A 57,300-nucleotide genomic window follows, 5' to 3' on the forward strand; every position below is an offset into this window, starting at 1 on the left:
GCCGCCCAAGCAGGAGCAGACCATCGCGGTGCCGCTCGCGCCGGCGCACCGCGAGCTGTACGACCGCGTGCTGCAGCGCGAGCGGCAGAAGGTCCTGGGCCTCCTCGACGATCTGGACCGGCAACGATTCATCGTGTTCCGCTCGATCACGCTGCTGCGGATGCTCGCGCTCGCCCCCGGCCTCGTCGACGAGCGCGACGCCCACCTCGGGTCGGCGAAGCTCGACGTGCTGCTCGAGCGTTTGGTCGAGGTGGCATCCGAGGGTCATCGTGCGCTGGTCTTCAGTCAGTTCACGACGTTCCTCGACCTGGCGGCGGAACGCCTGGATGCCGCCGGCCTCGCCTACGCGCACCTCGACGGCTCGACCTCCCGGCGCGGCGAGGTCGTCGAGGGGTTCCGTGGAGGGGAGGCCCCGGTGTTCCTCATCAGCCTCAAGGCCGGCGGCTTCGGCCTGACGCTCGTCGAGGCCGAGTACGTGTTCCTCCTCGACCCGTGGTGGAACCCGGCCGCCGAGGCGCAGGCCATCGACCGCACGCACCGCATCGGTCAGACGAACAGCGTGTTCGTCTACCGGCTCATCGCCGCGGGCACCGTCGAAGAGAAGGTGCTCGAACTGCAGCAGCGCAAGGCCGCCCTGTCGCGCGCCGTGCTCGACGACGGCGAGGCGTTCGCGAACGCGCTGGACGCCGACGACATCCGGGGCATCCTCGGCGGGTGAGGGGCGCGGGCCGGGCGGCTCGGGACCTTGTGCCCACCGCGGGCACAGCGACCCCCGCGTAGACTCGACGGGTTCTCACGGACAGGAGCGAAATGAAGATCACCGGCCTCGGCCACGCGGGAATGTTCATCGAGACCGCGGGCGGCAGCATCCTCTGCGACCCCGTGATCGGTCCGAGCTTCTTCGGCTCATGGTTCCCGTTCCCCGACAACCGCGCGCTCGACTGGGAGCGCTTCGGTGACGCCGACTTCCTCTACATCTCGCACCGCCATCGCGATCACTTCGATCCGGCGATGCTCGAGCGATACGTTTCCAAGGACATCAAGGTCCTTCTTCCCGAGTACCCGACCGACGACCTCGAGCAGGACCTCGTCGCCCTCGGGTACACCAACCTCGTCCGCACCGAGGCGGGTGTGCCGCTGCAGTTCGGCGACCTGAAGCTCATGATCACCCCGCTTCGCGCACCCTCGGACGGACCCATCGGTGACTCGTCGCTCTCGCTCGACGACGGCACGGCATCCATCCTGAACCAGAACGACTCGCACCCCCTCGACCTCGAGACGCTGATGTCGTTCAGCAAGCCCGACGCCTACTTCACCCAGGTCTCCGGAGCCATCTGGTGGCCCATGGTCTACGACCTGCCGCAGGACTCGAAGCAGCACTTCGCACAGCTCAAGCGCGACGCGCAGAACAAGCGCGCGATGCACTACATCGAGAAGGTCGACGCCGCGCACGTCTTCCCGATGGCGGGCCCGCCCATGTTCCTGCGCGAGGCACTGTTCCGCTACAACGGCACCGGCCTCGACGACGACTCGATCTTCACCGATCAGCGCGAGTTCCTCGCGTACATGAAGGAGCAGCGGCCCGATCAGAAGGGTCACCTCTTCCTCCCCGGCACCGAGGTCGACGTGCAGGGTTCGGAGGTGACGGTGACGCAGACGATGTACACCGACGCCGAGATCGAGCGCATCTTCGGCGACAAGTGGGACTACCTCGCCGAGCAGCGCGACAGCCGTCAGGCCGAGATCCAGGCCGAAGAGGCATCCCGTGCCGAGATCATCCCGCCGGCTGAGATGCTCGCGGCTCTGAAGGCGTGGTGGGAGCCGCTGCTGCGCCGTGCCCGCACGATCCGCAACGGCGTGGGCGGCATGGTGCGATTCCGGATCGGCGAGCTCGACATGGTCGTGGACTTCCCCAAGGCGAAGCTGCGCGAGTACGCGGGCGAGGAGTGCATCTACTGGTACACGATCCCCGCCGACCTCGTGTCCACGAACATCCGCGATCACGAGATCGACTGGTCGAACTCGATCTTCCTGTCGATGCAGTTCGAGGTCGGGCGCTCGGGCAAGTTCAACGAGTTCCTCACCACGTTCCTCAAGTGCCTGTCGCGTGACCGCATCGAGTACGTCGAGAACTGGTACGCCGAGCAGTCCGACCAGACCGAGGATGCCGAGATCGACGGCTGGACCGTGCAGCGTCGGTGCCCGCACCTGCGCGCCGACCTCACCATGACCGGCAAGATCGAGGATGGCGTCCTCACGTGCTCGCTGCACGACTGGAAGTGGGACCTCGCCTCCGGCCGCTGCCTGACCACGACCGGACACCCCATCCGCTCGACGCCGTCCGGCCTCGCGAAGGAGAAGGCCGCCGCCGAGGTCGCGGCGGGCTGAGTCGCGCAGATCCCGAAGCCGAAGGCGTTCCGCCCCTGCGTGATAAACGGGATCGGCGACGAGACACGCGCTCTCCCCGCGTTTCTCGTCGCAGATCGCGTTTATCACCCGCAGGCGCGCCCGCGCCGCCCCCGGGGCGCACGGGCCCGCAGTCGCGCCGCAGCCGGGGCACACAGCAGGCGCGCCCGGCGACCACCACCCGCACCCGCTACACTGGGGGAGAACCACGGCAACCTTTAACCCCGTCCTGTGAGGCGGAGAAGGGAGCGGCGGATGAGCACGCGCACAGTGATGCACGATGCCGACATCGCCCGCGCATTGACGCGAATCTCGCACGAGATCCTGGAGTCCAACAAAGGACCGGAAGGACTCGTGCTCCTCGGGATCCCGACGCGGGGTGTCACCCTCGCCGAGCGCATCGCGCCGCTGATCAGCGAGTTCGGGGGAGCGGCCGTCCCGGTCGGCGCCCTCGACGTGACGATGTACCGCGACGATCTGCACCGCAACCCCACGCGCGCGCCCCAGACGACGCGGATCCCCGCCGGTGGCATCGACGGCAAGACCGTCGTGCTCGTCGACGACGTGCTGTTCTCGGGCCGGAGCATCCGCGCGGCCCTGGACGCCCTGCAGGACATCGGGCGTCCCTCCGCGGTCCGCCTCGCGACGCTCATCGACCGCGGTCACCGTGAGCTGCCGATCCGGCCCGATTTCGTCGGTAAGAATCTGCCGAGCGCCCGCGACGAGCGCGTGAACGTGCGCCTCGCCGAGGTCGACGGCATCGAAGAGGTGACGATCGAATCATGAGGCACCTGCTCGACACCCGCGACCTCTCCCGCGCCGAAGCGCTCGAGATCCTCGACGTCGCCGAGGACATGGCCGACACCCAGCGCCGCGAGGTCAAGAAGCTCCCGACGCTGCGCGGCAAGACCGTCGTGAACCTCTTCTTCGAGGACTCCACGCGCACCCGCATCTCGTTCGAGGCGGCCGCCAAGCGCCTGAGCGCCGATGTCATCAACTTCTCCGCGAAGGGCTCCAGCGTCAGCAAGGGCGAGTCGCTGCAGGACACGGCGCAGACGCTGCAGGCGATGGGGGCGGATGCCGTCGTCATCCGCCACGGCGCCTCCGGCGCCCCGCGCACTCTGGCGACATCCGGCTGGATCACCGCCGGGGTCGTCAACGCCGGCGACGGCACGCACGCCCATCCCACGCAGGCTCTGCTCGACGCCTTCACGATCCGCAAGCGCCTGCACGGCGACGACAGCCGCGGCCGGGGGCTGGACGGCATCCGGGTCACGATCGTCGGCGACGTGCTGCACTCGCGCGTCGCGCGGTCGAACGTGTGGCTGCTGCACACCCTCGGCGCGCACGTGACCCTCGTCGCCCCGCCGACCCTCGTGCCCCAGGACGTCAGCGGCTGGCCCGTCGAGGTGGACTACGACCTGGATCGCGCGATCGCCGCCGGTCCCGACGCGCTCATGATGCTCCGTATCCAGCTCGAGCGCATGAATGCCGCGTATTTCCCCACTGAACGGGAGTATTCCCGCCGCTATGGACTCGACGCGCGACGCCTGGACGCCCTGCCGACCGGTAGCATCGTTCTGCACCCGGGCCCGATGAATCGCGGCCTGGAGATCTCCGCCGAAGCCGCCGACTCGCCGCGCTCGACGGTTCTCGAGCAGGTGGCGAACGGCGTCTCCGTGCGCATGGCCGTGCTCTACCTGCTGCTGGCAGGCGCGCGGACCGACTCCGAGAAAGAGGACCTTCGATGAGCCACGCCCCCTCCCACACCCTCCTGGTGCGCGGCGCGCGGATCGAGGGGCAGGATGCCACCGACCTCCTCGTGCGCGACGGCGTCATCGTCGAGACCGGCACCGGCCTCTCGCACGCGGGAGCGACGGTCGTGGATGCCGACGGCCTCATCGCCCTGCCCGGGCTCGTCGACCTGCACGTGCACCTGCGCGAGCCGGGGTACGAGGCATCCGAGACCGTGGCCACCGGCTCGCGGGCGGCGGCGGCGGGCGGTTTCACGACCGTCTTCGCGATGCCGAACACCTCGCCGGTCGCCGACACCGCCGGGGTCGTCGAGCAGGAGCTCGCCCTCGGTGAGGCGGCGGGCTACGTCCACGTGCAGCCGATCGGCGCGGTCACTGTCGGGCAGAAGGGCGAGCGGCTCGCCGAACTCGGCGCGATGGCCGATTCGCGTGCCCGGGTCCGCGTCTTCAGCGATGACGGCTTCTGCGTCTTCGACCCGCTCATCATGCGGCGCGCACTGGAGTACGTGAAGGCGTTCGACGGCGTCATCGCGCAGCACGCGCAGGACCCGCGCCTCACCGAGGGCGCGCAGATGAACGAGGGCGCGGTGTCCGCCGAGCTCGGTCTCACCGGCTGGCCCGCGGTCGCCGAGGAGTCGATCATCGCCCGCGACGTGCTGTTGGCCGAGCACGTCGGCTCGCGCCTGCACGTGTGCCACCTGTCCACCGCCGGGTCGGTCGACATCATCCGCTGGGCTAAGAAGCGGGGCGTCAACGTCACCGCCGAGGTGACCCCGCACCACCTGCTGCTGACCGACGAACTGGTGCGCGACTACGACGCCCGCTACAAGGTCAACCCGCCGCTGCGCCGCGAGGAGGATGTGCTCGCGGTGCGCGAGGGCCTCGCCGACGGCACGATCGACATCGTCGCGACCGACCACGCGCCGCACCCCGCCGAGGCGAAGTCGTGCGAGTGGGCGGCGGCCGCGAACGGCATGGTGGGGCTCGAGAGCGCCCTGCGCGTCGTCCACCAGGCCATGGTCGAGACGGGGCTCATGGAGTGGACCGACGTCGCACGCGTGATGTCCCGCACGCCCGCCCGCATCGGCCGGCTCGAGGGTCACGGCACCGCTCTGGGCGCCGGTCAGTCCGCGAGCTTCACGCTCTACGATCCCCGCCCCGCCCGCACGTTCGGGCTCGACGACCTGCGCGGTCGCAGCAAGAACTCGCCGTACCTCGGACGCGAGCTGCCGGGCGAGATCCGCTGGACCGTGCGCTCCGGCATCCCCACCGTCGTCGACGGCGCTGTTCTGGAGGTTCCGGGGGTGCTCGCGTGACGCGCGAGGGCGCACTGCTGGTGATGGCCGGCGTCGCGCTGGTGATCCTGGTCCTCCTCGCGGTGGCGTGGCTCCGACGAACGCGGCGCGATGCGCGCTACTCCGCCCCGGTGGGAGAGCTTCCCGACGGCGCCGAGGAGTGGGGCGTGTTCCCGGGGCTCTACGTCGCGACCACGCGTCACGACGAGCCCCTGGAACGCCTCGCGATCCGCGGCCTCGGGTTCCGCTCCCGCGTGGACGTCACGGTCACCTCGGCCGGGATCGCCCTCGACCTGCCGGGCCAGCCCCGCATCGCGCTTCTCCGCGACCGCCTCGTCGACGCAGCTCAGGCCACCGTCGCCATCGACCGCGTGGTCGAGCGCGACGGCTTGACGCGCGTCAGCTGGCGCATCGACGACGACACCGTCGTCGACACCTACCTCCGACCTCAGGATGCCTCGGCGAAAGCCCTCGCCGATGCCATCCGTCCGCTCATCATCACGACAGGAAGCGACGCATGACCGCCCTGATCTCCCCTCCGCGCATCTCGCGCGAACCCGCCGTCCTCGTGCTGGAGGACGGCACCCGCTACCCCGGCCGTGCCTACGGCGCCCGCGGCGAGACCTTCGGCGAGGTCGTCTTCGCCACCGGCATGACCGGGTACCAGGAGACCCTCACCGACCCCTCGTACGCCGGCCAGATCGTGCTGCAGACCGCCCCGCACATCGGCAACACCGGCGTGAACGACGAAGACCCCGAGTCCCGCCGCATCTGGGTCGCCGGCTACGTGGTGCGCGACCCTTCCCGCGTCGTCTCGAACTGGCGCGCCGACCGGTCGCTCGACGACGCCCTCGTCGAGGACGGGATCGTCGGCATCTCCGGCATCGACACCCGCGCCGTCACGCGCCGCATCCGCTCCGAGGGCAGCATGCGCGGCGGCGTCTTCTCGGGCGAGGCCGCGAACCTGGATGCCGACGAGCAGCTGCGTCGTGTGCTCGCCGCCCCCGGCATGGCCGGCCGCAACCTCTCCGCCGAGGTCTCGGTCACCGAGGTCGAGGTGACCCCGGCGACCGCCGAGCGCGTCGGCAACCTCGCCGTGCTCGACCTGGGTGTCAAGCAGTCCACGATCGACAACCTCGCGGCCCGCGGGTTCGACGTGCACGTGTTCCCGCAGTCCGCGACCATCGACGAGATCCGCGCGATCGAGCCGGTCGCGGCGTTCTACTCCAACGGCCCGGGCGACCCGGCCGCGAGCGACCAGCACGTCGAACTGCTGCGCGCGGTGCTCGACGACGGGCTGCCGTTCTTCGGCATCTGCTTCGGCAACCAGCTGCTGGGTCGCGCGCTCGGCTTCGGCACGTACAAGCTGCCGTTCGGCCACCGCGGCATCAATCAGCCCGTGCTCGACAAGACCACCGGTCGCGTCGAGATCACCTCGCAGAACCACGGCTTCGCCGTCGACGCCCCCCTGGACGCCGTCGTCGACAGCCCGAACGGCTACGGCCGCGTCGAGGTGAGCCACATCGGCCTCAACGACAACGTCGTCGAGGGGCTCCGCGCCCTCGACATCCCGGCGTTCAGCGTGCAGTACCACCCCGAGGCCGCCGCCGGCCCGCACGACGCCAACTACCTGTTCGACCGCTTCCGCGACATGGTGCTCGCGACCCAGGAGACGAAGAAGAATGCCTAAGCGCGACGACATCCACTCCGTCCTCGTCATCGGCTCCGGCCCGATCGTCATCGGTCAGGCCTGCGAGTTCGACTACTCCGGCACCCAGGCGTGCCGCGTCCTCCGCGAGGAGGGCGTGCGGGTCATCCTCGTCAACTCCAACCCGGCGACGATCATGACCGACCCCGACTTCGCCGACGCGACGTACATCGAGCCGATCACCCCCGAAGTGATCGAGTCGATCATCGCGAAGGAGAAGCCGGATGCCGTGCTCCCCACGCTCGGCGGCCAGACGGCCCTGAACGCGGCGATCCAGCTGCACAAGCGCGGCATCCTCGAGAAGTACGACGTCGAGCTCATCGGCGCGGACTTCGACGCGATCAACCGCGGCGAGGACCGCCAGATCTTCAAGGAGCTGGTGCTGGAGGCCGGCGCCGACGTCGCGGCATCCGTCATCTGCCACTCGATGGACGAGCTCCTCGCCGGTGCGGAGAAGCTCGGGTACCCGCTGGTCGTGCGTCCCTCCTTCACCATGGGCGGTCTCGGCTCGGGCTTCGCGTACGACGAAGCCGACCTCCGCCGCATCGGCGGCGCGGGCCTGCACGACTCGCCCACCAACGAGGTGCTGCTCGAGGAGTCGATCCTCGGGTGGAAGGAGTACGAGCTCGAGCTCATGCGCGACACCGCCGACAACACGGTGGTCGTCTGCTCGATCGAGAACGTCGACCCGGTCGGGGTGCACACGGGTGACTCGATCACCGTGGCCCCCGCGCTGACGCTGACCGACCGCGAGTACCAGAAACTCCGCGACATCGGCATCGACATCATCCGCGCCGTGGGCGTCGACACCGGCGGCTGCAACATCCAGTTCGCCGTCGACCCGAAGACGGGCCGCATCATCGTCATCGAGATGAACCCGCGCGTGTCCCGCTCGAGCGCGCTGGCCTCGAAGGCGACCGGGTTCCCGATCGCGAAGATCGCGGCGAAGCTCGCGATCGGCTACCGCCTCGACGAGATCCCGAACGACATCACCAAGGTGACCCCGGCGAGCTTCGAGCCCACGCTCGACTACGTCGTGGTCAAGGTGCCGCGGTTCAACTTCGAGAAGTTCCCCGCCGCCGACACCACTCTCACCACCACCATGAAGTCGGTCGGTGAGGCCATGGCCATCGGCCGCAACTACACCACGGCGCTGCAGAAGGCGCTGCGCTCGCTCGAGAAGCGCGGCTCGAGCTTCCACTGGGGCGAGGAGTCCCGGTCCGTCGACGAGCTGCTGGAGATCTCGAAGCGCCCGACCGACGGCCGCATCGTCGTGCTGCAGCAGGCCCTGCGCAAGGGCGCGACGCCCGAGCAGGCGTTCGACGCGACGGCGATCGACCCCTGGTTCATCGACCAGATCGTGCTCATCAACGAGGTCGCCGAGATCATCCGCAACGCCGGAGAACTGGATGCCGAGACCCTCCGCCTCGCGAAGGAGCACGGTTTCAGCGACGTCCAGATCGCGGAGATCCGCGGGCTCGACGAGGCCGAGGTGCGCGGCATCCGGTACGCGCTCGACGTGCGCCCGGTCTACAAGACCGTCGACACCTGCGCGGGGGAGTTCCCGGCGCTGACGCCGTACCACTACTCCAGCTACGACTGGGAGACCGAGGTCACCCCGTCGGAGCGGACGAAGGTCGTCATCATCGGCTCGGGGCCGAACCGCATCGGGCAGGGCGTCGAGTTCGACTACTCGTGCGTGCACGCCTCGTTCGCCCTGTCGGACGCCGGGTACGAGACCGTCATGGTCAACTGCAACCCCGAGACCGTGTCGACCGACTACGACACCAGCGACCGCCTGTACTTCGAGCCGCTGACGCTCGAAGACGTGCTCGAGGTGCTCCACGCCGAGTCGCAGTCCGGCGCGATCCTCGGCGTCGTGTGCCAGCTGGGCGGTCAGACGCCGCTGGGCCTGGCGAAGGGCATCGAAGCCGCCGGCTACACGATCCTCGGCACCAGCCCCGAGGCGATCGACCTCGCCGAGGAGCGCGAGCTGTTCTCCCGCCTGCTCGACGAGGCCGGTCTCGTGGCTCCCCGCAACGGCACGGCCATCGACGTCGAGGGCGCGGTCACCGTGGCCGAGGAGATCGGCTACCCGGTGCTCGTGCGCCCGAGCTTCGTGCTCGGCGGCCGCGGCATGGAGATCGTCTACTCGACCGAGGCGCTGCGCGACTACTTCGTGCGCGTCGCCGACCAGGCGATCATCGGACCCGGGCTGCCGCTCCTCGTGGACCGCTTCCTCGACGACGCGATCGAACTCGACGTCGACGCGCTGTACGACGGCACCGACCTGTACATCGGCGGCGTCATGGAGCACCTCGAGGAGGCCGGCATCCACTCCGGCGACTCGTCCTGCACCCTGCCGCCGGTCTCGCTCGGCCGCACCGAGGTCGACCGGGTCCGCGAGGCGACCCTCGCGATCGCGAAGGGCGTCGGCGTCCGGGGGCTCCTCAACGTGCAGTTCGCGATCTCGGCCGGCGTCCTCTACGTCATCGAGGCGAACCCGCGCGCGAGCCGCACCGTTCCGTTCGTGTCGAAGGCGCTCGGCATCCCGCTCGCGAAGGCCGCCAGCCGCATCATGGCCGGCAGCACCATCGCCGAGCTGATCGCCGAGGGCCTGCTGCCCGAGCAGGACGGATCCCGCGTTCCGCTGGACGCCCCGGTCGCCGTGAAAGAGGCCGTGCTGCCGTTCAAGCGGTTCCGCACCGCCGACGGCCACACGGTCGACTCGGTGCTCGGCCCCGAGATGCGTTCGACCGGCGAGGTCATGGGCATCGACCGCGACTTCCCGACCGCGTTCGCGAAGTCGCAGGAGGCCGCGTACGGCGGGATGCCGACCTCGGGCACCGTGTTCATCTCGGTCGCCGACGCCGACAAGCGCGCGGTGATCCTGCCCGCCCACCGGCTGCAGGAGCTCGGCTTCTCGCTGCTCGCGACGGAGGGGACGGCGGAGATCCTGGCGCGCAACGGCATCCGGGTGCAGGTCGTGGAGAAGTACTCCGAGACGCAGGGCTCCGGCCAGCGGAACGTGGTCGACCTGATCAACGCCGGCGAGATCGACATGATCGTGAACACGCCCTCCGGTGGCACCGCACGTGCCGACGGCTACGAGATCCGCGCCGCGGCCGTGGCCGCCGACAAGGCGCTCTTCACCACGATGGCGGTCCTCGGCGCGGCGGTGAGCGCCCTCGGTGCGATGAAGGACGGCTTCGCGGTGCGCAGCCTCCAGGAATACGCCGTCGACCGCGCGGGTCGCCTGTGAGCGAGACGTTCGGTCAGCGGCTGGCCGCTGCCCTCGAGACCCACGGCGCCCTGTGCGTCGGCATCGACCCTCACGCCGCGCTGCTGTCGGCGTGGGGGCTGGATGCCACCGCCGACGGCGCGCGCGAGTTCGGTCTGCGCGTGGTCGACGCCGCCGCCGGTCGCGTCGGCGTGGTCAAGCCGCAGGTGGCGTTCTACGAGCGCTACGGCTCCCGCGGATTCGCGGCGCTGGAGGACGTGATGGCCGCCGCGCGCGCGGCGGGCCTGCTGGTCGTCGCCGACGCGAAGCGCGGTGACATCGGCACGACCATGGAGGGTTATGCCCACGCCTGGCTCGAGCCCGGTTCTCCTCTCGAGGCGGATGCCGTCACCTTGACGCCGTATCTCGGTGCCGACTCGCTGCGCGAGACGCTCGGGCTCGCGGTCCGCCACGGCAAGGGGGCGTTCGTGCTGACGGCGACGAGCAATCCCGAGGCGCGGGCGGTGCAGAGCGCGATCGTCGACGACGCCCTGGCGGTGGGCGATCACGAACACGTCGCCGCGCGCGTGGCGCACGACGTGAACCAGGCGAACATCGGCGCGCCCGGGGCCCTGGGTCCGGTGGGCGTCGTGGTCGGTGCCACCGTCGACCGCGCCGCGTTCGGTCTGGGCGACGTCGCGTTGGCCGGCATGCCGATCCTCGCTCCCGGGTTCGGAGCGCAGGGTGCGGATCCGGCCGATCTCCGCCGTCTGTTCGGCTACGTCGCGAAGGCGGTCGTGGCGAACGAGAGCCGGAGCGTTCTGGCCGTCGGCCCCGCCCGGCTCGCAGACCGGATCGAGGCGCGTGCCGACCTGTACCGGGAGGCCCTGCATGGCTGATTCGCGCCGTCCCCCCGAGGTCGACCGGGCGGCGGCCTCGCGTCGCGCGGTCGCCGCGCGCCGCGAGCGCGCCGCGCTGAAACGCGACGTGTCCACGCGCGTGATCACGCCGCAGGAGCTTCTGCGCCGCGGACTCGCCGACCCGCTGTCCGCGGCCGGGGCGATGCGCGTCACCGAGTTCCTCACGGCGATCCCCGCGATCGGCGAGAGCAAGCGCGACCGCATCCTCACCTCGCTCGGGATCTCACCGGTGAAGCGCCTGGGTGGTCTGGGCTCGCGCCAGCGCGATGCGCTCCGCGACTACCTCGACGCCCGGTGGCCCGAGCCCGGTCCGCGCGAGGGGCGCAGCCGCCTGGTGGTGCTCGCCGGCCCCACCGCGGTCGGCAAGGGCACGGTCGCGGCCCACATCAAGGAGAACTTCCCCGAGATCCACCTCTCGGTCTCGGCCACGACCCGAGCGCCGCGCCCGGGTGAGGTGGACGGCGAGCACTACTACTTCGTCGACGATGCCGAGTTCGACCGGCTGATCGCGGCGGGGGAGCTGCTGGAGTGGGCGACCGTGCACAACACGCACCGGTACGGCACGCCCCGAGAGCCGATCGACCGCGTGCTCGCGGCGGGCGGCACGGCGCTGCTCGAGATCGACCTGCAGGGCGCCCGTCAGGTGCGCGCGGCCGATCCGTCGGCCACGCTGGTGTTCCTGCTGCCGCCGAGCTGGGACGAACTCGTCCAGCGTCTGGTCGGTCGGGGGACCGAGGATGCCGAGGAGCGCACGCGCCGACTCCGCACCGCCCGGACGGAACTCGCGGCGCAGAACGAGTTCGACTACCGGGTCGTGAACGACGAAGTCGCCCACGCCGCGGCCGAGGTCGTGGCCCTCGCCGCACGTCGCCCCGACGTCGGATAGAATACGAGGATGCTTCGGCGCCGTCGGGCGCCGCATCCACCCCATCCCGCCGAACCAGGAGGTTCCCCATGGCCGGACGTGACAAGGGCATCATCGACCCGCCCATCGACGCGCTGCTCGACAAGGTCGACTCGAAGTACCAGCTCGTGATCTACGCGTCCAAGCGCGCACGTCAGATCAACGACTACTACTCCGATCTGCACGAGGGCAACCTCTTCGACAACGTGGGTCCGCTCGTCGACTCCACCGTCGAGGACAAGCCGCTGACGATCGCGCTCCACGAGATCCACGAGGACAAGCTGCGCCTCAAGGCTGCGGAGTAATCCACAGCCGACGCATCTCGTGATCTGTTCACAGATGTGACGATGCCCCGGGCGGCTGTCCGCCGTCCGGGGCATACTTGTGCCCGTCCCCAGCCCGAAACCGACCGGGAGTCGTCTTGACCGACCTGCGCCTGTTCACGTCCGAGTCCGTCACGGAAGGACACCCCGACAAGATCTGCGACCAGATCTCCGACAGCATCCTGGATGCCATCCTCGCCGAGGATCCGTCCGGTCGCGTCGCCGTCGAGACCCTCGTGACCACGGGCCTGGTGCACGTCGCGGGTGAGGTGTCGACGAGCGCGTACGTCGAGATCCCCGCGATCGTGCGCGACGTCGTGAACCGCATCGGGTACACCTCCAGCGAAACCGGCTTCGACGGCGACTCGTGCGGTGTCAGCGTGTCGATCGGCGCGCAGTCCTCCGACATCGCCGCCGGCGTCAACAAGGCGTTCGAGCAGCGCGAGCGCGGCTCCGTCGACCCGCGCGACCTGCAGGGCGCGGGCGACCAGGGCATCATGTTCGGCTTCGCGACGAACGAGACGCCGCAGCTCATGCCGATGGCGGCGTGGACCGCGCACCGGATCGCCGAGCGCCTGGCATCCGTCCGTAAAGACGGCACGCTGCCGTTCCTCCGCCCCGATGGGAAGACCCAGGTCACGCTCGGGTACGACGGACACACGCCGCGCACGGTCGACTCGGTCGTGCTGTCGACGCAGCACCACCCCGACATCTCGCAGGAGCAGCTGCGCGCTCTCGTGCAGGCCGAGGTCATCGACCCCGTGCTGCGCGAGACGGGGCTCGATCTGCCGGACGTGCAGTACTACATCAACCCCGCCGGTCCCTTCGTGATCGGCGGGCCGAAGGGCGACGCGGGCCTCACGGGACGCAAGATCATCATCGACACCTACGGCGGGGCCTCGCGCCACGGCGGCGGCGCCTTCAGCGGAAAAGACCCCTCCAAGGTCGACCGCTCGGCGGCGTACGCGATGCGCTGGGTCGCGAAGAACGCGGTCGCGGCGGGCCTCGCCGACCGTCTCGAGGTGCAGGTCGCCTACGCGATCGGCAAGGCGAACCCGGTGGGCCTGTACGTCGAGTCGTTCGGCACCGCGCACGTCGCCGACGAGACGATCGTGCACGCCATCCGCGAGGTGTTCGACCTGCGTCCGAAGGCGATCATCGACCAGCTCGACCTGCTGCGTCCGATCTACGCCCAGACGGCGGCGTACGGCCACTTCGGCCGTGAGCTGCCCGACTTCACGTGGGAGCGCACCGACCGCGTCGACGCGCTGCGCACCGCCGCCGGACTCTGACGTGAGGGCGCCCGCGCCGGGCGTGCACCGCGTCGCCGCTGCCCTGGCATCCCGTGATCCGCTCCGCCGTGCGCGGCGGAGATCCCGCGGGGCCGCCGAGTGAGTGCCCGCCGCGTCGCACGGGTCCAGCTCGACTCCCCGGTGCCTCAGCTCGATCGGCTCTTCGACTACGCGATCCCGCATCCTCTGGTCGCCGACATCGTGCCCGGCGTGCGGGTGAAGGTGCCGCTGCGGTCGGCCGGTCGGATGATGGATGCCTTCGTCGTCGAGGTCGCGGCCGACGACGGCACCGAACGGCCGCTGTCGTCGGTCGAGAGCGTCGTGTCCACGATGCCCGTGCTCCCCGAACGCCTGTACACGCTGGCGCGCAAGGTCGCGGACCGCGCGGCGGGATCCGTGAGCGACGTGCTGCGGCTCGCGGTGCCGAAGCGCATGGTGCGGGCCGAGAAGGCCTGGCTCGCCGCCTCTCTCCCGGAGACGCCGGTGGTTCCGGCCGAGTCGCTCACGCGCGCCGATGCGACGCTGAAGCCGTACGGGGGACTCATCGACGCGCTCGACGGCGGCGAGCGCGTCGCGGTCGACGCCCCACCGCACACGACCGGCGCGCTGCCCCGCGGCGCGTGGGCCGACCTCCTCGCCGCGGCCGCGGTGCACATGCTGGCGCGGGGGCGGAGCGCGGTGCTCGTGGTGCCGGACTACCGCGACCAGGCCCAGCTCATGGCTGCGCTGGCCGACCTCGTGCCGCCCGAGGCCGTGGTCCGCGACGACGCCGACCAGTCCGGCCCGGCGCGGTACGCGCAGTACCTGCGCACGCTCGCCGCGGTCCCGGTGATCGTCGTCGGCCGCCGGTCGGCGGTCTACGCGCCCGCCCACGACACGGGGCTCGTGGCGCTGTGGGACGACGGCGATTCGCTGCTCGCCGAACCGTTGGCACCGGGCGTGCACGCGCGCGATGCCGCGCTGGTGCGGCAGGAGCTCGAGGGCTCTGCGCTCGTCTTCGCCGGCCACACCCGCTCGACCGACGTCCAGCGTCTGGTCGAGGTGGGCTACGTCCGGGAGTCGGCACCGGCGCGGCGACAGAGTCCGCGGGTCGTGCTGAGTGCGACGCGCGAAGGGGAGTCACGGACCGCTCGCGTGCCGTCCTCGGCGTTCGCGGCCGCGCGCGAGGCGCTGGCGCAGGGTCCGGTCCTCGTGCAGGTCGCGCGCCCCGGATACGCGCCGTCGCTCGTCTGCGCGGACTGCCGCCGTCCTGCCCGCTGCGCGCACTGCGCCGGCCCCCTGCGGGCAGCTCGCCCCGGAGCCGTTCCGGTGTGCGCGTGGTGCGGCCGCGGCGCCCACGCCTGGACCTGCGGGCATTGCGGGTCGGTGAAACTGCGGATGGCCTCCTCGGGCAGCGAGCGCACGGCCGACGAGCTGGGCCGGGCCTTCCCGAACACGCGGGTGATCATCGCGGACGGCGCGCATCCCGTGGCGGAGGTGGATGCCACCCCGGCTCTCGTGATCGCCACGCGCGGGGCCGAGCCGATCGCGCGGGGCGGGTACCGGGCGGTCATCCTCCTCGACGGCGACCGCATGCTGCAGAACGAGGCGCTGCGCGTCGGCGAGCACTGCCTGCGCTGGTGGTCGAACGCCGCCGCCCTCGCGGCCCCCGGCGCCCCGGTGCACCTCGTGGGCGTCGCGGGTCCGGTGGCGCGGGCGCTCGCGACGTGGACGCAGCCCGCGTACGCCCGGGCGGAACTCGTCGACCGTGCCCCGCTGCGGATGCCGCCCGCGGTACGCGTCGCGAGCGTCGAGGGACACGCCCGGAGCGTCGACACCCTCCTCGCCGAGCTGCGGGAGGCCGTGCCGGATCTCGACCCCTTGGCCGTCCTCGGCCCGGTCGACACGTCCACGGCCCTCGACACCCCGACGTCCCGCGCGCTCGTGCGGTTCGACTACGCGCACGGCCGCGCCGTCGCCGACGCCCTTCGCGCCGGCGTCATCGCGGATGCTCTGCGCGCGCGGAAGTCGACGAAGGAGAAGGGACCGAGGCCGCGGAATACACTCAGAGTGCGGCTCGACCTCCCCGAGCCCGACCTCTGAGCGCCGCCGCCCGGTCCCACCCACCCGCATCCGAAGCGTGAGGAGAACCATGCGCCTCGTCTTCGCCGGCACCCCCGCCGTCGCCGTCCCCTCCCTGCGCGCGTTGGCCGCGGGGCCGCACGAGATCGCCGCCGTCGTCACCCGTTCCGACGCGCCGCTCGGCCGCAAACGCGTCCTGACGCCCTCCCCGGTCGCGCAGGCGGCGGAGGAGCTCGGCATCCCGACGATCAAGACCGACCGCCTCGATGCCGAGGCCACCGCGCGCATCGCCGCGCTCGACCCCGCACTCGGCGTCATCGTCGCGTACGGCGGTCTCGTGCGCGAGCCGCTGCTGTCCGCGCCCGCGCACGGATGGATCAACCTGCACTTCTCGCTCCTCCCGCGCTGGCGCGGCGCCGCCCCCGTGCAGCGGGCGCTGATCGCGGGCGATCGCGAGACCGGTGCGAGCGTCTTCCAGCTGGTGGCCGAACTGGATGCCGGCGACGTGTTCGCCGAGGAGCGCTACGCGGTGCCGTGGAACGCCACCGCGGGCGACGTGCTCGACGACCTCGCCGAGATCGGCGCGCCGCTGCTGGCGCGCGTCGTCGACGGGATCGCCGACGGTTCGGCGGTCGCGACCCCGCAGGCCGGCGAGCCGACCCTGGCCCCGAAGCTGACCCTCGACGACGGTGCCCTCGACTTCTCCTCGGATGCCGAGACCCTCCGTGCGCGGATCGCGGGTGTCACCCCCGAGCCCGGCGCCCACACCACGGTCGACGGAGCACGGTTCAAGGTGCTGCGGGCCGCGGCGAGCACGGCGGATCCGATCCCACCCGGCCGGGTCGTGGCATCCGGTCGCGAGATCCTCGTGGGGACGGCGACCTCCCCGCTGCGGCTCGAGACCGTGCAACCCGCGGGCAAGGGCGCGATGCCCGCCGGCGATTGGTTCCGGGGTCTGCGCGTCGAGAACCCGGTGCTGGGCTCATGAGCGTCCAGGGAGCGCGCGCCGTCGCGTACGACGTGCTGCGGGCGGTCTCCGCCGACGAGGCGTACGCGAACCTGTCGCTGCCGCACGCGATCGAGCGGGCGAGACTGGATGCCAAGGACGCCGGCCTCGCGACGGAGTTGACGTACGGCACGCTGCGACGGCGCGGAACGTACGACGCGATCATCGCTGCGGCGGCGGACCGGACCGTGGACCGCATCGACCCGGCGGTGCTCGACGCGCTGCGGCTCGGCGTCCACCAGTTGCTGTCGACGCGCGTCGCCTCGCACGCCGCCGTCAACGAGTCGGTCGAACTCGCCCGGCGGCACGGCGGCGGGCGCGGGGCGGCGGGATTCGCGAACGCCGTCCTGCGGCGTGTGTCGCGCGAGACGCCGGGGCACTGGATGGAGCGCATCACCGCGGCCGCCCGCAGCGACGACGAACGACTCGGACTCGCGACCTCCCACCCGGTGTGGATCGTCCGCGCGTTCCGTCGCGCCCTCGCGGCCGAGGGGCGCGCCGACGAGCTCGACGCCCTCCTGACCGCCGACAACGACGCCCCGCGGGTGGCGATGGTCGCCCTGCCGGGTCTGGCCGAGATCCCCGACGACGCCCGTCCCGCCCGATTCGCGCCGACGGCGTTCACGACGCGCGGGGGAGACCCCGAGGCGCTCATCCGCGCGTCGGACGGTCGCCTCCGCGTGCAGGACGAGGGCTCGCAGCTCGCCGCCCTGGCCCTCAGTCGCGTGCGGCCGATCGCGGCCGGGGAGCGGTGGCTCGACCTGTGCGCTGGCCCGGGCGGCAAGACCGCGCTGCTGGCGGCGGAGGCCCTCGCGGGCGGTGCCCGACTGGATGCCAATGAGATCTCGCCGCACCGTGCCGGGCTCGTGCGCCGGGCCGTGGCATCCGTCCCGCTCGAGGTCGAGGTGACCGAGGAGGACGGCCGCGACCGCGCGGCGCGGGCGGCGGGGGAGTACGACCGTATCCTCGTCGACGCGCCGTGCACGGGCATCGGGGCGCTGCGGCGTCGGCCCGAGGCGCGGTGGCGGAAGAGTCCGGCCGATGTCCCCGACCTCACGGCGCTGCAGCTCGAGCTCGTGCGGGCGGGTCTCGGCGCGCTGAAGCCGGGCGGGGTGCTGGCGTACGTGACGTGCTCCCCGCACCTGGCGGAGACGTCCGGGGTTCTGGCCGAGGTGCGCCGCGAGTTCGGCGACACCGTCGAGGAGCTCGACGCCCGCGCCGTGGTGCGCGACATCGCCGGGCCCGACATCGACCTGCCCGCGCAGGCCGACGGCTCGCTCCGCGCCCAGCTGTGGCCTCACCGCCACGGCACCGACGCCATGTCGATCGCGCTGCTGCGACGCGTGTGAGGCCCGTCGCTCGCATAATGGTCGGGTGCCCTCCGACACCCCCCGCATCAATCCGAGCATCCTCGCCGCCGACTTCGTGAACATGCAGGCGGAGCTCGCCCGCATCTCCGGGGCCGACTTCGTGCACGTCGACGTCATGGACAACCATTTCGTGCCGAACCTCACCTTCGGTCCGCAGATGGTCGGTCGCATCCAGGAGACGAGCCCCGTGCCGCTGGACGTGCACCTGATGATCGACGACCCCGACCGGTGGGCGCCGGAGTACGCCGAGCTGGGGGCGGCATCCGTCACCTTCCACCTCGAGGCCGCCGCGTCGCCCGTCGCGCTCGCGCGGACGCTCCGCTCGATCGGTGCCCGCGCCGGGGTGGCCGTGAAGCCCGCCACGCCCGTGGAGAACCTGTTCGACGTGCTCAACGAGTTCGACCAGATCCTGGTGATGACGGTGGAGCCCGGCTTCGGCGGTCAGTCGTTCATGCCCGAGACGATGCCCAAGCTCCGCACGCTCGCCGACGAGGCGAAGCGCCGCGGGTCGAGCGTGTGGCTCCAGGTCGACGGCGGCATCGGCGAGTCCACGATCGCGCAGGCCGCCGAGGCCGGGGCCGACACGTTCGTCGCCGGGTCCGCGGTGTTCGGCGCGGATGATCCCGACCGCGCGATCCAGTCGCTGCGATCCGCCGCCGCCCGCCACGCGCACTGAGCCGCCCGCGCTGCCCCGGCACGCGCGCCGCGCACCCGCGCCCCTCGCCGTCACCCCCCTCCCGCGATAAACGGCATCGGCGGCGAGAAACGCCCCTTCGTGCCGTTTCCGGGCGTGGATGCCGTTTATCGCGCCGTACCGCGCATCGCGCTTGTGCCGTCTATCGCACTGAAGCGCGCACCCCCCGGGGCCGGCCCGACAGCCGGGGCACCGCCGAGCCGATACCCTAGACAGGTGAAGACCTTCGACGACCTGTTCGCCGAGCTCAGTGCCAAGGCCGTCGAGCGCCCCGCCGGCTCCGGAACCGTGGCCCAGCTCGATGCCGGCGTGCACGCCATCGGCAAGAAGATCGTCGAGGAAGCCGCCGAAGTGTGGATGGCTGCCGAGTACGAGTCCGACGAGGCCGCAGCGGAGGAGATCTCGCAGCTGCTGTACCACCTGCAGACGCTCATGCTCGCGAAGGGCCTGACGCTCGCAGACGTCTACCGACATCTCTGAGCCGCTCCCTTCCCCCTCTCGCTCACGAACCACGAAAGCCCCCGTCATGCTGCGAATCGCCGTGCCGAACAAGGGGTCGCTCGCCGAGACCGCCGCCGAGATGCTCTCGGAGGCCGGATACACCGGACGTCGCGACTCGAAAGACCTGTACACCGTCGACCCCGTCAACGAGGTCGAGTTCTTCTACCTCCGCCCGCGTGACATCGCGACGTACGTCGGCTCCGGGGCCCTCGACGTCGGCATCACCGGCCGGGACCTGCTGCTGGACGCCCGGATGCCGGGCGCCCGCGAGGTCGAGTCGCTCGGCTTCGCCGGCTCCACGTTCCGCTTCGCCGGCCGGCCGGGCCGGTTCACCGACGTCGAGGACCTGCAGGGTCTCCGCGTCGCCACCGCCTACCCCGGCCTCGTCGACGCGTTCCTCGACGAGCGCGGCGTGGCCGTCGACATCGTGCCGCTGGACGGCGCCGTCGAGTCCGCGGTGCAGTTGGGCGTGGCGGATGCCGTGGCCGACGTCGTCTCGACCGGCACGACGCTGCGTCAGGCGGGGCTCGAGATCTTCGGTCCGGTACTCCTGGAGTCGGATGCCGTGCTGATCGCCGGCCCCGAGGAGGTCGACGGCACCGAGACGCTGCTCCGACGCCTGCGGGGGGTCCTCGCCGCCCGGAAGTACGTCTTGATCGACTACGATCTCCCGACGGCCTTGATCGACCAGGCGATCGCGGTCGCCCCCGGCCTGGAGTCGCCCACGATCTCCCCGCTCCGTGACCCCGAGTGGGTGGCCGTGCGCGTGATGAGCCCCCGCCGCGACGTCAACCGCGTGATGGACGAGCTGTACGCGATCGGCGCCCGGGCGATCCTGGTGACCGAGATCCTCGCCGCGAGGCTCTGATGGCCCTCGCCCGCCGCATCATCCCGTGCCTCGACGTGGCCGCCGGCCGCGTCGTGAAGGGCGTGAACTTCCTCGACCTGCGCGACATGGGCGACCCCGTCGAGCTGGCGAAGCTGTACTTCGACCAGGGCGCGGATGAGATCACCTTCCTCGACGTGACCGCGACCGTCGACGAGCGCTCCACGACCTACGACGTCGTCCGCCGCACCGCGGAACAGGTCTTCATCCCCCTGACCGTCGGCGGGGGAGTCCGCTCCGCCGAGGACGTCGCCCGCCTGCTCTCCGTCGGCGCCGACAAGATCGGCGTGAACTCCGCGGCGATCGCCCGCCCGGCGCTGATCGACGAGATCGCCGATCGCTTCGGCGCGCAGGTGGTCGTGCTGTCGCTCGACGTGAAGCGCGCGGCATCCACCCCCTCCGGCTTCGTCGTGACGACCCACGGCGGCCGCACCGAGACGACGCTCGACGCGCTCGACTGGGCTCGCGAGGCCGTCGAACGCGGTGCCGGCGAGCTGCTGGTCAACTCCATCGACGCCGACGGGACGAAGCAGGGTTTCGACCTCGAGCTCGTCCGCCTCATGCGCGAGGTCGCCGCGGTGCCGGTGATCGCCTCGGGCGGCGCGGGCGCTCTCGAGCATTTCGCCCCGGCCGTCGATGCGGGCGCCGACGCGGTGCTCGCGGCATCCGTGTTCCACTCCGGCCAGCTCACGGTCAGCCAGGTCAAGGACGCGATGGCCGCCGAAGGGATCGAGGTGCGCCGATGAACGTCGAGGCGTTCGACCGCGTGAAGTACGACGCCCAGGGACTCACGACCGCGGTCGTCCAGCAGTTCGACACGCGCGAGGTGCTCATGGTCGGGTGGATGGATGCCGAGGCCCTGCGCCGCACGCTCACCACCGGCCGCGTGACGTTCTGGTCGCGCTCGCGCCAGGAGTACTGGCGCAAGGGCGACACGTCCGGGCACATCCAGGTCGTCAAGGGTGCGCGTCTCGACTGCGACGGCGACACCCTGCTGCTGGAGGTCGACCAGATCGGGGCCGCCTGCCACACCGGCGACCACACGTGCTTCGACGCCACCGACCTCGAACCCGTCGTGGGGCAGCTCTGATGCGCCGAGCGCGCTCGCTGTCCGTCGTCGGGATGCTTCTCGCCGGCGCTCTCGGCGTCATCTCGTCGACTCAGACGTGGATCGACGTGACCCTCGCCGACGGCGCTCAGCAGACCCTCGCGGTGCCGGGCTCCGACGCGGTGCCGGTGCTGACACCCCTCAGCCTCGCCGCGTTGGCCCTCGGTGCCGCGCTGTCGATCGTCGGTCCGGTGCTGCGCTACGTGCTCGGCGTCATCGCGCTCGCGATCGCGGGGGCCGTGGGCATCGCGACCGCCGTCCTGCTCCTCGCGTTACCGGTCTCGGCGACCGCGGCGACCGTCACGAAGGCGACCGGGATCTCGGGAACGGATGCCGTCGCCGACCTCGTGGCGTCCATGGCGCTCACCCCGTGGCCCGCGGTGACGCTGCTGGCTGAGCTGATCCTGGCCGCCGCAGCGGTGTTCACGCTCGTCACGGCCCGGCGGTGGCAGGGGAGCGCGGGGCGTAAGTACCGCACGGCCGCCGACGCGCCCGCGGACGCCTCCCGCCCCCACGACGCCATCGACTCGTGGGACGACCTGTCGCGGGGCTCCGACCCGACCGCCTGACCGAGACCTTCGGTCGATGTCGAGCCATCCGCACCGGCCGCCCCCGCGCGTTTCGATAGACTGGTCGCACGCTGTTCCCCGCGCTCGCGCGCGACTCGAAGGAGATCCATGAGCAACCCCATCGGCGATCCCGGCCACGGACACTCGCCCGCCGCCTGGACGGCCGTGATCATCATGCTCCTCGCGATCACGCTGGGCACGCTGTTCTTCTGGTTCGACATCCCGGTCCTCGTGTGGGCCTCGGTGGGCCTCCTGCTCGTGGGCGCCATCGTCGGCTGGGCGATGACCAAGGCGGGCTACGGCGCCAACGGCGCGAAGTCGAACCCGAAGGCCCACTGACCGTGCTGGCCGATCTCACGGCCGGAGCGGTAGAGGACGCCGAACGGCGCGCCGAAGCACGGCCGCTGGCCGCCGTCGAGCGCGACGCGCTCGCGCAGACCCCGGCGCGGGATGCGCTGGCCATGCTCGCCCCCGCCGACCGCGTGAAGATCATCGCCGAGGTCAAGCGGGCGAGCCCCTCCCGCGGCGATCTCGCGGCGATCCCCGACCCGGCACGTCAGGCACGCCTGTACGAAGAGGGCGGCGCCTCGGCGATCTCGGTCCTCACCGAGGGCCGGAAGTTCAAGGGCAGCCTCGCCGACCTCGAGGCGGTCCGCGCCGCGGTGTCGGTTCCGGTCCTGCGCAAGGACTTCCTCGCGACTCCGTACCAGGTGCTCGAAGCCCGCGCGTCGGGCGCCGATCTGGTCCTGCTGATCGTCGCGGCGCTCGATCAGAAGACGCTCACCGAGCTCTACGGTCTCGCCACCGACCTCGGGATGGCGGCGCTCGTCGAGACGCACTCCGCCGACGAGCTGGAGCGGGCGAGCGAGCTGGGCGCGAAGCTCATCGGCGTCAACGCCCGCAACCTCTCGACCTTCGAGCTCGACCGCGACCTCTTCGGCTCGCTCGCCGAGCGCTTCCCGGCGGATGCCGTGAAGATCGCCGAATCCGCTGTCCTCGCCCCCGCCGACGTCGCCCACTATCGCGCCGCCGGCGCCGACGTCGTCCTCGTCGGCGAGGCGCTCGTGACCGGCGATCCCGTCGCGACCCTCCGCGCGTTCCTCCAGGAGACTGCATGACCACCGTCAGCCTGCGCGACCAGAAGGGGCCGTTCTTCGGCGACTTCGGCGGCCGCTACATGCCCGAATCCCTCATCGCCGCGATCGACGAGCTCACCGGGGTGTGGGAAGCCGCGATGGCCGATCCCGAATTCCTCGCGGAACTGAAAGCCCTGCTGCACGACTACGCCGGGCGCCCGTCGGTGCTCACCGAGGTGCCCCGTTTCGCCGCGCACGCCGGGGGTGCCCGGGTGTTCCTCAAGCGTGAAGACTTGAACCACACGGGCTCGCACAAGATCAACAACGTGCTCGGCCAGGCGCTCCTCACCCAGCGTCTGGGCAAGACCCGCGTGATCGCGGAGACCGGTGCCGGACAGCACGGGGTCGCCACCGCGACCGCCGCGGCCCTCTTCGGCCTGGACTGCGTCATCTACATGGGCGAGGTCGACACCGAGCGTCAGGCCCTCAACGTCGCGCGCATGCGCCTCCTCGGCGCCGAGGTCGTTCCGGTCACCACCGGTTCCCGCACCCTGAAGGACGCCATCAACGAGGCGTACCGCGACTGGGTGTCCACCGTCGAGACGACCAATTACATCTTCGGCACCGCCGCGGGCCCGCACCCGTTCCCGGCGATGGTGCGCGACTTCCAGAAGATCATCGGCGAAGAGACCCGCGCGGAGTTCCTCGAACGCCTCGGACGCCTCCCCGACGCCGTGTTCGCGTGCGTGGGCGGGGGATCGAACGCGATCGGCATGTTCGACGCGTTCCTCGACGACGAGGGCGTCGCCCTGTACGGCGTCGAGGCGGCCGGCGACGGCGTCGACACCCCGAAGCACGCCGCATCGATCGAGCGCGGCCGCCCCGGCGTGCTGCACGGCGCGCGCACCTACGTGCTGCAGGACGAGGACGGCCAGACCACCGAGTCCCACTCGATCTCCGCGGGCCTCGATTATCCGGGCGTCGGACCCGAGCACGCGTGGCTCGCCGACATCGGCCGAGCGCAGTACATCCCGGCGACCGACGACGAGGCGATGCAGGCCCTGCGCCTGCTCTCGCGCACCGAGGGGATCATCCCCGCGATCGAGTCCGCCCACGCCCTGGCCGGCGCACTCCGCATCGGCAAGGAGCTCGGGCCGGATGCCATCATCGCGGTGAACCTCTCGGGTCGCGGCGACAAGGACATGGACACCGCCGCCCGCTACTTCGACCTGTACGACGCCGAGCACGCCCCGCCGCCCGAGGGCCGCCCCGCGCAGACCGCGGGCGCCGAGGCCGTGGCATCCGCCGCCGGTTCGCCGGTCGAGGTCACACCGGCTCCGGACGCCGCGAGCGGTGCGGGGGTCGAACTGTGACCTCGCGCGTCTCCGCGGCGATCGACGCCGCCCACGCGGCCGGACGCGGTGCCCTCGTCGGGTACCTGCCCGCGGGTTTCCCCGACGTCGCCACGAGCATCGAAGCGGCCGTCGCACTGGCGGAGTCCGGTGTCGACGTCATCGAGCTCGGTCCGCCCTACAGCGACCCCGTGATGGACGGCCTCGTCATCCAGGAGGCCACGCAGACGGCGCTCGCCAACGGCTTCCGCATGCGCGACCTCTTCACGATCATCCGCGAGATCACCGCGCGCACCGCGGTGCCGGTGCTCGTGATGACGTACTGGAACCTCGTCGAGCAGTACGGGGTCGAACGCTACGCCGACGACCTGCTCACCGCGGGCGGCGCCGGTCTGATCACGCCCGACATCACGCCGGACGCCGCGTCGGCGTGGATCGCCGTGAGCGAGCGCACCGGCCTCGACCGGGTGTTCCTCGCCGCGCCGACCTCGACGGACGAGCGCCTCGACATGATCGTGAAGGCCTCGACGGGCTTCGTGTACACGGTGTCGACGATGGGCATCACGGGGGAGCGGGCGCAGCTGGATGCCGCGGCCCGCGGCCTCGTGGAGCGTCTCCGCGCCCACGGAGCCGCGCACGCGTGCGTCGGCATCGGCATCTCCAACGCGGAGCAGGTGGCCGGGGTCATCGAGTACGCGGACGGCGCGATCGTCGGCACGGCCCTCGTGAAGGCCCTCCGCGACGGCGGGGTCGACGCCCTGCGCGAGCTCGCCCGAGAGCTGTCGGACGGCACGACGCGGCGCGCTTAGACTCGTCTTCATGACGTTCGCCCTCTCGAGCGCCGCCTCCGGCGTGCTCGCCAGCATCCCGAGCCCCTCGATCTCGTACATCGATCTCGGACCCCTGCGCATCCACTTCTATGCCCTGTGCATCGTCGCGGGCATCATCGTGGCGGTGTTCCTCACGAACGCGCGCCTGACGCGTCGCGGGGCCGAGAAGTGGGTCGTCATCGACATCTGCCTGCTGGCGGTGCCCATCGCGATCGTCTTCGCGCGGATCTATCACGTGGTCACGCACCTGGGCTTCTACTTCGGCCCGGGATCCAACCCGTGGAACCCGTTCCAGCCCGGCTCCGTGTGGGCCATCTGGGAGGGCGGCATCGCCATCTACGGCGCGCTGATCGGCGGCGCGCTGGGCGCCTGGCTCGGCTGCAAGTGGACCGGCATCCGCTTCTGGACCTTCGCCGACGCGCTCGCCCCGGGCCTCATCATCGCGCAGGCCATGGGCCGTTTCGGCAACTGGTTCAACCAGGAGCTCTTCGGCCAGCCGACCGACCTCCCGTGGGGCCTCGAGATCGCCTCGCCGAACTCGGCGATCCCCGTCGGACTGCCAGCCGGCACTCTTTTCCAGCCGACTTTCGCCTACGAGGTCATCTGGAACCTGCTCGGCGCCGCGGTCATCCTGTGGGTCGGGAAGCGGTTCACCCTGCAGTGGGGCAAGCAGTTCGCCGTGTACCTCGTCTGGTACAGCGCGGGCCGGATCGTCTGGGAATCCATCCGTATCGACCCCAGCGACATCATCCTGGGCCTGCGCACCAACGTCTGGGCGGCGATCTTCGGCGTGGTCCTCGGCATCGTGATCTTCATCGTGCAGACGCGCCGTCACCACGGTCTGGAGCCCTCGCCGTACCAGCCGGGGCGCGAGGGCAAGGCTCCCGGGGCTGTAGACTCGACCGACCCCACTGACTTCGTCGACGTGAGCGAGCCGCCCGCGACGAACGACACCGTCGGCACCAGCGCCACAAGCAGCCCCGCCACGAAGTAACTCCCTGGGCCGACGTCGTCCCATTCGCAGCATCAACGTGAGGACGGTTGGTATGGCTTCGAGCTCCCGTTCCGGCGCCGTCGGCGGCGCTTTCCCCGCCCGGCAGGGCATGTACGACCCGGCATTCGAGAAGGACGCCTGTGGTCTCGCCATGGTGGCGACGCTCCGTGGCGAGCCCGGGCACGACATCATCGACCTGGCGCTGACGGCGCTCCGCAACCTCGAGCACCGTGGGGCCATCGGGTCGGATGCCGGCACCGGCGACGGCGCGGGCATCCTGACGCAGATGCCCGACGCGTTCCTGCGTGCGGTGGTCGACTTCGACCTGCCCCCCGTGGGGGAGTACGCCGCGGGTCTGGTCTTCCTGCCCCTCGGTCACGAGGAGCGGGCGGCGCAGAAGGCCGGCATCGAGAAGCTCGCCGCCGCCGAGAACCTGACGGTCCTCGGATGGCGCGAGGTTCCGACCGAGCCCGAGAACCTCGGCAAGCTCGCGTTCGAAGCCCGCCCGGCATTCGAGCAGCTGTTCGTCTCGCACCCCGCGGTGGGCGACCAGGCCACGCTGTCGGGCATCGCGCTGGATCGCCGCGTGTACCGCCTGCGCAAGCGCGCCCGTCACGAGCTCGACGCCTATTTCGTGTCGCTGTCCAGCCGCACCCTCGGGTACAAGGGCATGGTCACCACGCTGCAGCTCGAGCCGTTCTACCCCGATCTGCAGGACGAGCGCTTCGCCTCCGAGCTCGCCGTCGTGCACTCGCGGTACTCCACGAACACGTTCCCGTCCTGGCCGCTCGCGCAGCCGTTGCGCATGCTCGCGCACAACGGTGAGATCAACACGGTCAAGGGCAACCGCAACTGGATGCGCGCGCGTCAGTCGCAGCTCGAATCCGAGCTGATCGGCGACGTGCGCCCCCTGCTGCCCATCTGCACGGAGGGCGCGAGCGACTCGGCATCCTTCGACGAGGTGCTCGAGCTCCTGACCCTCACCGGTCGCAGCCTCCCGCACGCGATCATGATGATGGTGCCCGAGGCGTACGAGAAGCAGGCGACGATCGACCCCGATCTCCGCGCCTTCTACGACTACCACTCGATGCAGATGGAACCGTGGGACGGCCCGGCCGCTCTGATCTTCACGGACGGCACGCTCGTGGGTGCGACCCTCGACCGCAACGGTCTGCGTCCGGGGCGCTGGACCGAGACCACCGACGGCCTCGTCGTCATCGGCTCCGAGACCGGCGTGCTCGACTTCGCGCCCGAGCGCATCAAGCGGCGTGGCCGTCTGCAGCCCGGCCGCATGTTCCTCGTCGACACGGCCGAGCGCCGCATCGTCGAGGACGAGGAGATCAAGGCGAGCCTCGCCGCCCTCGAGCCGTGGCAGGAGTGGGTCGACGCCGGCCGCGTCAAGCTCAGCGAGCTGCCCGAGCGCGAGCACATCGTGCACCCCATCGCCTCGATCACCCGTCGCCAGCGCACGTTCGGCTACACCGAAGAGGAAGTGCGGCTGCTGCTCACGCCGATGGGCCAGAACGGCACCGAGCCGCTCGGCGCGATGGGCAGCGACGCTCCCGTCGCCGTGCTCAGCGACCGCCCGCGCCTGCTGTTCGACTACTTCACGCAGCAGTTCGCGCAGGTCACCAACCCGCCGCTGGACTCGATCCGCGAAGAGGTCGTCACGTCGCTGTCGCTCGGCCTCGGCCCCGAGCGCAACCTGCTCGACTGGGGTCCGGAGCACACGCGCACCGTCACGCTCGACTTCCCCGTGATCGACAACGACGAGCTCGCCAAGATCCAGCACATCGACACCGCCCTGCCCGGGCGGTCCTCGGTCACGGTGCGTGGTCTCTACCGGGTCGAAGCCGGTCACAAGGGGCTGCAGAAGCGTCTGACGCAGATGTGCAACGAGGTCGACCAGGCGATCGAGGACGGCGCCGAGTTCATCGTGCTCAGCGACCGCGACTCCAACAAGGACCTCGCTCCCATCCCGTCGCTGCTGATGCTCGCCGCCGTGCACCACCACCTCATCCGCAAAGAGACGCGGATGAAGGTCGGACTCGTCGTCGAGGCGGGCGACGTGCGCGAGGTGCACCACATCGCGACCCTCATCGGGTACGGCGCGTCCGCGGTCAATCCCTACCTCGCCATGGAGACCGTCGAATACCTCGTGCGGGCCGGCTTCATCACCGGCGTGACGCCCGAGAAGGCCGTCAAGAACCTGATCTACGCGCTCGGCAAGGGCGTGCTGAAGATCATGTCGAAGATGGGCATCTCGACCGTGTCGTCGTACGCGGGCGCCCAGGTGTTCGAGGCGGTCGGACTCTCGCGCGAGTTCGTCGACGCCTACTTCACCGGCACCGAGACCAAGCTCGGCGGCGTGGGGCTCGACGTCATCGCGGCAGAGAACGCCGCGCGGCACGAGTACGCCTACCCCGAGGACGCCGCGGCCCGCGCGCACGAGCGTCTGTGGACCGGTGGCGAGTACCAGTGGCGTCGCGACGGTGCCCCGCACCTGTTCAACCCCGACACGGTGTTCCGTCTGCAGCACGCCACGCGCGAGCGCCGGTACGACATCTTCCGCGAGTACACGAAGCTCATCGACGACCAGGCCCACGAGCTGAAGACGCTGCGCGGCCTGTTCTCGTTGCGCACCGGTCAGCGGCCGCCCGTTCCCATCGACGAGGTCGAGTCGGTGTCGGCGATCGTGAAGCGCTTCTCCACGGGGGCGATGAGCTACGGCTCCATCTCCCAGGAGGCGCACGAGACCCTCGCGATCGCCATGAACCGCATCGGCGGGAAGTCGAACACGGGCGAAGGCGGAGAAGACGTCGACCGCCTGCTCGACCCCGAGCGCCGCAGCGCCATCAAGCAGGTGGCCTCCGGTCGATTCGGCGTGACGAGCCTGTACCTCACCGAGGCGGACGACATCCAGATCAAGCTCGCGCAGGGCGCCAAGCCCGGCGAGGGCGGTCAGCTGCCGCCGACGAAGGTGTACCCGTGGGTCGCGCGCACCCGTCACGCGACGGCGGGCGTCGGGCTGATCTCGCCGCCGCCGCACCACGACATCTACTCGATCGAAGACCTCAAGCAGTTGATCTTCGACCTCAAGCGCGCGAACCCGTCGGCCCGCATCCACACCAAGCTCGTCAGCCAGTCGGGCATCGGCGCGGTCGCCGCGGGTGTGGCGAAGGCACTGAGCGACGTCATCCTCGTCTCCGGGCAGGACGGCGGGACCGGTGCGAGCCCGATGAACTCGCTCAAGCACGCGGGAACGCCGTGGGAGCTGGGCCTCGCGGAGACGCAGCAGACGCTCATGCTCAACGGCATGCGCGACCGCGTCGTGGTGCAGGTGGACGGTCAGATGAAGACCGGTCGCGACGTCATCATCGGCGCGCTCCTGGGCGCCGAGGAGTTCGGCTTCGCCACCGCTCCGTTGGTCGTCTCCGGCTGCATCATGATGCGCGTCTGCCACCTCGACACCTGCCCCGTGGGCGTCGCGACGCAGAACCCCGTCCTGCGTCAGCGATTCACCGGAAAGGCCGAGTACGTCGTGAACTTCATGGAGTTCATCGCACAGGAGGTGCGCGAGTACCTCGCCGCCCTCGGCTACCGCTCGATCGACGAGATCATCGGCCGCACCGAGCTCCTCGACGTCAACGGTGCCGTGGAGCACTGGAAGGCGCGGGGTCTCGATCTCGCCCCCATCCTGGAGGGGCCGCACTTCGCCGAGGACGAGCCGCGTCGTCACGGCCGGGCGCAGAACCACGAGCTCGAGGAGCACTTCGACGTCCAGCTCCTGGAGCGTGCGCAGGACGTGGTGGCTCACGGCGGTCAGATCACGATCGACCTGCCCGTGCGCAACACCGCGCGCGCCGTGGGGACGATGCTCGGCCACCACGTCACGAAGGCGCACGGCGAGCACGGTCTGCCCGACGGGTCGATCGACGTGCACCTCACGGGCTCGGCGGGACAGTCCTTCGGCGCGTTCATGCCCTCGGGCATCACGCTGCGCCTCGAGGGCGACTCGAACGACTACGTCGGAAAGGGCCTCTCCGGAGGGAAGATCGTCGTCCGTCCGCCGCGCGGCTCGACGTTCGCGGCATCCGAGAACGTCATCGCCGGCAACGTCATCGGCTATGGCGCGACACAGGGGCAGATGTTCCTCAACGGTGTCGTGGGGGAGCGGTTCCTCGTCCGCAACTCCGGCGCGACCGCGGTCGTGGAAGGTGTGGGCGACCACGCGCTCGAGTACATGACCGGTGGTCTCGCCGTCATCCTCGGGGCGACCGGCCGCAACCTCGGTGCCGGCATGTCCGGCGGACAGGCGTACGTCTACAAGCTCGACACCGACCTGGTGAACCGTGAGGCCGTCGCATCCGGTGAGCTCGAACTCGGCCCCCTCGGTTCGGGGGATGCCGAGATCCTGCGCGACCTGCTCGAGAAGCACGTCGCGGAGACCGATTCCACGCTGGCCCGTCGTCTGCTGGACGACTTCGAGGCCGAGGTGGAGAACTTCGTCCGGGTGCTGCCGCGCGACTACGCCGCTGTGCTGCAGACCCGCCAGGAGGCTGTCACCGAGGGGCTCGACCCCGACGGCGACGTCGTCTGGAAGCGCATTCTGGAGGTGACGGGTGGCTGACCCGAAGGGCTTTCTCAAGGTCACGGAGCGCGAGCTTCCGAAGCGTCGGCCGGTGCCGGTGCGCATCATGGACTGGAAAGAGGTGTACGAGCCGGGGGATTCGGCCGTCATCAAGCGCCAGGCCGGCCGGTGCATGGACTGCGGCATCCCGTTCTGCCATCAGGGCTGCCCGCTCGGGAACCTGATCCCCGAGTGGAACGACCTCACCTGGCGCGGCGAGGGCCGCTCCGCGATCGAGCGTCTGCACGCGACGAACAACTTCCCGGAGTTCACCGGACGGCTGTGCCCCGCGCCGTGCGAGAGCTCGTGCGTGCTGGGCATCAACCAGCCCGCGGTCACGATCAAGCAGGTCGAGGTCTCCATCATCGATGAGGCGTTCGGTAACGGCTGGGTCGAGCCCGAGCCGCCGGAGCGTCTCACCGGGAAGACCGTGGCCGTCGTCGGTTCCGGTCCCGCCGGTCTCGCCGCCGCCCAGCAGCTCACGCGGGCGGGCCACACGGTCGCCGTCTACGAGCGCGACGACCGCATCGGCGGCCTGCTGCGCTACGGCATCCCGGACTTCAAGATGGAGAAGCGGCACCTCGAGCTGCGGCTGCGGCAGATGCAGGCCGAGGGCACCCGCTTCCGCGCGGGCGTGGAGATCGGCACCGACATCTCGTGGAGCGACCTGCGCGCCCGCTACGACGCCGTCGTGGTGGCCACCGGGTCGACGGTTCCGCGCGACCTCCCGATCCCGGGCCGCGACCTCGACGGCGTGCACTTCGCGATGGAGTACCTCGTCGAGGGCAACAAGGCCGTCGCGGGCGACCAGGTGCCGCAGCAGATCACCGCGCACGGCAAGCACGTCGTGGTCATCGGCGGTGGCGACACCGGCGCGGACTGCATCGGGACCGCGCACCGCCAGGGAGCGCTCAGCGTCACCAACCTGGCGATCGGGAAGCAGCCGCCGTCGGAGCGCCCGGCCGAGCAGCCGTGGCCGATGATGCCGAACCTGTTCGAGATGGCCTCTGCGCACGAAGAGGGCGGGGAGCGCACGTTCCTCGCCTCGACGGTGGAGTTCCTCGGCAACGAGGCGGGCGAGGTGCGGGCCCTGCGCGTGGCCGAGACGGAGTACGTCGACGGTCGACGCGTGCCCAAGAGCGGCACCGAGCGCGAGATCCCCGCCGACCTCGTGCTCATCGCGATGGGCTTCACGGGCCCCGAGCGCGAGTACCTCGAGCAGCAGCTCGGCGCGCAGTTCACGCAGCGCGGCAACGTCGAGCGCGACGCCACGTACGCCACGACCGCTCCGGGGGTCTTCGTCGCCGGTGACGCCGGGCGCGGACAGTCGCTCATCGTGTGGGCGATCGCCGAGGGCCGCGCCGCGGCCGCCGAGGTCGACACGTTCCTCATGGGCGAGACGGTGCTTCCGGCACCCGTCAAGCCCACCGATGTCGCCATCGGCCTCCTGCCCGCCTAAGCTGGCAAGGGCCGATCGGCCACTTCCCGAATATCCTCACGGAGCTTGAAAACGGATGAGACGCGCCAAGATCGTCGCAACCCTCGGCCCCGCCACGTCGTCGTATGAGATGGTTCGCGCCATCATCGACGCCGGGGTGGACGTCGCCCGACTGAACCTGAGCCACGGAGACTACTCCGTGCACGACGCCAACTTCGCCAACGTGCGCAAGGCGGCAGAGGACGCCGGCCGCCCGGTCGCGGCCCTCGTCGACCTCCAGGGTCCGAAGATCCGCCTCGGCAAGTTCGAGAACGGTCCGCACGACCTCGCCCCCGGCGACATCTTCAAGATCACGATCGAGGACATCCTCGGCACGAAGGAGATCGTCGGTACGACGTTCAAGGGTCTGCCCCACGACGTCAAGCCCGGCGACTTCCTCCTCATCGACGACGGCAAGGTCCGCGTCGAGGTCGTCGAGACCGACGGCACCGTCGTGACCACCAAGGTCATCGTCGGCGGCCCGGTGTCCAACAACAAGGGCATCAACCTCCCCGGTGTCGCCGTCAACGTCCCCGCGCTGAGCGACAAGGACGAGGCCGACCTCCGCTGGGGCCTGCGTGCCGGCGCCGACCTGATCGCGCTGTCCTTCGTGCGGGATGCCAAGGACATCGAGCGCGTGCACGAGATCATGGGCGAAGAGGGTCGGTACATCCCGGTCATCGCCAAGATCGAGAAGCCGCAGGCGGTCGACAACCTCGAAGAGATCATCGACGCGTTCGACGGCATCATGGTCGCCCGCGGCGACCTCGGCGTCGAGCTGCCGCTCGAAGCCGTGCCGATCGTGCAGAAGCGCGCCGTGGAGCTGTCGCGCCGCATGGCCAAGCCGGTCATCGTCGCCACCCAGATGCTCGAGTCGATGATCGAGAACCCGGTCCCCACGCGGGCCGAGACCAGCGACGTCGCCAACGCGGTGCTCGACGGTGCCGACGCGGTCATGCTCTCCGGCGAGACCAGCGTGGGCAAGTTCCCCGTGGTCGTCGTCGAGACGATGGCCCGTATCGTGCAGTCGACCGAGGAGCACGGCCTGGAGCGCATCGCGCCGCTCACCAACAAGCCGCGCACCCAGGGCGGGGCCATCACCCTCGCCGCCGTCGAGGTGGCCGACTTCGTCGAGGCGAAGTACCTCTGCGTCTTCACCGAGTCGGGAGACTCGGCGCGCCGCATGTCGCGTCTGCGCTCCACGATCCCCATGATCGCGTTCACGCCCGAGCCCGGCATCCGCCGCCGCCTGGCGCTGACGTGGGGCGTGCGCTCGACCCTGGTCGAGCACGTGTCGCACACTGACAAGATGTTCCTCCAGGTGGACGACTACCTCCTGTCGAACGACCTCGCGAAGGTCGGCGACAAGGTCGTCGTCATCTCCGGTTCGCCTCCCGGAATCGTCGGTTCGACCAACGACCTGCGCGTGCACCGCGTGGGCGACGCCGTGCACGGCGCGGCTCCGGTCTACCGAGAGAACTGATCCAGGGCGACGCGCGCCGGTTCGCCGGCGCGCGTCGTCGTTCCCGCCCGGTAGGTTGGGGACGCACACACCGGCCGGTGTGGCGGAATGGCAGACGCGGGGCACTCAAAATGCTCTGTCCGCAAGGGCGTGTGGGTTCGAGTCCCACCACCGGCACGATGGATGAATCGGCTCCCGCACGGGGTCGAGTCGGTATCCTTTTCCCCCGCGGTGCTTCACGGTGCCGCACTCCGAGATCACCGTTCGCGTGATCCTCGCAGCCACAGTCTTAGGATGGAACCGTGACAGATCACGAAGCCGCGCCGGTGAGCGCGCCCACCGCCCCCCGCCGTGTCGTCGTGGCGGAAGACGAGTCGCTCATCCGTCTCGACATCGTCGAGATCCTGCGCGACAACGGCTTCGACGTCGTCGGCGAGGCCGGTGACGGTGAGACCGCCGTCCAGCTGGCCACGGAACTGCGCCCGGACCTCGTCATCATGGACGTCAAGATGCCGCAGCTCGACGGCATCAGCGCCGCCGAGAAGCTGAGCAAGAACCACATCGCCCCGGTCGTCCTCCTGACGGCGTTCAGCCAGAAGGAGCTGGTCGAGCGCGCCAGCGAGGCCGGCGCGCTGGCCTACGTCGTGAAGCCCTTCACCCCGAACGACCTGCTGCCCGCGATCGAGATCGCGCTGGCCCGCTACGAGCAGATCATCACCCTCGAGGCCGAGGTCGCCGACATGGTCGAGCGTTTCGAGACGCGCAAGCTCGTCGACCGCGCGAAGGGACTCCTCAACGAGAAGATGGGGCTGAGCGAGCCCGAGGCCTTCCGTTGGATTCAGAAGGCCTCGATGGACCGCCGCCTCACGATGCAGGACGTGGCGAAGGCCATCATCGAGCAGCTGGCCCCCAAGAAGGCCTGAGCGCCGGACTCTTCATGAATGGATGCCACTCCGGTGGCATCCATTCGTCGTTTCACGCATCGCGAGCGGGCGCGTCCTTGATCATGTTCGTGATCCGGATCGTCGAGCAGCGGCGACCCTGCTCGTCCGACACCGCGATCTCGTGCACGGTGAGCGAACGACCGAGGTGGATGGGCGTGCACACGCCCGTCACGCGGCCCGAGGTGGCCGAGCGCGTGTGGGTGGCGTTGATGTCGATGCCCACCGCGAGACGTCCCGCGCCGGCGTAGAGGTTCGCGGCCATCGAGCCGAGGGATTCGCCCAGGACGACGTAAGCACCGCCGTGGAGCAGCCCGACCGGTTGCGTGTTGCCCTCGACGGGCATGGTGGCGACGCTCCGCTCGACCGAGAACTCGACCCACTCGATGCCCATCTTCTCGGCGAGGGCGCCCATTCCGCGCTCCTTCGCCCAGTCGAGTCCGGATGTGGTGTCGGGTGTCGTGGAGGTCATCGTCGCCTTTGAGGAGCCGGGGCCGGGGGAGTGTCCGAGGTTCTCGTTACGCTGGACGAGTGACGGATGCCGAAAAGCCTACTCTCCTCGTCGTCGACGGCCATTCGCTGGCGTACCGGGCGTTCTACGCGCTGCCGGTCGACAACTTCTCCACGAAGGACGGCCAGCACACCAACGGCATCTACGGGTTCCTCTCGATGTTCGTGAACCTGGTGAAGGCCGAGCAGCCGACCCATCTGGCGGTGGCGTTCGACACGTCGCGCCAGTCCTTCCGTACCCGCGAATACAACGAGTACAAGGCCAACCGCAGCGAGTCTCCGGCGGAGTTCAAGGGGCAGATCCCGCTGCTGCAGGACTGCCTCCGAGCGATGAACGTCGAGGTGCTGGCGAAAGAGGACTTCGAGGCCGATGACATCCTGGCGACCCTCGCCACCGAGGCCTCCGACGCCGGATTCTCGGTGCTCGTCTGTTCCGGCGACCGCGACACGATCCAGCTCGTGAACGACGACATCACCCTGCTGTACCCGAACGTGCAGGGCGTGTCGCAGCTCAAGCGCTACGACACCGACGCGGTCATCGAGAAGTACGGCCTGCCGCCGGCGCAGTACCCCGAGATCGCCGCCCTCGTCGGCGAGACGAGCGACAACCTCCCGGGCGTCCCCAAGGTCGGCGAGAAGACCGCGGTGAAGTGGCTCACCCAGTGGGGCTCGCTCGAAGCCCTGCTCGAGAACGCCGACAAGATCACCGGCGTCGCGGGCAACAACCTGCGCGAGCACCTCGACGACGTGAAGCGCAACCGCGCGCTGAACCGCCTGCTCCGCGACGTCGAGCTGGAGAAGTCGCCCGCCGACCTCGTGGTGCAGCCGATCGACACCCAAGCGGTGCGCGACATCTTCGCGCGCCTCGAGTTCCGCACGCTGCTGCCGCGCGTGTTCGATGCGTTCGGCGCCGACCCTGCGTCCGCCGAGCCGACGCTGCCCACCGCGAAAGCACCCACGGCCGCGGTCCTCGGGGCCGACGCGATCGCCGCCTGGGCGGCCGAAGCCACGGGCACCGTCGGCGTGACGGTCGATCTGTTCGGGAAGGCACCGACCCGGATCGGCCTCGCGACCGACACCGCCGCGGCTGAGGCCGAGTGGACGGGCGCGGTGCGCGACGCCCTCGCCGGGTGGTTGGCCTCCGACGCCCCGAAGGCGTTCGCCGCGGCCAAGCCGCAGCTCAAGGCGCTCGCGCGCGAGGGGATCGACGTCGGCGGGATCGTCGACGACGTCATCCTCGCCGGCTGGCTCGTGCGCCCGAGCTTCCCTGACAAGACACTCGCCGACCTCGTCGACCGGTACCTCGGCGAGAAGCTTCCCGAGGCCGACCCGACGCAGCTCGTGCCCGAGACGGAGGGGGCCACCCCGGGCCAGCTGTCCTGGTACGTGCGTCGCGTGTCCGACGCGCAGCGCGGCGACCTGCCCGACAGTGTCGCGGGGGTCCTCGACGACATCGAGCTGCCGACGCTCAGCGCCCTGGCCGACATGGAGCTCGCGGGCGTCGCGGTGTCGCACGAGAAGCTCGCGGGCTTCTCCGGCGAGTTGGCCGCGCGCGCCGACGAGCTCGCGCAGCAGGCGTACGCCTCGATCGGACACGAGGTCAACCTCGGGTCACCGAAGCAGCTGCAGGAGGTGCTGTTCGACGAGCTGCAGCTGCCGAAGACCCGCAAGACAAAGAGCGGGTACACCACGGATGCCGCGGCCCTGGCCGACCTGCAGGAGAACGCGCATCACCCGTTCCTCGATCTGCTGCTGCGTCACCGCGAGGCCACGAAGCTGAAGCAGATCATCGACGCCCTCGACGCGGCCATCGGACCCGACGGTCGCGTCCACACGACCTACGTGCAGACCGGCAGCCAGACCGGACGTCTGTCCAGCACCGACCCGAACCTGCAGAACATCCCGATCCGCACGGAGGAGAGCCGCCGCATCCGCGCCGCTTTCCAGGTGGGCGAGGGCTACGAGACCCTGCTGACGGCCGACTACTCGCAGATCGAGATGCGCATCATGGCGCACCTGTCGGGCGATCCCGGCCTCATCGAGGCGTTCAACTCGGGGGAGGACCTGCACCGCTTCGTCGGGTCCCGCGTGTTCGGCGTCGAGCCGTCCGAGGTCACCCCGGCCATGCGCACGAAGGTCAAGGCGATGTCGTACGGCCTCGTGTACGGGCTGTCCGCGTTCGGGCTGTCGAAGCAGCTGCGCATCGAGCAGTCCGAGGCGAAACAGCTCATGCTGGAGTACTTCGCCCGCTTCGGGGCGGTGCGCGACTACCTGCGCGGTTCGGTCGAACAGGCCCGTCAAGACGGCTATACCGAGACGATCTTCGGACGCCGCCGTCCGTTCCCCGATCTCACGAGCATGAATCGGGTGCTGCGCGAGAACGCCGAGCGCGCGGCGCTGAACGCCCCCATTCAGGGCAGCGCCGCCGACATCATGAAGATCGCGCTCTTCCGCATCCGCGACGAGCTGGCATCCTCCGGCCTCCGTTCGCGGGTTCTCCTGCAGATCCACGACGAACTCGTGGTCGAGGTCGCCCCGGGGGAGTGGGAGGCGGTCGAGGGCGTCGTGCGCGCCCGCATGGCCGACGCGGCCGACCTGTCGGTGCCGCTCGACGTGCAGATCGGCCGCGGCGGGGACTGGGACGAAGCGGGTCACTGACCCGCGCCCCGGGACGGCGTTCGGCCGTCCCGGGTGGTCAGCTCCCCGCGCCTTCCCTAGGCTCGACCCATGACTGATTCACAACGCACCCCCACGCCGATCGACACGATCGCCGACGCGTGGGTGGACACTCTGGCCGAGCGGGAGCCGACGCTGGCCACCTACATCGGACGCACCGAGTTCAACGACCGCTTCGGCGACCTGAGCCCCGAGGGCGCGAACGAGCTCGCCGACCAGGCCCGGGCCACCAAGGCGGCACTCGAGAACGCGACGCCGGTCGATGCGATCGACGAGGTCACGAGAATGGACCTCGGCCGCGAGCTCGACCTGCACCTGGAGCTGCACGCGGCGCAGACGCACCTGCGCGACGTGAACGTCATCGCCTCTCCCGCACAGGACCTGCGCCAGGCATTCGACCTCATGCCGACCGCGACCGTGGAGGACTGGTCGACGATCTCCACCCGTCTGAAGGCTCTTCCGGGCGCCATCGACGGCTACGTCGCGACGCTCCGCGAGGGCATCGCGCGAGGGATCGTGCCCGCCCGCCGTCAGGTCGTCGAGGTCGCCACCCAGATCGCGCGGTACACCTCCGACACCGGTTTCTTCGCGGAATTCGTGGGGGAGGCCGCCCCCGAGGAGGGGCAGCTGCCCGCGTCGCTCGCCCGCGACCTCGATCAGAACGCCGGCGCCGCGCGTGTCGCGTACGACGCTCTGGCATCCTTCCTCACGTCCGAGCTGGCCCCCGCGGCGGGCGAGACCGACGGCGTCGGCCGAGAACTGTACGCGTTGCATTCGCGGCGGTTCCTCGGCGCGACGATCGACCTCGACGAGACGTACGAGTGGGGCGTCGAAGAGCTCGCCCGCATGGTCGCCGAGCAGGAGTCGATCGCGAACGAGATCCTCCCCGGCGCCACGGTCGAAGAGGCCGTCGCTTTCCTCGAGCAGGACGAGTCGCGCAAGCTCCACGGCACCGCGGCCCTCCAGGAGTGGATGCAGCGCACCAGCGACCGCGCGGTGGAGGAGCTGGGGCGCACCCACTTCGACATCGCCGACCCGATCCGGCGCCTGGAATGCATGATCGCCCCCACGAAGGAGGGCGGCATCTACTACACCGGCCCGACGGACGATTTCTCGCGTCCCGGCCGCATGTGGTGGTCGGTGCCCGAGGGCGTCGAGAGCTTCGACACGTGGCGCGAGCTCACGACCGTCTATCACGAGGGCGTTCCGGGCCACCACCTGCAGATCGCGCAGGCGGTGTACAACCGCGGGCAGCTGAACTCGTGGCGCCGCCTCCTCGCGGGCACGAGCGGTCACGCCGAGGGCTGGGCGCTGTACGCCGAGCGTCTCATGGAGCAGCTGGGTTACCTCGACGACCCCGCCGACCGTCTGGGCATGCTGGACGGTCAGCGCATGCGTGCGGCGCGCGTCGTGCTCGACATCGGCGTGCACCTCGGCAAGCCGCGTCTCGACGGCGAGGGGGTCTGGGACCACGAGTATGCGCTGGCGTTCATGCTGCGCAACGTCAACATGCCCGAGGAGTTCGTGAAGTTCGAGGTCAACCGCTATCTCGGGTGGCCGGGGCAGGCCCCGTCCTACAAGGTGGGCCAGCGCATCTGGGAGCAGGTGCGCGACGAGGCGCGCGAGCGCGACGGCGCCGACTTCTCGATGAAGGCGTTCCACACGAAGGCGCTGGGAATCGGCGGCGTCGGCCTGGACACGTTGCGCGCGGCTCTGGCATCCGCGTGATCGGAATCGGGGCGTTCTCGGGAGAGGACGCCCCGATTCTCGGGAATACCACCGGGGGGCATAAAGTTCATTCACCCGAATGCTTCTTTTTCGGCAAGGAGACGCCATGAACGATCGCCCGCTCGAGCTCGGACTCGACACCTTCGGAGACATCTCCCGCGGCCCCGACGGGAGCCTGCAGTCCGACGCGCAGACGATCCGCAACGTCGTCGATCAGGCCGTCCTCGCCGACCAGGTGGGCCTGTCGTTCTTCGGCGTGGGGGAGCACCACCGCAAGGACTTCGCCGTCACGAGCCCGGAGATCGTGCTCGCGGCCGCCGCGGCGCGCACGAAGGACATCCACCTCGGCACGGCCGTCACCGTCCTCTCCTCGGATGACCCGGTGCGTGTCTTCGAGCGCTTCGCCACGCTGGATGCCGTCTCGAACGGCCGCGCCGAAGTGATCCTCGGCCGCGGGTCGTTCATCGAGTCGTTCCCGCTGTTCGGCTACGACCTGCGGGACTACGAGCAGCTGTTCGAGGAGAAGCTGGAGCTGTTCTCGCTGCTCCTCGACGAGAAGCCGGTGAGCTGGCAGGGACGCACGCGCGCCGCCCTGCAGGACGCCGACGTCTACCCGAAGACCGAGAACGGTCTGAAGGCCTGGGTCGGCGTCGGCGGCTCGCCCGAGTCGGTCGTGCGCGCCGCACGGTACGGGTACGGCCTGGTGCTGGCGATCATCGGCGGCTCGTCCGCCCGCTTCCGCCCCTTCGCCGACCTGTACCGCCGGTCGCTGGACGAGTTCGGCAAGCCGCAGATGCCGATCTCCGTGCACTCGCCCGGGCACATCGCCGAGACCGACCAGCAGGCGTGGGAAGAGGCGTACGAGGGCGTCGCCGAACTCAACAACACGATCGGCCGTGAGCGCGGGTGGCCCGAGTACACCCGCCTGCGGTTCCAGCACGACGTCGGGCCCGAGGGGGCGATGTACATCGGTTCGCCCGAGACGGTCGCCCGAAAGATCGCCGCGACGGTTCGGGCGCTGGGCAACTCCCGCTTCCAGTTGAAGTTCGCCAGCGGCTCGATCTCGCACGACCGGCTGATGTCGAGCATCGAGCTGTACGGCACGCGCGTCCTCCCGCTCGTGCACGAGATGCTCGCCGAGTCCGAGACCGCCGGCATCCGGTGACGACCTCGACCGACGTCGCGCGCATCGCGGACCGCCTCGACGCCCTCCCGTTCACACGACGCCATGCCCGCGTGCTCGGCGGGTCGGGTCTCGGGTGGGCGCTGGATGCCATGGACGTCGGGCTCATCTCGTTCGTCATCGCCGCGCTCGCCGCGCAGTGGCAGCTGGCTCCGACCGAGGCATCCTGGATCGCCTCCGCCGGGTTCGCCGGGATGGCGATCGGAGCGAGCCTCGGGGGCCTCCTGGCGGACCGATTCGGGCGGCGCCACGTCTTCGCCCTGACGCTGCTCGTCTACGGCGTCGCGACGGGCGCGAGCGCGCTCGTCGGGGGCCTTGCGGCGCTGCTCGTGCTGCGGTTCGTCGTGGGCCTGGGCCTCGGCGCCGAACTGCCGGTCGCGTCGACGTACGTGAGCGAGTTCGCCCCGGCCCGCATGCGTGGACGCGTGATCGTCTTCCTCGAGGCGTTCTGGGCGATCGGATGGACGGCCGCGGCACTGATCGGCTACCTCGTCGTCCCGGCATCCGCCGACGGGTGGCGCTGGGCGTTCGCGCTCGGTGCGATCCCCGCGGCCTACGCCCTCGTCGTGCGGTGGGGGCTTCCCGAGTCGCCCCGGTGGCTCGCGAGCCGGGGGAGGGATGCCGAGGCCTCGGCGATCGTGAGCGACTTCGAGGCCGCGGCGGGACGTGTGTCGTTCGCTCCCGCGCCGACCGAGTTCGGCGAGGAGCACCGGGTCCGGCGCGCGCGGGTGGCTGCTCTGTGGGCCCCGCGTCTGCGACGGCGGACGACGGCGCTGTGGGTGCTGTGGTTCTGCGTCAACTTCTCGTACTACGGGGCGTTCATCTGGATCCCGACGATCCTCGTGTCGCAGGGGTACGACCTGGTCCGCTCGTTCGGTTTCACGCTCATCATCACGCTCGCGCAACTCCCCGGCTACGCGGTGGCCGCGTGGCTCATCGAGGCCTGGGGCCGTCGGGCGACCCTCGCGACCTTCCTCGCCGGGTCTGCGGTGGCGGCGGTGTTCTTCGGGACCGCGTCGGGTGAGGTCGCGATCATCGCGGCAGGCATGGCGCTGTCGTTCTTCAACCTCGGCGCCTGGGGCGCCCTGTACGCCGCGACGCCCGAGACGTACCCGACCCCGCTGCGGGCGACGGGGGCGGGCTGGGCCGCCGGGGTGGGGCGCATCGCGTCGATCCTCGCACCCCTCAGCGTCCCGCCCCTGCTGGGCATGGGCGGCGCTCCGCTGCTCTTCGTCGTGTTCGCCGCGTTCTTCGTCGTCGCCGTCGTCGCGGCGCTGCTCCTCCGCGAGCAGCGCGGGCGCGCCCTCGCAGAGGACTGACGCACTTCGTCCCCAGCGTGGCTGGTTCGGGCGCATTTCGTGCTGCGGGGCGCGCATCGTCCGCCCCGATGCACGGATCGCGCCCCGAATCTCGGCATTCACGCTCGACGTCCGGGGCGTTCTCCCGCGCGTAGGCTGGCGGGATGGCATCCGTGCGGTACGTCGCGATCGGCGACTCGTTCACCGAAGGCGTCGGCGACGAACTCCCCGACGGCACCGTCCGGGGCTGGGCGGATCTCGCGGCGCAGGGGTGGGCGGATGCCACCGGCGAGCCGATTCAGTACGCGAACCTCGCGATCCGCGGCAAGCTCGTGCAGCCGATCGTCGACGAACAGCTCGAGCCGGCGCTCGCTCTGAAGCCGACGCACCTGTCGTTCAACGGCGGAGGGAACGACATGCTGCGGCCCCGCACGGGCGTCGAGCGGATCGTCGACGTCTTCGAGCACGTGCTCCGCCGCTGCGACGACGAGGGAGTGCGGCTCATCGTCCTCTCCGGCGCGAATCCCTCGGCGGGCCTGCCGCTCGGCCGGGTCGTCCAGAGCCGAGGCGACCGTTTGTCGCACGCGGTCGAGGAACGGCTCGGGTCGCGGCCCGACCTCATCAGGGCGTACAACTGGTTCGACCGCGAGCTCGCGGGGCCGGAGTTCTGGTCGGTCGACCGGCTCCACATGAACGCCCGCGGCCACCACCGCGTGGCCGCCCGCGTCCTGGAGTCCGTCGGCCTCACGGCGCCGGGGGAGTGGTGGCATCTCCCCGAGATCCCCGAGACCCAGCGCCTGAAGGGCACGGCCTACTACCGCGAGCACGTCGCTCCGTGGGTCCGCCGCCGCCTCACCGGAACATCGTCGGGCGATGGCCGCGCCGCGAAGTTCGGCGGGGGCTGGACCGAGCTGACCCCGCTTTCGGCCTGATCCGTCAGCGCGCGCCACTTCCGCCGACGACGAACTCGCCGAGCACCGTCCGCCCGTCCGAGGCGAATACGGGGATCGCGACGGATCGCCCGGCGTGCTCCTCCTGCCAGGCGAGCGCGTCGGCGGGGGAGCGGAACGACCGCGCGGCCGTCGTCCCGTCCGCGTCCTCCAGATCGGTCCGCCGCACGTATCCTTCGCTCCCGTTCGTGGCGACGACCGCCACGAGGTCGGGAGTCTCGCCGGCGACGATCGAGCCGAACGTCTCGCCGTCGGCATTGGTCTCCAGCGGCAGCGTCTCGCGTGACACGTACCGGCCCGTCATCGCCCAACGGACCCCGTCCTCGGCGATGACCTCGAGGTGCGTCGGGTCCACGGCGTCCAGCGCGACGGTCCACGATGCGGCCCCGTCCTCGGGCGTCTCGCACACCATGGACCCCGTACCGGGCAGATCGAACGCGCCCGCGTCCCGGCACCGCACGGTCAGTGCGACGTCGGTGGCGCCGGCGGGCACCGGGCCCAGATCGAGAGCTCCGACCCCCGCCGCCTCGATCGACCGCTCCACACCGAGCACCGTGTCCTGCGGCGCGCCGGGAAGCGAGAGAACCCCGGATGCCACGGCCGCCGACGTTCCCCCCAGGAGAAGGACGACAGACGCTCCCGTCGCCCACACGCCCCACCGTCGGCGACGACGGAGGGAGCGGGCCTCGGCGACCAGGTGCGCGCGCAGAGCGGAGGAGAAGGCAGGGGAGAGCGACGGGGTGTTCATGATGGCTCCGTGAGGTACTCGGCGCGGGTATGTGCCCCGAGGTCGTGCCGGAGCGAGGCGCGGATGCGGTGGAGGCGGACCCGCGCCGCCCCCGGGGTGAGGCCGACCAGCGCGGCCGCGTCGGCGACCTCGAGGTCGCCGAGGGCGACCAGCGCCAAGAGCCGCGCGTCGGGGGCCCGCAGGCGCGCGATGGCCGCAACCAGCACGGCATCCAGCGGATCCGGGGAGGATCGCTGACGACGCGGTCTCGCGGCAGCGCCGCGAGGACCGCCTGATAGCGGCGACGCGATCGCGTCAGGTTCCGCGCACAGTTCGTCGCCGTCAGGAGCAGCCAGGGGAGGACAGAGCCGTCCACGAGGCGAACAGCACCCCGCCGGCGCCAGAGCTCCAGGAATGCCGCCGCCAGGACGTCCTCCGCGTCCGCGATGTGCGGGACCAGCCGGTAGGCGTGGCGGAAGACGCGGTCACGATGCCGGTCGAACACCACACCGAACGCGTCGCCGTCTCCGGCGAGCGCGTCGCGCCACAGGTCGGCGTCGCTGTCGAGGTTCCCCATGCTCTGTGATGTCCGGTCGAGGTGCGCGCGTTACATCGAGGCTGACAATCGATACGCCAGGTCAGTCGAGCACGATGGACTGGAGCGTGATCGGCCCCGGACACGGACCGGGGTCATCGCGGGTGAAGGGAATCTCACGCCACTCGTCACGGACGGTCGCGCCCGTCGCATCCCGGATCACCAGTCGGACGCCCGCGCCGGGATCCACCCCGTCGACGTTCTGCGAGGAGTACGGGGGCGCGTCCGGAATCCTCCATACGCCGGGTTCGGCGGGGGCGATCGCGGCCGCCTCGCAGTCCTTCCCGAGGCAGGCGGCGAGCGAACCGTCGCCTATGAGCGTCGGATCGACCTCGACGACCACCGGTCCCGAGATGGGGTACATGATGGCGGGGCAGGCGATCCCGGGCGGAACGCATCCGGCGAGCGTCACGCAGCCGACGACCAGTGCGGCGGCGGCGATCGGACGCGACATCATGGCCCGAACCTACCCGACGCCGTTTCGATGGCACCGGCCACGCGGTCGCATCAGGACACGGAGTACACCAGCTCCACGAACTGTCCCGCGGTTCTCGCGTCGACGAGGGTCAATCGATCGGCGCCCAGGACCCGGGGGAGCAGCGGCTTCCCCGACCCGAGCGTCACCGGCGCGATGGACACCCGGATCTCGTCGAGCAGTCCCGCGTCAGCGAACTGGCCCGCGAGGTCGCCACCACCGACGATCCACACGTCGCCCGCACCTGCGGCGTCGCGAATCTCGTCGATGTGCTCGCGCACACCGCCCTCCACGTGGCGGATGTCGGCACCGGGGACGCGGGGGAGCGCCCTCGACGAGAACACGAACGTCGGTCGCGTTCCGTAGTACCCCGCCCACTTCTCCGGGGCGTCGAACAGTCCCTCGTGCCGCAGCATCCATTCGTACGTCGCCGAACCCATGACAAGTGCCCCGACGTCGGCGAGGAAACCGGCGAAAGCGGCCTCTGCCTCGTCGGCACCGGGAACCGCGAACAGCCAGTCGAGCGAGTCGTCGTCGGTCGCGAGGTAGCCGTCGAGGGTCGTGGCGGTGTGGAAGATCGCTCGGGTCATGTGCCGCACGGTAGCGGCGACCTCCGACATCGGAGGCGGGAGTTGCATTCCGGATTTATCTCAATAATTATTGAGCAATGTCCGGTCCCTCCCTGGAGCTCCGCGCCGCGCGGCACGCCGCGCTCGCGGATCCCGCGCGCCTGCGCCTGGTCGACGCCCTCGCCCTCGGCGACCGGGCGCCGCACGAGCTGGGGGAGCGCCTGGGACTGGCATCCAATCTGCTCGCCCACCACCTCAAGGTGCTCGAGACGTCCGGGCTCATCGAGCGTCGCCGCTCCGAAGGGGACGGGCGGCGCAGCTACGTGCGTCTCGTCACCGACGCGATGCCCGCGGAAGCGAGCGACCTCGAGCTCCGGGCACCGCGCGTGCTCTTCGTGTGCACCGCGAACTCCGCCCGGTCGCAGCTCGCCGAGCACGTCTGGCGCGCGCACACCGCGATCGACGCCGCCTCCGCCGGAACGCTGCCGACGGACGGCGTCGCGCCCGGTGCCGTCGCCGTCGCCGCGACCCACGGGCTCGACCTCTCGCAGGCCCACCCGAAGATGCTCGACGACATCGCACACCCCGACGACCTGCGGATCACCGTGTGCGATCGCGCGCGCGAATCCGTGGCATCCACCGATCTGCACTGGTCGATCCCCGACCCCGTGCGCGTGGGGACCCGCGACGCCTTCGCCGCGGCCTTCGACGAGATCTCCCGCCGCATCGACGCCCTGCTCCCGCACGTGCGGGCCGCCTGACCCCGAGGAAGAACCCATGTCCCGTCCCACCGTCCTGTTCGTCTGCGTCCACAACGCCGGCCGGTCGCAGATGGCCGCCGGCTACCTGCAGCACCTCGCGGGCGACCGCATCGACGTGCTGTCCGCCGGCTCCGAGCCCAAGGAGCACATCAACCCCGTCGCGATCGAGGTCATGTCCGAAGAGGGAATCGACATCGCCGGGAACACCCCGAAGATCCTGACGGTGGATGCCGTCCGCGAGTCGGACGTGGTCATCACGATGGGCTGCGGCGACGCGTGCCCGATCTTCCCCGGGAAGCGCTACGAGGACTGGCAGCTGGACGACCCGGCCGGTCAGGACCCCGCGACCGTGCGCCGGATCCGCGACGACATCCGCGGCCGCGTCGAGGCCCTGATCGGCGAACTCACGGGGGCGTGACGCGGACGACACGGCGGGGCGCTACGCTCACGCCATGACCGCACCCGCGGCCCCGCCGCGCACCAACACCCTCGCCCTCGTCGGCTTCATCGCCGCGTTCGTCGTTCCGATCGCCGGCCTCGTGCTCGGCATCCTGGCGCGCAATCAACTGAAGCGGCCCGGCAACGTCGAGACCGGCAGCGGGCTCGCACGCTGGGCGATGATCCTGGGTGCGCTGGGCACGGCGGCGACGCTGATCTTCCTGCTCCTGTGGGTCAGCATCTTCATCAGCGTGATCGGCGGCCACGCCCGCTGACTCGTGACCCGGGACGGGCGTATGTTCGTGCCATGACCCGCATCGCTCTCGTCACCGGTACATCCAGCGGTATCGGCCTGCACACCGCCATCGGCCTCGCCCAGGCCGGCCTCTCCGTCGTCGCCACCGTGCGCGACACCTCACGCGCCGATGCGCTCCGCGACGCCGCCGACCGCGCCGGCGTCTCGCTCGACATCCGCGCGCTCGAGGTCACCGACGCCGACGCCGCGGCGGCCCTCATCGCCGACCTGGGTGTCGTCGACGTCCTCGTCAACAACGCCGGGCGCGGCGCCGTGGGCACCCTCGAACAGCTCTCGGATGCCGACCTCCAGGCGCAGCTCGACACCAACTACCTCTCGGTCGCCCGACTCACGCGACTGGTGCTGCCCGGCATGCGCGAGCGCGGCCACGGCCGCATCGTGACGGTCACCAGCGTCGGGGGAGCGGTGGGCCAGCCCTTCGCCGACGCCTACTGCGGCGCGAAGTTCGCCGTCGAGGGCCTGATGCAGTCGCTCGCGCCGGTCGTCGCGCCGTTCGGCATCGATGTCGCCATCGTCGAGCCCGCGGCCGTGGCGTCGTCGTTCACGGCATCCGTGGACCGTTACGACGGCGGGCCGTACCAGGCGCAGCTCGACGCCTACATCCAGCGGACGACCGCGTCGTTCGCTCAGGCGCAGGCGGCCGAGGATGCCGCGAAGACCGTCGTGGAGGCCGCGACCACCGAGACCCCGAAGTTCCGCTGGCAGACGTCGGAGGCCGCGGTCCGGTTCGCCGGCCTCTCGCTCGGCGACCTGGACGGGTCGCGCGTGCTCGGTGTGACGTCCGAGTGGATCCGCTGACCGCCCGCTCGTCCGACGTCACCCGCGTCTGGCTCGAGACGTGGGAGTGGGAATGCTGCGGCGAGCCGTTCGGGATCGGCGACGAGGTCGATCTGCTTCTCCTCACCCGCACACCGTCGGCCGCTTTCGTCGAGAGTGTGGGCCTCGAACTGGCGGCGACCGTCGACGCGATCGAATCCCACCACCAGGAGACACCATCCACCCCGGAGGACCGTGTGCGAGGTCGGGTGCGCGGCATCCACGCGGTCGTTCAGGAACACCTCGCAACGCGGCACCTCCGCCGACCGGGCTTCGGTGCGCCTCCGGATGCCGAGATGCCCGCGGAGGGGGAGGACTGGCCGTTCCAAGGGCGAGACCTCGGCAACGGCTTCATGATCGGTTCGCGCCCGACGAAGTGGATGATCGAGAGCGTGCCGGTTCCGGGCGCGGTCACTCTCGTCCCGCGGGATCGCGTTCCCTCGAGGTCGTCGAACGCGAACGCTGCGTCCGTCGAGGAATCGGAACCTCCGCTCGAACGGCGCACGACCTCGGTGGTCGCGTGGGTGGTCGACGTCGCGTCGGAGCCGTGAGAACAAGAAGACGACGAAGGGCGGAGACGCTGCGTGGCCACTGATGATCCGGGTCCCGGGATACCGTGAGCGCATGAAGGACTACCGCGTTCAGTTCGCAAACTCATGGTCGGAGAAGAACGGGGACGAGGTGACGGACGAGACGATGTCGCTCGAGGAGGCACGGCGCTGGATCTCGAACCACCCTCAGACCGAGTACGTCATTCTTGAGCGCGAGTCCGACGCGCCGGGGTCCGTATGGTCACTCCTGGAGAGCTGATCGTCCGTGGGGTCGATGTCGCGCGCCCGACGCGAGCTCCGTCCGTCAGGAGGGCCTTCGCCTCGTAACTGACATAATGTGCATTATCGGCTAACGAACCACCTGAGTCGCACCGTGATGAGCGCTGACGAGAAAGGGCTCTACAGTGGGAAGCGGCGTCCCCTAGACCTAGGCCGCTGACTTGTCCCTAGGTCAGGAGCATCATGTTGGAATTTCCCACTTTTCCGTCCCTGTGCGAATGGTTCGTGTCGAAGCTGCCGATACGCCACGCGGCAATTTCGACTCTGGGAGACCCGTTCGAGCTGGACATCGTGAGCGTGAGCGACGCGGTCGCCGCCGAGCTCGAGCAGACGCAGCTCGACTTCGGGGCGGGTCCCTGTTGGGAGGCCAAGGCGGCGGGGGCACCGGTCTTGGTGCATGACTTGCGGCAAGCGTCCCAGCTGTCCTGGCCGGCGCTGCTGACGGCGGCCGAGTCTCATGGGGTTCGTTCGACCTACGCGTTCCCGATGGCGGTGGGTGCGATCGATGTGGGGGTAGTGGACTTGTACGCGACGACGACACATGCTCTGGGTCCGCACGAGGTGCAGAATGCGTGGGCGATGGCCGATGTTGCCGCGGTCCGCGTAGTGGACCACGTTCTCAGCGAGGTGGACTCGCCTGTGGCCGTACGCTCACCGAGGCGATTCCTCCATCAGGCGACGGGGATGGTGATGGCGCAGCTCGGGGTACCGTCCGACGATGCGATGGTCGTGATCCGGGCTCACGCTTTCGCATCCGGTACGTCGATCCCCGATGTGGTGGAGGCCATCATCCGACGCGACATCGACTTTTCGGCATAGTCCGACGTGAATGAAAGTACATTGCCCCTATGACGGATGTATCGCGAGAGAAAGAGCTGGTCGAGACGTTCGTCGAACTCGCTGACACGATGGTCACCGGCTACGACATCGTGGACCTTCTTCACCGACTCGTGACCCGGTGCGCAGACACCCTCAATGTCGCTGACGTGGGCATCCTCATCCCGGATGCGGATGGGACGCTGGAGGTCGTCGCCTCCACCAGTGAGCGCAGCCAGCTGATCAGCCTCCTCCAGCTGAGTGAAGACCAGGGGCCCTGTCTCGACGCGTACCGCCTCGGCGAGCCCGTCACGGTCAGCGACATCGCCGGGATACGGGAACGGTGGCCGAGATTCGCGGGAGCTGCCGGGGAACTCGGCTACCGATGGATGCATGCCATCCCCCTCCGTCTGCGCGAGGACGTCATCGGCTCCCTGAATCTCTTCGGTGATCAGCCGGACGCGTTGACTCCCGACGACGCGCTGGCCGCTCGCGGCCTAGCCGATATTGCGACAATCGGGATTCTGCATGAACGGGCGTTCCGAGAAGCGGATCTCGCCCGGCAACAGCTGCAGCATGCTCTCAACAGCCGCGTGGTCATCGAACAAGCCAAGGGAATATTGTCCCACGTTCATAACATCGATATGGATGCGGCGTTCTCGCTGCTCCGCGAGCGCGCCCGCAGCAATCAGGAGAAGCTCTCCGATGTGGCGCGTCGCGTCGTCAACGATGCGACCGTAGGTCGCCCCACGGGACGGCAAGTGGGCGGCCAAGCCCGCCGTCTCATGGAACAACAGCAGGCATGGAATGATCAGGCGCTCTCCGAGCCGCCGAAGAATCGTCCGGACGACGCGACAGAGGGATGACGGAGCGCCTCCCGCGTCGATCGGGACGGCACCCGCCCGCGTGATCGCCTACATCAGACGGCGAACCGTTTCGGAGGCCCCTCGCTCGGGCGGTCGTGTTCTCCGGAGTGACCGATTCTTGCCACGCAAGGGAGAGAACCGTCGCCGTCATCGTTGCACCGCAACGAACCCACGTCTGCCTCGGCTCCTTGCCACTGGTCACGCAGATCGACGGCACGAGCGGCAGCGTTGCGCAGCTTCAACTCCGCCAGTTCTTGCTCAGCGAGCCGAGCTCGGTTGCGGGCGTCGACGTACAGCGCGAGAGCTTCGGCCGCGCGTTCGCAGGCCGCCTCGAATTGTTCAGCGGTGACGGTGGGGTACTCGGTTGTCATCTTTCAACCTCCGGTCGCGGGCTCGGTCGCTCACGACGGTTGCGGAGCGGCATCGAGCTGATTCCCCTTCAGCGGTCGCAGCATCTCCCCGCACTGGACGCCGACACCTTAGGGCGCCTAGCGAACCGCAAAAACGTGCCGAGCGAAAGTGGTACGGCCGAATCATGCGTTTAGTGAACACCGAAGTCGCCCTCGCGGCGTGACGAGAGACCGTCACCTACCGGTGCAGCAGGCCCAACTCCGACGACCTGACACGGGTGGTTGCCCGTCGCTCAGGGGGGGTGAGAGCACCGACCTCCCCCACAGGACGAAGGTCCCGATCGCGCCGACGGCAGCGACGTACGTTCCACGTGAGGGTCATGCGACCGGATCCGCATCGCGTCGAGGAGGATCACCGTGGAACACGTGCTGTTGGGTTTCGAAGGCAGCGAAGCGTCCATCGCAGCACTGGAGTGGGTCGCGGAACGCGCCCGGCACGTGCCGTCGCACGTGACGCTGACCACCGTCGCCGAGTACTTCGAGTCCGAACGCGAGCTGCAGCGCGTCGCGCAGCACGGCGCCGACCTGCTCCGCCGCCGGGCGACGTCCGCGACCGTCGAGACACGGGTCCTCCGCGGATGGATGCCGGAGACCTTGCTCGACAGCGACCGCGTCGCCGATCTGGTGGTCATCGGGTCGCACCTGTACGCGCCGGTCCGCTCCATGCTCAAGGGCTGGGTTCCGCTCCGTGTGAGCGTCCGATCTGCGGTGCCGTCCTGCATCGTCCCGGCCGGGTGGCACGACCGCCCCGGACCGGTCGTCGTCGGGTACGACGGCGACGGCTCCGCGGACGCGGCGCTGCGCTTCGCGGCATCCGAGGCCGCGCGGACGAAGCGCACGCTGCTGATCGTCCACGCGTGGACGGTGGCCCCGCTCGGCCCGCGGAACGAAGCCGAGCACCGGGCGGTGGTGGACCGCGCGATCCTCGCCGTCGCGCGCACGTATCCCGGGCTGCACGTCGAGCACGTCCTGATGGCCGACGACCCGGCCCTCGTCCTGGAATCGCTGGCGCGGGAGGCATCCCTCGTCGTCATCGGCAGCCATCACCACGGTGCCCTCGCGGGCGGTCTGCTCGGCACCGTCGCGTGGTACCTCGTCGGAGCCATGGCCGCTCCCCTGTGCGTCGTGCCGCCCGAGTCCCTCACTCCCCTGGACGCGCCCGCCCCTGCCGCACCGGCGGGCGTCACCGCCCCGGTATGACCCCATCGGCATACGTCCTCCCCCGTCCGCAGAGTTCCGTCGGCGGCACACCGCAGCGCGGCGTTCTTCCTCCGAAGCTCCTCCTCGCACTGTCGAGCGTCGTCCTGGTCGTCACGGCGTGGCTGTGCGGGCGGCCCGATGTCGCGCAGGCGTGCGCCGCGACGTACGCGGTGACTCTGGCCGCGCTGTCGGGCATCGAGTCGGTCCGGCGTCTGGCCCGGCGGCAGTTCGGGGTCGACATCCTCGCGACCGTCGCGATCGTGGCGGCGCTCCTGGCATCCGAGGTGTGGGCCGCGTTCATCGTCGGGCTCATGCTCGCGACGGGCGAAGGCCTGGAGAAGTACGCGAACTGGCGTGCCCGCAAAGACCTGCGGCACCTGCTCTCGACCGTTCCCACGCGGGCACTCGTCGTCGGCGCGGACGGTGCGCCCGAGGAGGTCCGCATCGCGTCGGTCCGCGTCGGCGACATCGTCCTGGTGCGTCAGGGCGAGGTCGTCCCGGTCGACGCCGTGCTCCTGGACGAAACGGCGACGCTCGACGAGTCCTCGCTGACGGGCGAGAGCCTCCCCGTCGAGGCGACACGCGATCAGACGATCGCCTCCGGGGCGGTGAACCTGTCCGGCCTCGCGCGGATGCGGGCTGTCCGCGTCGAAGCCGACAGCCAGTACCAGCGCATCGTCGAGCTCGTCGCCCACGCCGCGAATGCCAAAGCACCGACGGTGCGGCTGGCCGATCGCGTCGCCGGGCCGTTCACCCTCGCCGCGCTGGCCATCTCCGCGGCCGCCGGCGCGCTCAGCGGCGACTGGGCACGCGCCGTCGCCGTGCTGGTCGTCGCCACCCCCTGCCCGTTGATCATCGCGGCCCCGGTCGCGTTCGCCGGCGGGATCAGCCGCGCCGCGCGGGAGAGGATCATCGTCCGCAGCGGTGCGGCGCTGGAGATGCTGTCGCGCTCGCGCACCATCGCCTTCGACAAGACCGGAACCCTCACCTCCGGATCCGCGTCGGTCGTCGACGTGCGCTCCCGGTCCGCCGTGGCGCCGGAGCGGCTGCTGATGCTCGCGGCCGCGGCCGACAGCGTCTCCTCCCACGTCTACGCCGAGGCACTCCGGCGGGCGGCGTCGCAGCACCCCACCCCGAGCGCGGCGACGGAGACCCCCGGAGCCGGAGTGGATGCCATGGTCGAGGGGCATCACGTCGTCCTGGGCCGCGCACCCTTCGTGCGGCGCGGAGCGCCCACCGGCGCGGACGACAGCGCCCCCACGGAGGGACGGTCGGTCGTGTTCGTGCGGGTCGACGACGGCCCTGTCGACGAGATCGTCCTCGCGGATCCGCCGCGCCCGGGCGCACGCGACACCGTCCGCACGCTCCGGGAGGAGATGGGTCAGCGCGTGCTCATGCTCAGCGGGGACGATGCGGACACCGCCCGGCGCGTCGCGGACGAGATCGGCATCGCCCTGGTCCACGCACCCTGCACGCCCGAGGAGAAGGTCGCACTGGTTCGCGCTCAGACGGATCGCCCCGCGGTGATGGTGGGCGACGGGATCAACGACGCCCCCGTCCTCGCGAGCGCGGACGTCGGCATCGCGCTCGGCGGTCGTCGCGCGACGCTGGCCAGCGAGGCGGCCGACATCGTCCTCCTCCGCGACGACATCGCCGACGTCGTCCGCGCGCGCCGGTACGCCGTACGGACCGTCACGGTCGCCCGGCAGAGCATCGTGCTCGGCGTGGCGATGAGCGTCGTGCTGATGATGATCGCCGCGTTCGGCCTGCTCCCCGCCCTCGCCGGCGCCTGGCTGCAAGAGGTCGTGGATCTCTCGACCATCCTCTGGGCGCTCCGCACCGCGGTCCCCCCGGGCGGAGAGGGGCCGCGCGCCTCGCACGAGTAGGCTCGCCTCGATGGAATCGCGACGTCGCCCCCGCGACGCGCGGGCCTGCCCGGGAGTGCTCGCGTGAGCGGCATCCTCACAGGCTTCACCGTCATCGGACTCGCCGTGGTCGTCGGCTACGTCATCGCGCGCATCGATCTGCTCGGGCCGCACGCCCGCCCGGTGCTCAGTCGCCTGACGTTCTTCGTGCTGTCGCCGTTCCTGCTGTTCGTCGTGCTGGCACGCGCCGACGTCACGACGCTGTTCTCGGCGCTGCTGCCGGTGTCGATGATCACCGCGGCGGTCATCATCCTCGGCTACGCGCTGGTGTCCCGGTTCGTCCTCCGCCGCCGCACGGCCGAGACGGTCATCGGCTCGCTGTCGGCGGGCCAGGTGAACAGCAACAACATCGGCATCCCGATCTCGCTCTACATGCTGGGCGATGCGGCCTACTCGGCGCCCGTCATCCTGTTCCAGCTGCTGGTGCTCATGCCCATCGCCCTCGGCATCCTGGATGCCGCGACCTCCGGCTCGCGTTCCCCGCGACGCATCCTCACGCAGACGGCGAAGAACCCCATGCTCATCGGGTCGGCGCTCGGTGTGCTCGTGGCGGTGCTCGGCATCCATCTCCCGTCGATCGTGATGGACCCGCTCGCGTTCTTCGCCGCGGCGTGCGTGCCGATCCTGCTCATGTCGTACGGGATGTCGCTGTACGGGCAGCGTGTGCTGACCGAGCCGGGTCGCCGGGTCGACGTGGTCATCGCGTCGATCCTCAAGCTCGTCGTGATGCCGGCGGTCGCGTGGGTCGTGGCGCTGGCGTTCGCGTTGCCGGCGGATCAGGTCCTGATCGTCGTGACGCTGGCCGCGCTCCCGACGGCGCAGAACGTCTTCAACTTCGCGCAGCGCTACGGGGTCGGCGAGATCCTGGCCCGCGACGTCGTGTTCATCTCCACCCTCGGGTGTCTCCCTATGCTGTTCGGAGTCGCCCTGTTACTGGGCTGAGACCGCTCCCCCACAACATTCACTCCAGGGTCTAGGGTGAGGCTTGAAGCTCTCAGCGTTCACACAGGAAAGGCTCGCCATGTCCACCTCCACCTCGTCCGGCACTCCCGCACTGCGCGCCGTGCGCACGGCCCTGGCCGTCAGCGGTGCGATCTCGCTGATCGTGGGTCTGCTGATCCTGCTCTGGCCCGGGCGCACCGCCCAGGTCGCCGTCGCCATCATCGCCGTCTACGTCATCATCGCCGGTCTGATCAACATCGGGATCGGCATCTTCTTCCGCGCAGGCTGGGCCCGGATCGGCTACATCGTGCTCGGTCTGCTCTTCATCGTCGCGGGCATCTTCTCGTTCGCGAACCTCGCCGCCACCACCGTGTGGTTCGGCGTCTTCGTGGGCACCCTCGTCGGCATCCTGTGGATCATCGAGGGCGTCGTCTCGCTCACGACCCTCAGCCACGGCTCGGGACGCGGATGGACGATCTTCTTCGCGATCATCAGCATCCTCGCCGGCGTCGTGCTGCTGTTCTCGCCGCTGCTCGGTGCGGTCACGCTGTTCATCCTCATCGGCGCCTCGCTCATCGTCCTGGGCGTGTTCCAGATCGTCCGGGCGATCCAGTTCGGCAAGACCGCCTGAGACATCGAACGACGAAGGGGCCGGGATGCCATGGCATCCCGGCCCCTTCTCGCGTCCGTCAGGCGACGGGAAGGTGTCGCGCCCACCAGTCGAGGACCGCGTCGAACCGCTGCACGCGGTGACGTGGACGGCCCGCGCGGGTGAGTTCGTGGTCCTCGCCGGGGAAGACGAGCATCTCGGCCTCGACCCCGTTGCGCTTCAGCGCCGCGTAGTAGCGCGTCGCCTGTTCCAGCGGGCAGCGGTAGTCGAGCTCCGAGTGCAGCACGAGGGTGGGCGTGCGCACATCGTCGACCCGCGCCATCGGGCTCTGCGCGGCGATCCGCGCGGGATCCGTGCCCACGTACTCCTGCCCGAAGAACGAGCCGATGTCGCTCGACCCCGGGAACGCGGTGGGATCGAGGAACCCGCGCTCGACGATCGCGCCGGCGAACCGGTGGTCGTGCGCGATGATCCACGCCGTCATGTATCCGCCGTACGACCCGCCCTGGACGCCGACGCGCTCAGCGTCGAGGCGCGGGTCGGAGGCGACGACGCCGTCGAAGAAGTCGATGACGTCGAAGTAGTCGAGCGTGCCCATCGCCTGACGGATCGAGCGGCCGTGCGCGCGGCCGTATCCGGCACTCCCCCGCGGGTTGCTGTAGACGACGGCGTAGCCGGCATCCACGAGCACCTGCGTCTCGTCGAAGAGGTGCACGCCGTACGACGCGTACGGTCCGCCGTGGATCTGCAGGATCACCGGGAACGGTCCCTCGCCCTCGGGGACGGCGACCCAGCCGTGGACCGGGTACCCGTCGCGACCGGCGATCTCGCGCTCTTCCGGGACCACGATGCCGCGCTCGCGCGCCGCCGCACCGTGGTCGGTGAGAGTGTGCCGCGCGTCGTCGTCGACGAGGACGAGCTCGCCGAACGATTCCGGGGCAGCGACGGCGGCGACGATCCGCCCGCCGCCGGCCGCGTGTCCGGTGACCTCCACATCACCGCCGAGGAGCTCGGTGATCTCCCCGCCGCGCGTGACGCGCAGCAGACGCAGACGTCCGCGCGTGCGGTCCTGCACGAGCACGTCGTCGCCCGGGAACGACAGGTGGGAGCCGACCTCGCCGAGGTCGATCGTCTCGGGGTCGGTGAGAGCGCGCGGACCGTCGGCCTCGAGCACCCACACGGCCGTGCCCGGCGCCACGAAATCGACGCCGGACTCGCCCACGTCGTTGCCGCGCAGGAAGATCGCGCCGTCGGGCGCGACCGCCACCTCGTCGATCGAGAGGTGCGCCGCGGCCCCCAGCAGCTCGCGCTCGGCTCCCCCGTCGACCGACACCGCGACGACCCGCGACCGCAGGTCGGCGACGCGGTCCTCGATCACGTCGGGCACACTCAGCAGCTCCCGCCCGTCCGCCGTCCAAGCCACGCCCGACCAGCTCGTCGCGCCGTCCGTGAGCTGGTGCGGCACGGACGCGACGATCCGTTTCTCGGCCGTGACGACATCGGGCGCGGGCTCGTAGAACGGCTCGGCGTCCGCGGCCGGTGCGTCCACGACGAACAGGTGCGCGGGACGATCCAGGTAGCCGTGGCCGTTCGCGTGCCACCGGATGCCGGTGATCCGGCGCGGCGGCTCGGCACCGGCATCCCGGCCCTCCACCGTGCCGTAACGACCGGGCTCGACGATCCGGGCGGTGAACGCCAGCCGCGCACCGTCGGGCGACCAGGACAGATCGGTCACTCCCCCGGCCTGGTCGGTGACCTGCACGGGCTCTCCGCCCGCGGCCGGGACGACGAAGACCTGCGCGCGTCCCCGCGCGTCGGAACGCAGGAACGCGATCGTGGAATCGTCGGGCGACAGCCGCGGCGCGCGGTCGGCGACACCG

General features: G+C 70.4%; 54 protein-coding genes, 1 tRNA gene and 1 pseudogene (2 of these 56 only partly in view). 48 read left to right on the top strand and 8 right to left on the bottom strand.

Features of this window, described 5'->3' with window-relative positions; genetic code table 11:
- From BW982_RS02490 to BW982_RS02640, 31 genes are all read left to right on the top strand, one after another.
- Positions 1–718, top strand: the 3' end of a protein-coding gene (locus tag BW982_RS02490; protein ID WP_076490502.1) for a DEAD/DEAH box helicase. It extends 2,231 nt beyond the left edge of the window; the window shows 718 of its 2,949 coding nt (coding positions 2,232–2,949); its start codon lies beyond the left edge, outside the window; its stop codon occupies positions 716–718.
- 92 nt (positions 719–810) lie between these two features.
- Complete coding sequence (locus tag BW982_RS02495; RefSeq protein WP_076490503.1) at positions 811–2,388, top strand: Rieske 2Fe-2S domain-containing protein; 1,578 nt, start codon at positions 811–813, stop codon at positions 2,386–2,388.
- Between the two features lie 273 nt (positions 2,389–2,661).
- Positions 2,662–3,192 carry a bifunctional pyr operon transcriptional regulator/uracil phosphoribosyltransferase PyrR gene (gene pyrR / locus BW982_RS02500; RefSeq protein WP_076490504.1) on the top strand — a complete coding sequence of 177 codons (531 nt, stop codon included), beginning with the start codon at positions 2,662–2,664 and terminating at the stop codon, positions 3,190–3,192.
- The gene (locus tag BW982_RS02505; RefSeq protein ID WP_076490505.1) at positions 3,189–4,157 is read left to right on the top strand and encodes an aspartate carbamoyltransferase catalytic subunit; all 969 of its coding nucleotides are present in this window, start codon (positions 3,189–3,191) and stop codon (positions 4,155–4,157) included. The genes pyrR and BW982_RS02505 overlap by 4 nt, the downstream gene beginning before the upstream one ends.
- Positions 4,154–5,476, top strand: coding sequence for a dihydroorotase (locus tag BW982_RS02510; RefSeq protein WP_076490506.1), 1,323 nt, complete (start codon positions 4,154–4,156; stop codon positions 5,474–5,476). The genes BW982_RS02505 and BW982_RS02510 overlap by 4 nt, the downstream gene beginning before the upstream one ends.
- Positions 5,473–5,976 carry a PH-like domain-containing protein gene (locus BW982_RS02515; RefSeq protein ID WP_076490507.1) on the top strand — a complete coding sequence of 168 codons (504 nt, stop codon included), beginning with the start codon at positions 5,473–5,475 and terminating at the stop codon, positions 5,974–5,976. The genes BW982_RS02510 and BW982_RS02515 overlap by 4 nt, the downstream gene beginning before the upstream one ends.
- On the top strand, positions 5,973–7,145 hold the full coding sequence (carA, locus tag BW982_RS02520) for a glutamine-hydrolyzing carbamoyl-phosphate synthase small subunit (RefSeq protein ID WP_076490508.1): 1,173 nt from the start codon (positions 5,973–5,975) through the stop codon (positions 7,143–7,145). The genes BW982_RS02515 and carA overlap by 4 nt, the downstream gene beginning before the upstream one ends.
- Positions 7,138–10,425 carry a carbamoyl-phosphate synthase large subunit gene (gene carB, locus BW982_RS02525; protein WP_076490509.1) on the top strand — a complete coding sequence of 1,096 codons (3,288 nt, stop codon included), beginning with the start codon at positions 7,138–7,140 and terminating at the stop codon, positions 10,423–10,425. Before carA ends, carB begins: the two co-directional genes overlap by 8 nt.
- Positions 10,422–11,282, top strand: coding sequence for an orotidine-5'-phosphate decarboxylase (gene pyrF / locus BW982_RS02530; protein WP_076490510.1), 861 nt, complete (start codon positions 10,422–10,424; stop codon positions 11,280–11,282). Before carB ends, pyrF begins: the two co-directional genes overlap by 4 nt.
- Positions 11,275–12,189 (top strand): guanylate kinase, encoded by a 915-nt coding sequence (gmk, locus tag BW982_RS02535; RefSeq protein WP_076490511.1) that lies wholly within the window; start codon positions 11,275–11,277, stop codon positions 12,187–12,189. Before pyrF ends, gmk begins: the two co-directional genes overlap by 8 nt.
- A 68-nt stretch (positions 12,190–12,257) precedes the next feature.
- The gene (rpoZ, locus tag BW982_RS02540; protein ID WP_076490512.1) at positions 12,258–12,512 is read left to right on the top strand and encodes a DNA-directed RNA polymerase subunit omega; all 255 of its coding nucleotides are present in this window, start codon (positions 12,258–12,260) and stop codon (positions 12,510–12,512) included.
- A 116-nt stretch (positions 12,513–12,628) separates the two neighbouring features.
- Entirely contained in the window at positions 12,629–13,822 is a 1,194-nt protein-coding gene (gene metK, locus BW982_RS02545) for a methionine adenosyltransferase (protein ID WP_076490513.1), read from the top strand.
- A 99-nt stretch (positions 13,823–13,921) separates the two neighbouring features.
- Complete coding sequence (locus BW982_RS02550; protein ID WP_076490514.1) at positions 13,922–15,904, top strand: primosomal protein N' family DNA-binding protein; 1,983 nt, start codon at positions 13,922–13,924, stop codon at positions 15,902–15,904.
- 49 nt (positions 15,905–15,953) lie between these two features.
- Complete coding sequence (fmt, locus tag BW982_RS02555; RefSeq protein WP_076490515.1) at positions 15,954–16,871, top strand: methionyl-tRNA formyltransferase; 918 nt, start codon at positions 15,954–15,956, stop codon at positions 16,869–16,871.
- Entirely contained in the window at positions 16,868–18,238 is a 1,371-nt protein-coding gene (locus tag BW982_RS02560) for an RsmB/NOP family class I SAM-dependent RNA methyltransferase (RefSeq protein ID WP_076490516.1), read from the top strand. Before fmt ends, BW982_RS02560 begins: the two co-directional genes overlap by 4 nt.
- A 25-nt stretch (positions 18,239–18,263) precedes the next feature.
- Entirely contained in the window at positions 18,264–18,935 is a 672-nt protein-coding gene (gene rpe / locus BW982_RS02565; protein ID WP_076490517.1) for a ribulose-phosphate 3-epimerase, read from the top strand.
- Between the two features lie 234 nt (positions 18,936–19,169).
- Positions 19,170–19,433 (top strand): phosphoribosyl-ATP diphosphatase, encoded by a 264-nt coding sequence (locus BW982_RS02570; protein ID WP_022877496.1) that lies wholly within the window; start codon positions 19,170–19,172, stop codon positions 19,431–19,433.
- Between the two features lie 46 nt (positions 19,434–19,479).
- Positions 19,480–20,322 carry an ATP phosphoribosyltransferase gene (gene hisG, locus BW982_RS02575; RefSeq protein WP_076490518.1) on the top strand — a complete coding sequence of 281 codons (843 nt, stop codon included), beginning with the start codon at positions 19,480–19,482 and terminating at the stop codon, positions 20,320–20,322.
- A complete protein-coding gene (hisF, locus tag BW982_RS02580) occupies positions 20,322–21,086 on the top strand; it encodes an imidazole glycerol phosphate synthase subunit HisF (protein WP_076490519.1) in 765 nt (254 codons plus the stop codon). Before hisG ends, hisF begins: the two co-directional genes overlap by 1 nt.
- Entirely contained in the window at positions 21,083–21,430 is a 348-nt protein-coding gene (gene hisI / locus BW982_RS02585; protein ID WP_076490520.1) for a phosphoribosyl-AMP cyclohydrolase, read from the top strand. The genes hisF and hisI overlap by 4 nt, the downstream gene beginning before the upstream one ends.
- On the top strand, positions 21,430–22,017 hold the full coding sequence (locus BW982_RS02590) for a Trp biosynthesis-associated membrane protein (protein ID WP_076490521.1): 588 nt from the start codon (positions 21,430–21,432) through the stop codon (positions 22,015–22,017). Before hisI ends, BW982_RS02590 begins: the two co-directional genes overlap by 1 nt.
- 108 nt (positions 22,018–22,125) lie before the next feature.
- Complete coding sequence (locus BW982_RS02595) at positions 22,126–22,356, top strand: DUF6704 family protein (RefSeq protein WP_076490522.1); 231 nt, start codon at positions 22,126–22,128, stop codon at positions 22,354–22,356.
- A gap of 2 nt (positions 22,357–22,358) precedes the next feature.
- Positions 22,359–23,135, top strand: a complete 777-nt coding sequence (gene trpC, locus BW982_RS02600; protein WP_076490523.1) for an indole-3-glycerol phosphate synthase TrpC — start codon at positions 22,359–22,361, stop codon at positions 23,133–23,135.
- Positions 23,132–24,466 (top strand): tryptophan synthase subunit beta, encoded by a 1,335-nt coding sequence (gene trpB, locus BW982_RS02605; protein ID WP_076490524.1) that lies wholly within the window; start codon positions 23,132–23,134, stop codon positions 24,464–24,466. Before trpC ends, trpB begins: the two co-directional genes overlap by 4 nt.
- Positions 24,463–25,254 carry a tryptophan synthase subunit alpha gene (gene trpA / locus BW982_RS02610; RefSeq protein WP_076490525.1) on the top strand — a complete coding sequence of 264 codons (792 nt, stop codon included), beginning with the start codon at positions 24,463–24,465 and terminating at the stop codon, positions 25,252–25,254. The genes trpB and trpA overlap by 4 nt, the downstream gene beginning before the upstream one ends.
- A gap of 10 nt (positions 25,255–25,264) precedes the next feature.
- On the top strand, positions 25,265–26,269 hold the full coding sequence (gene lgt / locus BW982_RS02615; protein ID WP_076490526.1) for a prolipoprotein diacylglyceryl transferase: 1,005 nt from the start codon (positions 25,265–25,267) through the stop codon (positions 26,267–26,269).
- 52 nt (positions 26,270–26,321) lie between these two features.
- Complete coding sequence (gene gltB, locus BW982_RS02620; RefSeq protein ID WP_076490527.1) at positions 26,322–30,899, top strand: glutamate synthase large subunit; 4,578 nt, start codon at positions 26,322–26,324, stop codon at positions 30,897–30,899.
- A complete protein-coding gene (locus BW982_RS02625; RefSeq protein WP_076490528.1) occupies positions 30,892–32,358 on the top strand; it encodes a glutamate synthase subunit beta in 1,467 nt (488 codons plus the stop codon). The genes gltB and BW982_RS02625 overlap by 8 nt, the downstream gene beginning before the upstream one ends.
- A 55-nt stretch (positions 32,359–32,413) precedes the next feature.
- The gene (gene pyk / locus BW982_RS02630) at positions 32,414–33,859 is read left to right on the top strand and encodes a pyruvate kinase (RefSeq protein WP_076490529.1); all 1,446 of its coding nucleotides are present in this window, start codon (positions 32,414–32,416) and stop codon (positions 33,857–33,859) included.
- Positions 33,860–33,932: 73 nt separating this feature from the next.
- Positions 33,933–34,015, top strand: a tRNA-Leu gene (locus tag BW982_RS02635).
- Positions 34,016–34,140: 125 nt separating this feature from the next.
- Positions 34,141–34,761, top strand: coding sequence for an ANTAR domain-containing response regulator (locus BW982_RS02640; RefSeq protein WP_076490530.1), 621 nt, complete (start codon positions 34,141–34,143; stop codon positions 34,759–34,761).
- A 52-nt stretch (positions 34,762–34,813) separates the two neighbouring features.
- On the opposite strand, the gene BW982_RS02645 is transcribed toward BW982_RS02640, so the two are convergent.
- Complete coding sequence (locus BW982_RS02645; protein ID WP_076490531.1) at positions 34,814–35,251, bottom strand: hotdog fold thioesterase; 438 nt, start codon at positions 35,249–35,251, stop codon at positions 34,814–34,816.
- A gap of 59 nt (positions 35,252–35,310) precedes the next feature.
- Between BW982_RS02645 and polA the strand changes: the two genes are divergently transcribed.
- The 5 genes from polA (at position 35,311) to BW982_RS02670 (ending at position 43,106) form a co-directional block, all read left to right on the top strand.
- Positions 35,311–37,947, top strand: coding sequence for a DNA polymerase I (polA, locus tag BW982_RS02650; RefSeq protein ID WP_076490532.1), 2,637 nt, complete (start codon positions 35,311–35,313; stop codon positions 37,945–37,947).
- Positions 37,948–38,016: 69 nt separating this feature from the next.
- Positions 38,017–39,693, top strand: a complete 1,677-nt coding sequence (locus BW982_RS02655) for a DUF885 domain-containing protein (protein ID WP_076490533.1) — start codon at positions 38,017–38,019, stop codon at positions 39,691–39,693.
- 106 nt (positions 39,694–39,799) lie between these two features.
- Complete coding sequence (locus tag BW982_RS02660; RefSeq protein WP_076490534.1) at positions 39,800–40,858, top strand: LLM class flavin-dependent oxidoreductase; 1,059 nt, start codon at positions 39,800–39,802, stop codon at positions 40,856–40,858.
- Positions 40,855–42,195 (top strand): MFS transporter, encoded by a 1,341-nt coding sequence (locus tag BW982_RS02665; RefSeq protein WP_076490535.1) that lies wholly within the window; start codon positions 40,855–40,857, stop codon positions 42,193–42,195. The genes BW982_RS02660 and BW982_RS02665 overlap by 4 nt, the downstream gene beginning before the upstream one ends.
- A 143-nt stretch (positions 42,196–42,338) precedes the next feature.
- On the top strand, positions 42,339–43,106 hold the full coding sequence (locus BW982_RS02670) for an SGNH/GDSL hydrolase family protein (protein WP_175611012.1): 768 nt from the start codon (positions 42,339–42,341) through the stop codon (positions 43,104–43,106).
- Between the two features lie 4 nt (positions 43,107–43,110).
- Here the strand turns inward: BW982_RS02670 and BW982_RS18450 are convergent, their stop codons facing one another.
- The 5 genes and pseudogenes from BW982_RS18450 to BW982_RS02690 all read right to left on the bottom strand — a co-directional run bounded on the left by BW982_RS18450 (position 43,111) and on the right by BW982_RS02690 (position 45,511).
- Positions 43,111–43,872 carry a hypothetical protein gene (locus tag BW982_RS18450; RefSeq protein ID WP_076490536.1) on the bottom strand — a complete coding sequence of 254 codons (762 nt, stop codon included), beginning with the start codon at positions 43,870–43,872 and terminating at the stop codon, positions 43,111–43,113.
- Positions 43,869–44,078 (bottom strand): sigma factor-like helix-turn-helix DNA-binding protein, encoded by a 210-nt coding sequence (locus BW982_RS18455; RefSeq protein WP_254845510.1) that lies wholly within the window; start codon positions 44,076–44,078, stop codon positions 43,869–43,871. The genes BW982_RS18450 and BW982_RS18455 overlap by 4 nt, the downstream gene beginning before the upstream one ends.
- A gap of 131 nt (positions 44,079–44,209) precedes the next feature.
- Positions 44,210–44,359, bottom strand: a pseudogene (locus tag BW982_RS18460) (RNA polymerase sigma factor); the annotation flags it as partial.
- Between the two features lie 130 nt (positions 44,360–44,489).
- Positions 44,490–44,903, bottom strand: coding sequence for a hypothetical protein (locus BW982_RS02685; protein WP_076490537.1), 414 nt, complete (start codon positions 44,901–44,903; stop codon positions 44,490–44,492).
- Between the two features lie 50 nt (positions 44,904–44,953).
- A complete protein-coding gene (locus BW982_RS02690) occupies positions 44,954–45,511 on the bottom strand; it encodes a dihydrofolate reductase family protein (RefSeq protein ID WP_076491782.1) in 558 nt (185 codons plus the stop codon).
- Between the two features lie 77 nt (positions 45,512–45,588).
- On the opposite strand from BW982_RS02690, the gene BW982_RS02695 reads away from it, so the two are divergent.
- The 8 genes from BW982_RS02695 to BW982_RS02730 all read left to right on the top strand — a co-directional run bounded on the left by BW982_RS02695 (position 45,589) and on the right by BW982_RS02730 (position 50,333).
- Positions 45,589–46,251: an arsenate reductase/protein-tyrosine-phosphatase family protein gene (locus BW982_RS02695; RefSeq protein WP_076490538.1), complete on the top strand. Its 663-nt coding sequence runs from the start codon at positions 45,589–45,591 to the stop codon at positions 46,249–46,251.
- Positions 46,252–46,267: 16 nt separating this feature from the next.
- Positions 46,268–46,669, top strand: coding sequence for an arsenate reductase ArsC (locus tag BW982_RS02700; RefSeq protein ID WP_076490539.1), 402 nt, complete (start codon positions 46,268–46,270; stop codon positions 46,667–46,669).
- A gap of 34 nt (positions 46,670–46,703) precedes the next feature.
- Positions 46,704–46,964, top strand: a complete 261-nt coding sequence (locus BW982_RS02705; RefSeq protein WP_076490540.1) for a DUF4190 domain-containing protein — start codon at positions 46,704–46,706, stop codon at positions 46,962–46,964.
- Between the two features lie 32 nt (positions 46,965–46,996).
- Entirely contained in the window at positions 46,997–47,803 is an 807-nt protein-coding gene (locus BW982_RS02710) for an SDR family NAD(P)-dependent oxidoreductase (RefSeq protein WP_076490541.1), read from the top strand.
- The gene (locus BW982_RS02715; protein WP_076490542.1) at positions 47,791–48,372 is read left to right on the top strand and encodes a DUF6578 domain-containing protein; all 582 of its coding nucleotides are present in this window, start codon (positions 47,791–47,793) and stop codon (positions 48,370–48,372) included. Before BW982_RS02710 ends, BW982_RS02715 begins: the two co-directional genes overlap by 13 nt.
- Before the next feature lie 73 nt (positions 48,373–48,445).
- The gene (locus BW982_RS02720) at positions 48,446–48,631 is read left to right on the top strand and encodes a hypothetical protein (RefSeq protein ID WP_139327305.1); all 186 of its coding nucleotides are present in this window, start codon (positions 48,446–48,448) and stop codon (positions 48,629–48,631) included.
- A 203-nt stretch (positions 48,632–48,834) separates the two neighbouring features.
- The gene (locus BW982_RS02725; RefSeq protein WP_076490544.1) at positions 48,835–49,470 is read left to right on the top strand and encodes a GAF and ANTAR domain-containing protein; all 636 of its coding nucleotides are present in this window, start codon (positions 48,835–48,837) and stop codon (positions 49,468–49,470) included.
- Between the two features lie 29 nt (positions 49,471–49,499).
- The gene (locus tag BW982_RS02730; protein WP_076490545.1) at positions 49,500–50,333 is read left to right on the top strand and encodes a GAF and ANTAR domain-containing protein; all 834 of its coding nucleotides are present in this window, start codon (positions 49,500–49,502) and stop codon (positions 50,331–50,333) included.
- 53 nt (positions 50,334–50,386) lie between these two features.
- Here the strand turns inward: BW982_RS02730 and BW982_RS17640 are convergent, their stop codons facing one another.
- Complete coding sequence (locus BW982_RS17640) at positions 50,387–50,704, bottom strand: hypothetical protein (protein ID WP_139327306.1); 318 nt, start codon at positions 50,702–50,704, stop codon at positions 50,387–50,389.
- A gap of 396 nt (positions 50,705–51,100) precedes the next feature.
- Here BW982_RS17640 and BW982_RS02735 point away from each other — a divergent pair, with 396 nt between their 5' ends.
- The 4 genes from BW982_RS02735 to BW982_RS02750 all read left to right on the top strand — a co-directional run bounded on the left by BW982_RS02735 (position 51,101) and on the right by BW982_RS02750 (position 55,441).
- Positions 51,101–51,943 carry a universal stress protein gene (locus tag BW982_RS02735; RefSeq protein ID WP_076490546.1) on the top strand — a complete coding sequence of 281 codons (843 nt, stop codon included), beginning with the start codon at positions 51,101–51,103 and terminating at the stop codon, positions 51,941–51,943.
- Positions 51,940–53,829 (top strand): heavy metal translocating P-type ATPase, encoded by a 1,890-nt coding sequence (locus BW982_RS02740; protein WP_083696486.1) that lies wholly within the window; start codon positions 51,940–51,942, stop codon positions 53,827–53,829. Before BW982_RS02735 ends, BW982_RS02740 begins: the two co-directional genes overlap by 4 nt.
- Positions 53,830–53,892: 63 nt before the next feature.
- Complete coding sequence (locus tag BW982_RS02745; RefSeq protein ID WP_076490547.1) at positions 53,893–54,810, top strand: AEC family transporter; 918 nt, start codon at positions 53,893–53,895, stop codon at positions 54,808–54,810.
- Between the two features lie 79 nt (positions 54,811–54,889).
- A complete protein-coding gene (locus tag BW982_RS02750) occupies positions 54,890–55,441 on the top strand; it encodes an HdeD family acid-resistance protein (protein ID WP_076490548.1) in 552 nt (183 codons plus the stop codon).
- A 58-nt stretch (positions 55,442–55,499) separates the two neighbouring features.
- Here BW982_RS02750 and BW982_RS02755 read toward each other — a convergent pair whose 3' ends face one another.
- On the bottom strand, positions 55,500–57,300 hold the 3' portion of the coding sequence (locus BW982_RS02755; RefSeq protein ID WP_076490549.1) for a S9 family peptidase. The gene runs 170 nt beyond the window's last position; only the last 1,801 of its 1,971 coding nucleotides appear in the window; its start codon lies off the right edge, out of view — the gene reads right to left on this strand; its stop codon occupies positions 55,500–55,502.

It is taken from the genome of Microbacterium sp. RURRCA19A (assembly GCF_900156455.1).
Classification (GTDB): Bacteria; Actinomycetota; Actinomycetes; order Actinomycetales; family Microbacteriaceae; genus Microbacterium.

Excerpts from the sequence above, each read along its gene's own strand:
- BW982_RS02595 (WP_076490522.1), top strand. The coding sequence starts at position 22,126 with ATGAGCAACCCCATCGGCGATCCCGGCCACGGACACTCGCCCGCCGCC.
- trpB (WP_076490524.1), top strand. The coding sequence starts at position 23,132 with ATGACCACCGTCAGCCTGCGCGACCAGAAGGGGCCGTTCTTCGGCGAC.
- BW982_RS02695 (WP_076490538.1), top strand. The coding sequence starts at position 45,589 with ATGTCCGGTCCCTCCCTGGAGCTCCGCGCCGCGCGGCACGCCGCGCTC.
- gmk (WP_076490511.1), top strand. The coding sequence starts at position 11,275 with ATGGCTGATTCGCGCCGTCCCCCCGAGGTCGACCGGGCGGCGGCCTCG.
- gltB (WP_076490527.1), top strand. The coding sequence starts at position 26,322 with ATGGCTTCGAGCTCCCGTTCCGGCGCCGTCGGCGGCGCTTTCCCCGCC.
- rpoZ (WP_076490512.1), top strand. The coding sequence starts at position 12,258 with ATGGCCGGACGTGACAAGGGCATCATCGACCCGCCCATCGACGCGCTG.
- BW982_RS02705 (WP_076490540.1), top strand. The coding sequence starts at position 46,704 with ATGACCGCACCCGCGGCCCCGCCGCGCACCAACACCCTCGCCCTCGTC.
- pyk (WP_076490529.1), top strand. The coding sequence starts at position 32,414 with ATGAGACGCGCCAAGATCGTCGCAACCCTCGGCCCCGCCACGTCGTCG.
- BW982_RS02700 (WP_076490539.1), top strand. The coding sequence starts at position 46,268 with ATGTCCCGTCCCACCGTCCTGTTCGTCTGCGTCCACAACGCCGGCCGG.
- BW982_RS02710 (WP_076490541.1), top strand. The coding sequence starts at position 46,997 with ATGACCCGCATCGCTCTCGTCACCGGTACATCCAGCGGTATCGGCCTG.
- BW982_RS02720 (WP_139327305.1), top strand. The coding sequence starts at position 48,446 with ATGAAGGACTACCGCGTTCAGTTCGCAAACTCATGGTCGGAGAAGAAC.
- hisF (WP_076490519.1), top strand. The coding sequence starts at position 20,322 with ATGGCCCTCGCCCGCCGCATCATCCCGTGCCTCGACGTGGCCGCCGGC.
- BW982_RS17640 (WP_139327306.1), bottom strand. The coding sequence starts at position 50,704 with ATGACAACCGAGTACCCCACCGTCACCGCTGAACAATTCGAGGCGGCC.
- BW982_RS02505 (WP_076490505.1), top strand. The coding sequence starts at position 3,189 with ATGAGGCACCTGCTCGACACCCGCGACCTCTCCCGCGCCGAAGCGCTC.
- BW982_RS02725 (WP_076490544.1), top strand. The coding sequence starts at position 48,835 with ATGTTGGAATTTCCCACTTTTCCGTCCCTGTGCGAATGGTTCGTGTCG.
- lgt (WP_076490526.1), top strand. The coding sequence starts at position 25,265 with ATGACGTTCGCCCTCTCGAGCGCCGCCTCCGGCGTGCTCGCCAGCATC.
- BW982_RS02655 (WP_076490533.1), top strand. The coding sequence starts at position 38,017 with ATGACTGATTCACAACGCACCCCCACGCCGATCGACACGATCGCCGAC.
- BW982_RS02730 (WP_076490545.1), top strand. The coding sequence starts at position 49,500 with ATGACGGATGTATCGCGAGAGAAAGAGCTGGTCGAGACGTTCGTCGAA.
- BW982_RS02750 (WP_076490548.1), top strand. The coding sequence starts at position 54,890 with ATGTCCACCTCCACCTCGTCCGGCACTCCCGCACTGCGCGCCGTGCGC.
- BW982_RS02685 (WP_076490537.1), bottom strand. The coding sequence starts at position 44,903 with ATGATGTCGCGTCCGATCGCCGCCGCCGCACTGGTCGTCGGCTGCGTG.
- BW982_RS02560 (WP_076490516.1), top strand. The coding sequence starts at position 16,868 with ATGAGCGTCCAGGGAGCGCGCGCCGTCGCGTACGACGTGCTGCGGGCG.
- carB (WP_076490509.1), top strand. The coding sequence starts at position 7,138 with ATGCCTAAGCGCGACGACATCCACTCCGTCCTCGTCATCGGCTCCGGC.
- BW982_RS02670 (WP_175611012.1), top strand. The coding sequence starts at position 42,339 with ATGGCATCCGTGCGGTACGTCGCGATCGGCGACTCGTTCACCGAAGGC.
- BW982_RS02660 (WP_076490534.1), top strand. The coding sequence starts at position 39,800 with ATGAACGATCGCCCGCTCGAGCTCGGACTCGACACCTTCGGAGACATC.
- fmt (WP_076490515.1), top strand. The coding sequence starts at position 15,954 with ATGCGCCTCGTCTTCGCCGGCACCCCCGCCGTCGCCGTCCCCTCCCTG.
- BW982_RS18450 (WP_076490536.1), bottom strand. The coding sequence starts at position 43,872 with ATGAACACCCCGTCGCTCTCCCCTGCCTTCTCCTCCGCTCTGCGCGCG.
- BW982_RS02690 (WP_076491782.1), bottom strand. The coding sequence starts at position 45,511 with ATGACCCGAGCGATCTTCCACACCGCCACGACCCTCGACGGCTACCTC.
- BW982_RS02510 (WP_076490506.1), top strand. The coding sequence starts at position 4,154 with ATGAGCCACGCCCCCTCCCACACCCTCCTGGTGCGCGGCGCGCGGATC.
- BW982_RS02740 (WP_083696486.1), top strand. The coding sequence starts at position 51,940 with ATGACCCCATCGGCATACGTCCTCCCCCGTCCGCAGAGTTCCGTCGGC.
- BW982_RS02495 (WP_076490503.1), top strand. The coding sequence starts at position 811 with ATGAAGATCACCGGCCTCGGCCACGCGGGAATGTTCATCGAGACCGCG.
- hisI (WP_076490520.1), top strand. The coding sequence starts at position 21,083 with ATGAACGTCGAGGCGTTCGACCGCGTGAAGTACGACGCCCAGGGACTC.
- carA (WP_076490508.1), top strand. The coding sequence starts at position 5,973 with ATGACCGCCCTGATCTCCCCTCCGCGCATCTCGCGCGAACCCGCCGTC.
- hisG (WP_076490518.1), top strand. The coding sequence starts at position 19,480 with ATGCTGCGAATCGCCGTGCCGAACAAGGGGTCGCTCGCCGAGACCGCC.
- BW982_RS02645 (WP_076490531.1), bottom strand. The coding sequence starts at position 35,251 with ATGACCTCCACGACACCCGACACCACATCCGGACTCGACTGGGCGAAG.
- pyrR (WP_076490504.1), top strand. The coding sequence starts at position 2,662 with ATGAGCACGCGCACAGTGATGCACGATGCCGACATCGCCCGCGCATTG.
- BW982_RS02590 (WP_076490521.1), top strand. The coding sequence starts at position 21,430 with ATGCGCCGAGCGCGCTCGCTGTCCGTCGTCGGGATGCTTCTCGCCGGC.